This is a genomic window from Mycobacterium sp. ML4, from assembly GCF_054515735.1.
On the sequence record NZ_JBTNSY010000006.1, the window covers coordinates 225229 to 278790 of the forward strand.

Genomic DNA, 53562 nt, shown 5'->3' on the forward strand with positions numbered 1-53562 from the left:
CACATCTACCGGGAGACGAAGCTGCCGGGCAGCGCCGACGGCAGGGCCCCTTCCCGCGCGCTCGCTGAACTCGGTTACGAGGTGCGAATGGGCCCAACGACATAGGCCACTCACCGCACCTGCGGCATCACCCCACTGGCCAACAGCTCCAGGTGCGCCAAGTCCGACATGTCGAGCAGCTGCGCGTACACCCGCTGCACGCCCAACTCACTCCACGGCCCCAGCTTGTCGACGATCTCGGCCGGCGTTCCGACCAACGGACTGTTGGCGCGCATCTCGTCGACCTCCCGGCCGATCATCGCTGCGCGACGGGCCACCTCGGCGTCGTCGCGACCGGCGCACAACACAAAGGCGCTGGAGTAGACGATCGAGTCGGCCGCGCGGCCGGCCGCCGCTACGGCATCGGCCACCCGCTGGAATTGTTTGCCCACCACGTCGATCGTCGCGAACGGCACGTTGAATTCCGCCGCGTACTCGGCCGCCAGCGCCGGCGTCCGTTTGGCGCCGGTGCCGCCGATCACGATCGGCGGATGCGGGCTCTGGACCGGTTTGGGTAGCCCCGGTGAGCCCACGATCGTGTAGTGATCGCCGGCGTAGTCGAATGTCTCGCCCGTCGGCGTACTCCACAGCCCGGTGATGACGGCAAGCTGCTCGCCGAGCCGGTCGAAACGTTCCCGCACCGGCGGGAACGGAATGCCGTACGCCCGGTGCTCAGCTTCGAACCAGCCACTACCCAAGCCGAATTCCACCCGGCCGCAGCTCATTTCGTCCACCTGAGCCACCGCGACCGCCAGCGGCCCCGGATAGCGGAACGTCGCCGACGTCACCAGCGTGCCCAACCGGATCCGTGATGTCTCGCGGGCGATCGCGCCCAGCGTCACCCACGAGTCGGTCGGTCCCGGCCCACCGTCACCGCTCATGGCCAGGTAGTGATCCGAACGGAAGAACGCGTCGAAGCCGAGTTTCTCGGCGGCCCGGGCGACAGCCAGCTGGTCGGCGTAGGTGGCGCCCTGTTGTGGCTCGACGAAAGCACGGAAGTCCATGATTTCCTTCGGTTCTCATTGCACCGCAACGGGATAGCGGTACCGGGGACTCAGGGTACGCGAGTGGACTCGGGATCGGAATCGTCGAACCTCACAGTGACCCGCTGAGAGCTCTTGACGCGCTCGGCCTTGGCCTTGCTGGCGTAGGTCTTGCGGTCGGCCGGCGTGAGATCCGCGTCGTCGGAGAAGGGCGTGAGCAACGAACGCGGGTGCAGCCTTTCGACCAACACCACGTTGATCTCTGCGCACAACACCAACGTGGAGGACACCAGATACAAAAACGCCAGCATCCCAAGGACCAGGGCGAAGACGCTGTTGGTCGCGCTGGACGTCTTCACCACGTGACCGATGTATCCGGCACCGAACCACTGCAGTATCTGCCATACGATGGCCGCCGCTATCGCTCCCGGGAGCACCTGCCGGTAGGTGAGTTCCCGCGCGGTCGTCACCCGAAATGCGACCAGGCAGATCACCGCGTTGATCGCGACCGCGGCGACGGCGGCACCGATCCTGCCGAACGCGCCCAGACTGCCGCTGGCATGGGCGACGGCGGAGAGCACGGTGGTCGCGATGGCCGCCGAACCGAGTACCAACAGCAGGAGCAAGCTACGCACCCGCGATCGGATCACGTCGGGACGCTGGTGCCTTTCCACTGCCCACACAGAATCCATCGCGTTCTGCAACGCCTGCCCGACGCCCAGGCCGCCGTAGAGCGCACCGAAAACGCCGACCGCCACCGCGCCCACTCCGCCGCTGAGTCCCTCCGGCTGATGTAGTTGGCTACCGATCACCGGGAACTGACTCAACGTGCTCTGCAGCACCTGCGCCTGAAGGTCGGGCCTGCCGGCCAGCAGTACCCCGAGGCCGGTGGTCAAAAGCAACAGCAGGGGGAACAGCGACACGAAGGCGTAGTAGGTGATCAAGGCGGCAAGATAGCCACCCTGATCGTCGAGGTATTTGTAGATGACCGCAATGGCCACGCCCACGGTGCGATTGCGTTGTTGCAATCTGTCCAGCCCGCCGACCATCGCCGCTCACTTCAAACTCTGCCGAACCCCGGGTACGGGGTTGCTGCGGAAATACCCGCAACCGCGGACGGTCAATCTTTCGCTTAGAGCGCCCAGTACCGGGTACCCCAGCGCCCGTAATCGACGACTCAGCTCTGGAGCAGCCATGCCACCGCGCCGCCAGCCCGACCAAACCGCCCCCCAGCGCACCAGCCCGACCGGCAACACCAACGGTGAGGCCGGGAATTACGACGCACGGGCTCAGGGCGGCAAGTACCTGACCACCGCGCAAGGACTGCGCCTGCCGGACACCGACCACTCGCTCAAAGCCGGCAACCGGGGCCCGAGTCTGCTCGAAGACTTTCATTTGCGGGAGAAGATCACCCATTTCGACCACGAAAGGATTCCGGAGCGGGTCGTGCACGCCCGCGGTGCGGCGGCCCACGGTGTCTTCGAGTCCTACGGCACCGCCGCTTCGGTGACCAAAGCCGGTTTTCTGGCGCGCAAAGGCAAGAAGACCGAGGTGTTCTGCCGCTTCTCCACGGTGCTGGGCTCGCGGGGGTCGGCCGACACGGTTCGCGACACCAGAGGATTCGCGGTCAAGTTCTACACCGACGAAGGCAACTTCGACCTGGTGGGCAACAACATTCCGGTGTTCTTCATCCAGGACGGCATCAAGTTCCCCGACGTGGTCCACGCCGCCAAGCCGCAGCCCGACCGCGAAATCCCGCAGGCGCAGTCGGCCCACGACACCTTCTGGGATTTCGTGTCCCTGCACACCGAAGCCACCCACCACGTGTTCTGGAACATGAGTGACCGCGGCATCCCGCGCTCCTATCGCACCATGGAGGGATTCGGCGTCCACACCTTCCGGTTGGTGAACAGGAAGGGCAAGACGAGTCTTGTCAAATTCCACTGGAAGCCGGTGGCCGGCGTGCATTCCCAGGTCTGGGAAGAGGCGCAGATCGCGGCCGGTGTTGATCCGGATTTCCACCGTCGCGACATGGCCGACGGCATCGAAGCGGGTGCCTTCCTGGAATACGAGCTCGGCATCCAGGTCATGCCGGACGACGGCACCGACAGCTTCCAGGGCATCGATCTGCTGGACCCGACGAAGATCGTCCCCGAGGAGATGGTGCCGGTCCAGCTGATCGGAAAGCTGACCCTCAACGGCAACCCGACCAACTACTTCGCCGAGACCGAGCAGGTGGCGTTCCACCTCGGCAACCTGGTTCCCGGCATCGAGCCGACCAACGATCCGCTGCTGCAGGCCCGGTTGTTCTCCTACCTGGACACCCAGATCACCCGCCTCGGCGGACCGAACTTCACCCAGCTGCCGATCAATCGGCCGCATTGCCCGGTCAACGACATGCTGCGAGATGGCATGCACCAAACAGCAATTCACACCGGGCAGGCACCCTATCGTCCCAACAGCATCGACGACGGCGAGCCGATGGTCGCAAGTGCCGACGAGGGCGGTTACGTGCAAACTCCGCGCCAGGTGCAGGGTCCGACGGTGCGAGAGAACCCGTCGTCGTTCGAGGATCACTTCACCCAGCCGGCGATGTTCTACCGCAGCCTGTCCGCGGTCGAGCAGGCGCACATCGTCGAGGCGTTCACGTTCGAACTGGGCAAGTGCTACGAGCAATCCATCAAGGAACGGCAATTGGAAGTTCTCGCCAACGTCGACGCGGATCTGTGCAAGCAGGTGGCCATCGGGCTCGGCTTGCCGGCGCCGAAAGGCAACCCGCCCAAGGACGTTCTGCTGTCGCCGGCCCTGTCGCAGCTCGTGGAAACCCCCGGCCCGATCGACGGCCGCAAGATCGGCATCATCGCCGGCGCGGATTTCGACCTCGGTGGCGTGTCGAAACTGGTCGACGCGGTTCTCGCGCTCAACGCCACGCCGCTGGTGACCGCGCCACTAGGTGGCGTACTGAAGTCCGGCCGGCGCAGCGTGATCGTCGAACGGACCTTGCTGACCGCGAGGTCCATCGAGTTCGACGCGGTGGTGGTGGCCGCCGGAACGAAGCCGACCCAGGATCTCAAGCTGGTTCTGTTGCTGCAGGAGGCATTCCGGCATTGCAAGCCGATCGCCGCATGGGGCGACGGCACGGCGGCGCTAGCGGCCGCCGGCATCCCGTCGGACGCTCCCGGCGTGCTCGTCGCCGACAAGATGGACCGCAAATTCGCCACGGCGCTGGCGAAAGCGGTCGGATTGCACCGGGTGTGGGAGCGGGTCGTCGACGTGATGGCCTCCGAGGTGGCACCCGCGCGCTGATCTCACACGGTCGCGCGGTCGCGGCCCTCCCAGTACGGCTTGCGCAACTCCTTCTTGAGGATCTTGCCGGTCGGGTTGCGTGGCAGCTGGTCAGCGATGTCAACGGTTTTCGGGCATTTGTAGGCGGCGAGTCGCTCGCGGGCAAAGGCGATGATCTCCTCTGCGGTGGCCTCACCCTCCAGTGCGACAACGGCTTTCACCACTTCGCCCCACTTCTCGTCAGGCACCCCGATCACCGCGACCTCCGCGACCGCCGGGTGTTCGGCCAGCACTTGTTCCACCTCGATCGAGTAGATGTTCTCGCCGCCCGAGATGATCATGTCCTTGAGCCGGTCTTCGACGAAAATGTAGCCGCCCTCGTCGACGCGTCCGATGTCGCCGGTGCGGAACCAGCCGTCTTCGGTGATCACCTCGGCGGTGGCCTCCGGCTTGTTGTGGTAACCCTTCATCAATTGCGGTGAGCGGAACCACAATTCACCCTGGCCGCCGATCGGTACATCCTCGAGCGTGTACGGGTCGACCACCCGCACCTCCGCGCCCGGCACCAGCGTTCCCGCGCTGCCGAGTCGCTCCGGATGGTCGGTGGCGCGGTGGGCTTCGGGCAACAGATGACTGATCACGCCACACAGTTCGGTCAGACCGTAGGCCTGAATGAAGTCGGTGTTCGGCCAGGCTTCCAACGCCGCGCGCAGCAGCGGCAGCGGCATCGGCGAGGCGCCGTACGAATAGGTCTTGAGCGCGCCGAACAGCTTCACCGCGTCCTCACCGGACTCCAGCACCTTCGCCAACACCGCCGGCACCAGGAATGTTCTGTTGGCGCCCTTGAGGATTGCGCCGGCCAGCGTCATGCCGTCGACGTCGCGGGTCATCACGCTCGGCACCCCGTCGTGGATGCCGAACTGTACGTAGGACGAGCCGCCGACGTGAAACAGCGGCATCGACACCATGCTCTTGTCGCCCGGATCGAATTCGAAACCCTCGTGGGCATTGATCGTATGCGCGATCATGTTCGCCTGAGTCAGCTGCACGCCTTTGGGGCGGCCGGTGGTGCCGGAGGAGTACATGATGATGCACACGTCGTCGGGTTCGACATCGTCGGCCCGGCCCACCGGTGTGGCGCCGGCCAGCAAGGCTTCGTATTCGTCGCCGTCCCCGCCTTCGGGTGTGACCGTGATGACGTGCTCGACGTGGGTGAGATCGCCGCGGATCTTGTCGATGCTCGGCTTCAGCTCCGCTCCGACGATCAGCACCTTGGCTCCGGAATCGTTGAGCACGTAGTCGAGTTCGTCAGCCGCAAGCCGGAAGTTGATGATCGCGTTTGCCGCGCCCAATGATGCGGCGGCAAAGGTCAACTCGACGCACGCCGGGTGGTTCTTGTCCAGGAACGCCACCACGTCTCCGCGCTTGATGCCGAAGGTGGTCAGGGCGCCGGCCAACCGTCGCACCCGGTCGTTCCACTGGGCCCACGTCCAGTTCCGGTCCAGATAATCGATCGCCTCGTCGTCGGGCTTGGTGGCGGCCCAGTGGGCGAGCCGGTCGTCAAGAAAACGGGGGTCTGCTAGGTCAGGCATGTGACGAGCCTTCCATGTCCGGCGTCGCGCCGGAAGGTCAGTGGATGCGAGCGCTGCCGCCCAGCGCGATCTCCAGGACGCTGCCCGTGATAACCCCTGGGTCGGTCACCAGGTACACGACTCCGCGGCTGACGTCTTCGGGCTGCAGCCACGGCTGGGGTATCGGGTTGGCCCTCATCATGCGCCGCACCAGATCGTCGGGGACGTCATCTCCGCCGGCCGGCTGCACCATCGGTGTCTGGGTGGTGGTCGGGCAGATGACGTTGACCGTGATGCCCTCTTTCGCGACTTCGAGAGCGACGGACTTGGCCAGTCCGATGATGCCCCACTTGGTGGCGTTGTAGGCCGCAAGATCGGGGATCCCCATCCGGCCTCCCATCGACGAGGTCACCACGATCCTGCCGAACCGCTGCCGGCGCATCACCGGAATGGACGCCCGCAGCGTGTGGAACACGCCGGTCAGGTTGGTGTCGACGAGTTGTTGCCACACCTGGTCGCTGACCTGATCCAGCGGTCCGGTGCTGACGATGCCGGCGTTGGCTACGACGATGTCGAGGCTGCCGAGATCGGCAACCGTCTGTGTGACCGCGGCGTCGACCTGCGCCGAATCGCGCACATCGACGGCAAGCGCCAGGCAGCGTCCTCCCGTTTGCTCGACGAGCTTCGCGGTCTCGCGCAGATCCGCCTCGGTACCGAGGGGATAGGTGAGATCTGTCATCGGGCGGGGCGCATCGGCGGCGACAATGTCCGCACCTTCGGCCGCCAGCGCCACCGCGTGCGCACGGCCCTGCCCCCGGGCCCCTCCGGTGATCAGTGCGACGCGGCCATCCAAAGCACCCATGCCGCAGAGGCTAGCCCCTGACCGCCGAATCAGTTGCGGCGGGAGCTCTTCGGGGTCAGCGGCGTTGCCAGGGCGGACGGGGGTTGGGGATGCAGACGCCTCGCACGCATCCCAGAACGCCACGAACGGGTGGCGGGGTGGCCACCGGCGGTGGCTGGCATCCGGCGGCTGGACAGGGTGGATCGCCTGGGCCGTAATCCGCTTGCGCCAGCGGCGCAGCCACCAACGCCCCCGCGGTCAGAGCTGCTGCGACGAACATCTTGGCTGCGATCATTTGACTCTGTCCTCGAAGGAACTGCATGTAAGGACAACTCTAACGCGCGGCGCGCGGTTCCGAGCCGGCCGAGAACAAGCGCATAGGCTTTGCATATGAGCGCCGGGGAGCAGCGCGCGGGAATCGATCTGACCAACCTGGATCAACCGCTGAGTCCCGATGCCGGCGCCACCAAGCGCGACCTGGTCGACTATCTGGACGCGGTGGCAGACCGGATGGTGCCCGGGCTGGCCGGCCGGCCGCTCACGGTGCTCCGGGTGCTGCGCGGGCGGGCGCCTTTCATGCAAAAAAATGTGCCCAAGTACACACCGGACTGGGTGCGAACGGTCGCAATCTGGGCGGAGGCATCCCACCGCGAGGTGCACTACCCGGTGTGCGATGACCGGCGAACCCTGCTCTGGTTCGCCAACCAGCGCGCCGTCGAGTACCACCCCGCGCTGGGGTTGGCCGAGGACATCTATCGGCCGACCCACCTGGTGCTCGATCTCGATCCACCGATCGACGGCGACTTCGCCGCGGTGGTCAAGGTGGCCCGCCTCGTCCGTCAAGCGCTCGAGGACTGTGGCCTGGCCGGCGCTGTCAAAACCAGCGGCGCCAAGGGAATCCACGTGTTTGTACCCATCGACGGAAACCAGCCCGCCGAGGATGTCGCTGCGGGCACCCGCGCGCTGGCCGCTCGCACGGAGGCGCTCGACCCTGACACGGCGACAACGGCTTTCATCGTGGAGGACCGCGGCGGCAAGGTGTTCGTCGACGCGACGCGTGCCGGGGGCGCCACGGTCGCTGCCGCCTACAGCCCGCGGTTGCGTGCAGGCACTCCGGTGTCGTTTCCGGTGCGATGGTCGGACCTGGATCGGGTGAACCCGGCCGACTTCACGGTGCACACCGCGATCGATGCCCTTGCCGGGCATGATCCGTGGGCAGAGTCGATGCCGCAGCCGCAACGGCTGCCGGCCGATCTCATCGAACAGGGCCGCGCCATCCCGGTGGCCCGAGTGGCCGCGATGCACGAAGGAAAGCGACGTGCGCGGGCGCGCCGCGCTGAGGAAGGCTGAGACTCACTCGGTTCGCGAAAGCTGGCAGTACCCGGCGTAACCGCGTTGGCGATATCGGGCGACCAGGGCATCGCCGATGCCCTGCGACGCGCTCGTCGTCGCCCCCAAGGAGACGATCGCCGTGCCCGCGTACGCCGTCGACGTCGTCGACACCACCGGGTGCGGCGACGCGTTCTCGGCAGGGTTCATTCTCGGTCGCGGTTCGGGACGTGACGTGACCCGGTCGGCGGCACTGGGATGCGCTATTGCGGCCCAGGTGGCGAGCGGGATCGGTACCGCCGCGGGGTCCTACGACCTCGCGGCGGTGGACGCATTCATGGCTCAGGACCAGGGACCGGGGTAGCGGCCGTCGGTGTCGCGCACCAACAGAATCTCCCGGCAGTCCCCCTTCTGCTGGGCTGCTGTTTCGCCGCTGCACACCAGGGTCCAGCCAGATATTCGTCCGAACGGCCGCTCGGTCCAGTTGGTGGCAACCGGATCGGTGTGTGGCAGCGCGAGCACGGAATACGTGCCGCCGGAATTGGTGATGTACAGGTGGTCTCCGAAGAACGCCAGCTTCGAAATGGGTTGCTTCTTGGCGTCTTCCCGCGCCGTGAGCAGGTCCCAGTGCTGGGTGCGCAGATTCCACACCCCGTAGCCGATCTGGGAATCAGCCGAGCCGCGCCCGTCGACGAAGAGTTTGCCATCGGACAGGGTCGCGGCGAGTCCGCCACCAGAAATCCGATCGGTATCACCGAATTTCACCAATGACCGGGACGCCAGGTCGTAGAACCTGGTCGACATGACCGGAGGATTGTGCGATTCCCAGTGCGTGACCTGCACCAGTTTGTCCGGCCCGTCCGACAATTCGGCATCGACAGCGGCTACGTCAGTGTCCTGGTACACGGGTTCGCCTGTGGGCAAGCGCAATTCAGCACCGACCGGGCCGCCGGGCACCGCCTCGCGCTGGAAAGAAAGCACGTCCGGCCACACCCGCGCCTGCGCTGGGTCTTCCCAGCGGGTGGCCAGGTCGGAATTGGACACAATGGTGGTTCTCGGAGATGCCGGAGCCCCGCGCGAGTCGGTGAAAGCATTGATCCACGCCACGCCCGTGGTGGTCGGCGCCAGACGCCAGTCTTTGGGCGCCGCAAGCATCAGTTCGGGCGTCGGCGGGAGCACCTCCCGCGTCGCCAGCGGCTGACTCGACTTGAGATCGAACAGGTACGCCGTCGCCTTGATGGCCGCGGAAGCCCGGCCGGGTTTGGTGGTCGTGACGACGTAGACGACCTTCATGTCGCTGACGTTGTTCGACAGCGCGCACATCGCGCCAGTCACCGTCTCGTCGGCGGCGACCATCGGCACCGCCGGCATGATCAGATCCGCGGTTTTAGGATCGAGGACTTTGGGCCGGATGTCTTCCAATGCGGATTTGCCGGTCGAGTATTCGGTGGGACAGCCGAAGTAGACGGTATCGCCGTAGGTTTTCCAATCCTTGGCCAATGGGCTGATGTGCGGCGGCGGCGGTGCGACGGTATTCGGCGGCGGCTTGACTGTGATGTGCGTGGTTTGTGCGGCTGGCGGTGTCACGGTCGCTGACGTAGAGCATCCGGCAAGCACCCCAGCAGCGGCCAATACGGCCATCGAGTGCTTGCCTGTAGATACGAATCCCCTGCTCAGCACAGTCATCAGCGTTCCCCCCGCTAAGTCCGGTGTCACTTGAGCCTAGAGGGGAATGCCGTGAACTGCGACCCGACTAATGATCGCGGGATCAGGGGTGTTGCGTGAACGATGCCGCGTGATTGCTCCCCGAAACCTTGACGCATCGGGACAGGGCCTTAACGACTCAGGACGCTGCACCGGAAATGGCGATTACCACTCGGTCCATGTCGCTGGTGCGTGGCACGGCACTGTCGAATTTCCCGGGCCTGGTCAGGGAGTTTGGCGCTGACCCTGCGGTTCTGTTGCGCGGGCCGGCATCCGCATCGCGGGGACATCGGTCACTACGACCTGTTCGTGTCGCTGCAGTCGGCGATCGCGGCGGTGGAGTTTGACGTGTCGGGACACCAGCCGTTCGCGCGTCTATGTCGAGCCGGGCGCCGTCGTGGTAGACCGAAAGCCATGACCGGGCTCGCCGAAGAAACACGCTGGATGGATGCCACGGACCAGGCGGCGCTGGTCGCCGGGGGCGAGGTGACCCCTGGTGAACTGCTGGACGCGGCGATCGAACGTATCGAGCAGTCCAATGCGGCCCTGAACGCGGTGGTCATCGAATGGTTCGAGCACGCCCGGTCGGTGGCTGCCGACCCCGGCCTCCCCGACGGTCCGTTCCGCGGAGTGCCGTTCCTCCTCAAGGACCTCTACACCAGCTTTGCCGGGCAGACGCTGTCCAACGGCAATGTGGCGCTCAAGGCGGCGGGCAAGATCGACGCCGCCGACACCACGCTGGTGTCGCGGTTCAAGGCGGCGGGCCTGGTCATCGCCGGACGGACCAACAGCCCCGAGATGGGGAGCCTGCCGACCACCCAGCCGCTGGCCTGGGGGCCGACACGCAATCCGTGGGCGCTGGACCGGACCCCGGGCGGCTCGAGCGGTGGCGCGGCGGCGGCCGTAGCGGTGGGGATGGTGCCGTTCGCCAACGCTTCGGACGGCGGCGGCAGTATCCGCATCCCGGCGTCGTGTTGCGGGTTGGTGGGCCTCAAGCCGAGCCAGGGTCGCATCACCGTGGGTCCCAAGCGCGCTGAAGCGGGTCTCGGTGTCGAGTTGTGCGTCAGCCGCACGGTTCGCGACACCGCGGGGCTGCTCGACGCGGTCCGGGGCCCCGGTGTCGGTGACACAGTGATTGCGCCCGCACCGCGACGCCCGTACCTGGAGGAGCTGGGTGACGACCCCGGCCGGTTGCGGATCGGACTACTGGATATCCATCCGCGCGGCGGATTCGTGCACGAGGACTGCGTGTCGGCGGTCCGCGCGGCAGGGTCGCTGTTGGAGGGCCTCGGGCACGTCGTCGAGCCGGCCTGGCCGCCGTGCCTTGCGGATCCCACATTGCAGCAGAAGTTCATGGCGCTGTGGGTCACCCAGATGGCCATGGCCGCCCGCGGCTTCGGCGAGACGCTCGGCCGCGAGGTGACAGCCGAGGACATCGAGCCGGTCAACTGGGCGTTGATCGAGCGGGCCCGGCATGTGACGGCAGTGGATTACGCCGCGGCGGAGACCGCGGTGTATGCGTTCCGCCGTTCTCTGCAGCAGTGGTGGGCCGACGGTTGGGATCTGCTGCTGACCCCGACGGTCGCCGAACCGCCGGTGCCGCTCGCCGAATTCGAGAACAATCCCGCACATCCGACCGCGCCGATGCGCCGCGGTGGCGAATTCGCCTCATTCACACCGCCGTTCAACATGAGCGGGCAGCCGGCGATCAGCCTGCCGCTGCACCGCAATGCAGATGGACTGCCCGTCGGCGTTCAGCTCGCCGCCGCATACGGTCGGGAGGATGTGTTGATTCGTGTTGCCGCGCAACTGGAGTCGGCACAGCCGTGGTGGTCTCGTCACCCGGTGATTCCCTGATGTCCCGAGAGCCGATCGCTTCGCCCGACGGCCGCTACATCGTCCGCGTAGCACGTTCGAGGCATCGCCGCATCGGTGAGGGGCGTTAATTCACTCCCACTCGGGCTGCTGGACGAAATGCTGAGGACGGCAACTACAGATCGAACGCGATAGGCAGACTCAGCGGCCCGCTCAGGCTGACCATCGGCTTCCACGGAGCGGGGCCGGTGATCCGAGGATTGCGCATCCGGCCCGTGAGCACGGTCAGCGCCTCGGCGAGTTCACGTCTGGCCAGGTTGGCGCCCAGGCAGTAGTGGACGCCGCCGCCGAAGGTCAGTATCGCGGGAGCCCCGTCGCGGTTGATGTCGACACGCTCTGGCTCGTCGTAGACCGACGGATCCCGGTTGGCCGCAGCGGTATTGACCAGAATCATGGTGCCGGCCGGGAAGAGGTAGCCGTCGAGCTCTGCGTCCTCGGTCACCAGCCGGAGGGTTCCACACGCGATGGGGGAGTGGCGCATCGTTTCCTCCACGGCACGCATGGCCAACTCGGGGTGCTCCGCGAGTGACTCCCACTGGTCCGGGTGCGTGCAGAGCACCTGTATAGAGGCCGCCAGCTGATTTCTGGTGGTGTCGGTGCCTGCCAGCAGCAGTCCGCCCGCGAGCATGCGCAATTCGGCGGAATTAAGCCGGTCACCGTCGTCCTCCGCGCGTATCAGGTCGGACAGCAGGTCCTCGGTCAGGCTGTGACGGCGCCGGACCACCATCTCGTCGACATAGTCGTCGAGCTCACCCCAGGCGCGCATGACGTCGGACTCGATCTCACTGACACCGGCGATGAAGCTGAAAGCCTTGAAGATGTCGTCGGCCCACAGCGAAAACTGTTGCCAGTCCTCGCGAGGTGCGCCGAGCAGCGCGCAGATGATCGGCACGGGGTAGGGGCGCGCGAGGTCGGTGACGACGTCGCAGTGGTTCGCGTCGGCGACCTTGTCGATCAGCTCGTTCATCACCGTGACCATGGTGTCGTGGAGGCGCAGCGTCGCGCGGGGTGTGAACGCCTTGGACGTCAGGCTGCGCAGCCGATGGTGCGCCTGGCCCTCCAGGCACAGCAGGCTGTTCACCACCTTGTCCCACAACGGTCCCGACGTTATGCCCTGGACGACAAGATTCAAGCCCGGGGGAATCTGGAACCGACTGTCGCGCAGCACGGAGCGAACAAGGTGATAGGACAGCACCTCGGGCCCGAATGGTCCCAACGCGATCGGGGCTTGCAGTTGTGCGGCCTGGATGCGCGGGTAGACGGCCGCCGGGGTTTCGTTGGGTTCATAGGTCAGGGACGGCAGCTCGGCGTCGAAAACGCTTGGGGCAGCGGTGCCGACGGTCATGATCGCCGCAGCGGCGCAGTCGGCAGCATGGTCGTCCCTGCAAGGGATGCTGGATCGTTCATTGCTAGCCACCCGTCCACCAACGAAGGGCTGCCCACAGGGCCCGGACGCCGGGACATCTTTCACATAATGTATGGCCGATGCTCAGCGCTTGTCAACGAAAGCCGACCTTCATTGCGGAGGGTGCGCCGCTCGGCGCAGCAGCGCGCTGCAGGCGACCATACAGCAAAGACTTTGCGTATTGTCGCCAATTTGCGTGGCGGTGGCGACTGGTGTTGCACTGGTGACGTTGATGGGCACCGAATGACAATGGGCTGGCAGGACACTGCCTGCCAGCCCATCTGTGAAGACCGTCGGGCTAGATGACGGTCACTCCGGTAGCTTGGGGCCCCTTGGTGCCTTGCCCGATGTCGAATTGGACTCGCTGGTTCTCCTCGAGCGAACGGTAACCGCTCCCGCTGATTTCGGAGTAGTGAACGAACACATCTCCGGTGTCGCCGTCGGGAGCGATGAAACCAAAGCCCTTATCGCTGTTGAACCATTTCACAGTCCCCTGTGCCATACTCTATCTTTTCTCTCATTCTGAACGGATGTCGGAAAACACCCCGCATCACACTAGCACGGCCGGCTCCTACATTGGTTCCGCGCTTTCGATTTCGCTGGCGGGCTCAGACATCGTGCGAGGTTGCGGCGCAAGCGTCGCCGTCCAACGGTCCTGCAATGAAAAGCTTTTCACCACGCGCCCACTGATGCGCCACATTAATTGCACTGCGGTGTAGTATCGACGTTGGACGCCTCATGAGCCAACCCCGATCTGCCCGCATCCCTATAGCTTATTGATCGTGTGTGATTGGCTTCGATCTGTCGATCCTCACCTGAGTGAGCCGGCCTAACCGGAAGAAGGATCGCCAATGAATTGCTTAGTGCCGCAGCAAGATTCCTCAGAATGAACTCCGGACGGCACGGCCGGCGCTTGGCCAGGCCGGTCCGGCTTACGTTGGCTCTCGAGTTGGGCGGGGCGGTGGACGGGGCATGGTGGCCCCATTCGGCCTCGATTGCGGGTGAGCTCCCCGAGCTGATCGAGGTAGTGTCGCCGAGATTAGGCCAAGTTGTCGCGATCAGCGTCAATTGGACGTCGTTGCAGGCTTCGCCGGACCTGGATGCGCTCAGCGGCGCAAAGCCGCATATGCCCGGCGAGGCGGTCACGCGCCAGCGTCTGATGGCGGTCAGCGGTAGCCATGCCTGCGCGAACATCCTCGTGGTGCCCTGCAGAACGTCTAGCACTCTGGCCCTCATGCTGTTGCGTCAAGCCGCGGACCTCCCGATCGCGCCGTCCGAATTCACCACGCAGGCGTTCCGGTCCGGCGATCACATCGTGCGAGCGGCACGTGCTGAAAGCGAGTTATTCGACGTGCGGCTGCGGCCAGATCCGTCGCCCGCGGATTGACGCGCCGCAGCGGACCGGCGCGATCACGCACCGGTTCTCGGGCCACGGCAGTTGACCCGATATTCCCAGGCATCGAAGATCGAACGATGCTGCCGAAAGATGACCGGCTCCGCCGTCTCGAGTTGGGCACCAATACAGTCGGCGAACGCCAGAAGCTCAGACCCGTCCGTTCAACAGCCCCATCGGCCACCGCGTTTCGCGGGTGACAGCTTACCTACACAAGCGCTTCCCCGAGCTGGGTGACAGGCTCCAGTGCGCTCACCTCGGCGACGGGCCCACACCCGCGCGCCCACTGTCCCAGCTGAGAATTACCGGCCGGTCGCTCTGGATCAAGGATGACGGCGTCTGCGGCAACGGCGGCTGGGGCGGCAACAAGGTCCGTAAGTTGGAATGGCTGCTGCCGGAGGCGAAAAGAATGGGGCGGCAGTCCCTTCCTGATGGCGATGCCGCCACCTTCACTGTCCACCAAAGCCGTTCGCTGCAACGCCGTGCTCGGCAACATCGGCGCGTAGCCGCTGCACGGCGCGGGGGTGAACTCGCGCGGTGAACCGGTGCGCGTTGACGGTATCGACGCCGTGGTGAGCGGGCGCAAGAGTTTCGCAAGAAATCCGTGAACGTCAGGCAAGCGTGCCGCGGCAATCTGAAAAGCATGAAGTTCGCGGCGATCGCTATTGCGGGGCTGGCCACCTGCGTGCTGTTGACGGCAAGTCCCGCGCGGGCGGACGCGCAGTCCGACGTGCAGGAGCTGCAACGGCAGACATCTGAACTACACGCGAACTGGGACAACCTGTCCCAGGCGCAGCGGAGTCAGCAGTTGGCGCAGCTGCAGCGGCAGGCGACCATCGTGCAGGGCGAGGTGGACAACCTCCCCCCGGAACAGCGGCCCGAGATACAGGCCACGCTGACGCAGGTGACCTTCGAGCTGGCCGACATTCTCCGGAAGGTATGGCCGTGGCCTTGACATCAGTTCTGTTGGGAAGCAGACGTTTTGAGTCCCGCATCGGTGTCGAGGTGGGTGGCGGCGGCAACGATTGCGCGGTCGATCTGACGCAACGGATGAAGCACTGAGGGGTTTCGTTGCGTATCGGGCCCGGACGCCGCCGGGGTGAACGTGCTGTCATGTTGCCGTGCCAGCGCCTCGGCGGCGTCCAGGGCGTCGGCAGCGGAGACGACGGGAGCGGCGTGCGCGCCGTCGAGCATCGCCACCAACAAGTCGATGTTGCGCTGAATCTGACTGGCGGCAGCCGTCACTGCGGCGGCCAGTTCACGCGGACAGTCCGGATTCCGGTACTGCTCGCTACGCCGGGCCAGGATGCGGGCGTAGCGGTCGCAGGCGCGAAACAATCTCAGCCTGCGCTGGATGCTTCGCCGGCCGGCGAACCCCGCGACGCCGGCCAACAACGGCTTGGCGGTGGCCCGGACCTGTTGCAGCTTGCGATCGAGTTGGCGTGCCTGCTCGGTGGGACTTTCCGGCAGTTCGTGATCGAACATGGTCGCGAGGGACGTGGCGATCAGCGCGGACAGCTCAGCCAGAAAATCGCGGGTGTCCTGGCGCAGCACGGTGCCGATGTTGGTGGGCAGCACCAGGATTGCGACGGCACAACCGATCACCGCGCCGATGGCGGTCTCCTCGATCCGCACCAGCAGCACGTCGAAACTGAACTGCCCGAGTAGCCCGTACAGCAGCGCGAGCATCGTGGTGATCCAGAAGGCCATCAGGCTCTGGGTGAGCTGCATGAAATAGAAGGCACAGAACAGGCACACGAAGATCATCACCAGCGAGGCGGTGCGGTCACCGGCGACCAGAGTGGCGACCAGGATGCCGCATGGCACACCCAACACGGTGCCCAGCAGCCGCTGCCAACCTTTGGTGAGGGTGTCCCCCCAGGTGTTGGTTCCGGCAAAGACCACGAAGGCCGCGATCACCGCCCAGTACCAGCGCGCCGGAGACACCAGGTCACCGGTGACGATCGCCAAGGATGCCGCGACCGAGGCCTGGATAGCTTGCCGGGTGGTCGGGAGCAGCCCATGTGTGGACCCGTCGGAGTCCGAGTCGCTCTCGATACCGGGGGAGGCGTCGTCGGGTTCCTGCTCTGTGGCGCCGTCGGCGACGGTGTGCTCGATTTGTTCTCGTACTTCCGCCGTCGCTGTCGCCGCGGAGTTTATCGCCAGGGCAAGCCGACCCACCGCGGCGTGCCGGGGCTCGCCTGAGGGCGCGGGCTCGCGATCCAGGATCTCTTGCGCCTGATTCGCCGCGCGGCCCAGCCCTGCCGAGTCGGGAACCCCAATGGCCCAGGCGAGCTGGTCGAGCGCGGCGGCCAATTCGATGCGCGTCCCGGCCGGGATCTCCGATTCCCCCGAGGCCGCGCGGATACCGGCGATGGCAACCCATTCGACCGCGAGTTCGGCGTCATACAGCCACGGCGCCAACTGATCGCCGCCCTGCCCGAGCCACAATGCCGCGGGATTCGCCTTCTCGTCGATCTGGTCCTGGACCATCAGCGCGGTCTCGTTGAGTCGGGCGATTCGCACTCGCAGTCGCCTGCGGCGCCGTTCGTCGAGTCGCCCGTCCCGCACGATGTCGGCGGTGGTGTCGACGACGATCGCCATCCGCGCCCGTAGCGAGCGAATAGTGGCCCGCAGCACGCGTTCTGGGCGATCGGGCAGTACGTACGTGGTCATGACGAACGTGCACAGGGTGCCCACCAGGACGGCGAGGATCATCCACGGCAACTCGTGCACACCGGCTCTCAGGAAGAGGTTGAAGAAGTAAGCCATGAACGCGACCATCCCGAGCGCCCGGCCGCGGGCCCCGAACCGGCGGACGTAGACCGCGACGAACACGACGATCACGAACACGATGTCACTGATCCACTGATACGGCGTGAGCAGCGCGGCGGCGGCGATGGACAGGGCTGCCGCCACCGGCAATAACGACATCGTGATCCGTTGCTGGTGTGGGTCGGGCTCGTTGACAGATCGGGCCGCGATCATCGTGATCACGGCGCCCAGCAGCGCGACGGTCAACGGTTGATGGACCGCGCTGGTCAGCACATACATCGCCAACAGGGAGCAGCCCAAGGCGATAGTCGTGCGGGTAGCCAGCCGAAGCCGCAACAGGCCCGGGTCCGAGCCGATCGTCCACGTGCGTGCCCGTCGGTACCGCGTGGTCATCGATGCGTTGACGAAGGCGGTTTTCATCCCTGCGGCAAGACGAATGGCAGGACGGCGGAACATCCGGCGATCGTGGCAACGCGCGCCCTGCACACCAGGTACGGCAACACGCGGCAATCGGCGCTGGTCAAGAAGGGCAAAGGTCGGTGCTCAGGCGGCAGGGGTGAACTTGATGGCGGACAGCTTGAGTCGTTCGATCGCCTCGCTGAACTCTTCTGCGCTCGGAATCCGGTTGTCGCGGAACTTCAGTCCCATCTGGCGCTGCGCGCGCTTGACGTCATAGGACTGCGCGGCGCGCAGGTAGAGGTCACGGGTGACGGTGCGGTCCTCGACGAGTTCGCCGCGCATCGCATTTGTCTTGCCGTTGTAGACCACCTGCGCGGGCGCGCCGCCGCGGAAATTGAACTTCCACGCGGCGCTGGCCAGCGCGTAGAGGTCGCCATCGATGACGTGCGCGCTCACCGGGAGTTTGAACTGCTTGCCCGATTTGCGGCCGGTGAAATGCAGCACCATGAACTGCGTGCGCAACGAGCCACCAAGTGGGGTGCCCAACAGGAAGCCCAGGGCCGGGTTGACGGCTTTCAGCAAGGCTGACGGTGGATGCCCGACGTCAATCGCAAACGACTGTTCTGTCATGGGTTTCACCGTAGACAATCGCGGCCCGCTGCGGGAGATGCCTCATGGCTTCCGCCCGCGCAGCAAGACGCCGCGGAGTGTGAGTCCGCGGCGCCCGTTACTCAGGGAGTGATCGTGGTCTGATCGTCGATGACCGCGGTGGCGTCCATCAGCGGACCGGTTTCGGAGTCGAGCGCGTCGGCATCGAGCTGAAGTACGTACAGACCGTTGGGTCCGGTGATGACCACCGTTTTCTGGGCGACCGTGCGCTTCTTGCCGTTCTTGGTATAGGACCCGCCGAACTGCCACGCCTGAAAACCGCCGAGCGTGGACTCTTTCCCGTTCGCGCTGCCGCCCTCGAAATCGGGCAGGTTCTTCAACTCGCCCGGAGCGTATTCCAGGATCTTCTTCGGGTCGGCGTTGCCTTCCAGCTTGGAGACGATCGCCACGATCGTCGGAGCATCGTTAGGGTCGGCGGGCGCGTCGAAGACGATGCCGCCGTAGGGAGCACCCTGTCCTTCGGGGACCGTGCGCCAGCCGTTGGGCACCGGCAGATTGATCGTCGGAGAGCCCGGGTCGCCATGGTGAACCGGAATCTCCTTGATGTTTGCTTCCCGGATGTAATCGGCGATGGTCTTGTTGGCCTGCGCGCCCGGCGTTGCGCTGGTGGTCGCCGAGGAGGTGGCGGTCGACGTCGAGGTGCTGGTGGAAGTCGAGGTTTTGACCTCGGTCTTGGTTTCGGAGTGGCAACCGACCAGCGTCAAGCTCAATGCCACTGTCGCGACTACCGCCGTGAGGTCCCTCATCTATCGCATCTCCCGAAGTCGTGGCACCGGCATCCGTGCCGGTGACGTCGCAGAAGAGACTAGCCGAATTGCGCAATCAGTCGTCACTGTCTTTTCAGATACGCCAAGCGCGTCATTTGACGAAAAGACCACTGAAATGCACGGCGTGCAGTAAGAGACATCTATGCGGTCACGTAGGTCGCGACGGGGCCCAGCGGGCCCCGGGGGCCCGAAAGCCATCGTCGCCACCGTTGCGGTGCTGGCCCTGTTTGTCCCGTTCTTCCTGCTGTCGCCCACCGCCTACGACGGTGAACCTGCCGAGGTGACCAATCCGGTCGAACACGTCGACACTCTCATCGGCACGGGTAACGGAGGCGACATCGTCGGAGAGATCAACAATTTCCCTGGCGCGTCCATGCCTTTCGGCATGGTGCAGTACTCGCCGGACACCGTCGGCAATTACGCCGGCTATGACCACGCCAACGAGCGTGCCGCCGGATTCAGCATGACCCACGCCTCGGTGGGTTGTCCCGCCTTCGGCGATATCTCGATGCTGCCGACCACCAGTCCGGTCGGTCCGCGGCCATGGCGTGCGTGGGATCGAATCGCCCACGACAACACCGAGTCCGGCGTGCCCGGCTACTACACGGTCCGATTCCCCGATACCGGTATCAAAGCCGAACTCACCGCGACCACCCGGACCGGGCTGGGCCGGTTCAGTTATCCGCGGGACAACCAGCCGGCACTGCTGCACGTGCGCGCCGGCGCCTCGCTGGCCGGCAATTCCCGCGCGGCCATCCAGCTCGACGAGGACAACACCACGATCACCGGATGGGCGACCAGCGGCTCGTTCTGTGACAAGCAGAACACCTACACGGTGTACTTCGCGATGGAGTTCAATCAGCCCTTCATCTCCTACGGAACCTGGGACGGCTATTCGGTATACGACGGTGCCCGCCAGTCGAATTCGCCGTACAGCGGTGGCTACGCGTTGTTTCCGGCCGGCGCGGTGCTGGAGGTGCGGACCGCTATCTCCTACGTCAGCATCGACGGCGCGCGGGCCAACCTCGCCGCCGAGCGGGGAAGCTTCGACAGCGTTCGCGCGCAAGCGAACAGCGCGTGGAACGCGGCGCTGTCCCGCATCAAGCTGGCCAGCCGTAGCCCCGGCGATGTGAAGACCTTCTACACCTGCCTGTACCGCTCACTACTGCATCCCAACACGTTCAACGATGCCGATGGTCGCTTCATCGGTTTCGACAACGCCATTCACACGGTGGCGCCGGGACGTACCCAGTACGCCAACTTCTCCGACTGGGACACTTACCGCAGCCTGGCCGCTCTGCAAGGCCTGCTCTTCCCGAAGGAAGCCAGCGATATGGCGCAGTCGCTGGTGACCGACGCCGAACACAGCGGGGCGCTTCCCCGCTGGGCGCTGGCCAATGCCGCGACGAGCCAGATGACCGGCGACAGCGTGGTCCCGCTGATTGTCAACCTATTCATGTTCGGGGCCAAAGACTTTGACGTCGAGTCGGCGCTGCGCTACATGGTCAGTGGTGCGACCAGAGGCGGTGTCGGTGTCAACGGCTACGTGGAGCGACCGGGCATCGACGCTTACCTGCAGCAGGGATATGTTCCCCAGCTCACCGCATTCGGGCCGGCGGCGTCGATCACGCTGGAGTGGTCGATCGACGACTTTGCCATCTCCCGGTTCGCCGCCGCACTGGGTCACACCGCGACTGCTGCCGAGTTTCAGGACAGGGCGCAGTACTGGCAGAACGTGTTCAATCCGACGACCGGCTACATCTCCCCGCGTGGCCCGAGCGGGCTCTTTCGCGACGGGCCGGGCTTCACGGACGCGCGTTCGGCCTTCGGGCAGCCCGGCTACGACGAGGGCAACGCCGAACAGTATTTGTGGTTGGTGCCGCACAACGTCGCCGGACTGGCGACGGCGCTGGGCGGTCGCCAGGCGGCCGCCGCCCGCCTGAACCGTTTGACCCGTCGTCTCAACGCGGGGCCCAATGAGCCCTATCTCTGGGCGGGTAACGAGCCGGGTTTCGGGGTGCCGTGGTTGTACAACTACCTCGGTCAGCCTTGGCAGACGCAGCGCACTGTCGACCGGGTCCGCGGATTGTTCGGACCCACGCCCGACGGCGCACCAGGTAACGACGACCTGGGCGCGATGTCCAGTTGGTACGTGTGGGCCGCGCTGGGCCTTTACCCGAGCACTCCCGGCACTGCGGTGCTCACCCTGAACGCACCGCTGTTCGACCGCGCCGTAGTCGCTCTCCCGGCAGGCGGATCCATTCGGATCACGGCGCCGGGTGCCTCTGGACGCAATCGCCTGAAGTACATCAGCGGGTTGCGTGTCGACGGTGCACCGAGTGACCGGACCTATCTTCCAGAATCGTTCATCCACACCGGCGGCGATATCGTGTTTTCGCTTGCGGCTCAGCCCGACAAAAGCTGGGCTACCGCTGAATCCTCGGCGCCGCCGTCATTCGGCGCGGGCAGCGCGGCGGTCACGGTCAACGTCTCGCATCCGATCGTGACGATCGCGCCCGGAACGACGGGGACGGTAAGGCTGGACGCGCAGCGCATGATCGACGGACCTGAGGAATACACGATCTTCGGCACCCCGTACGTCAAGGGGATCAGGGTCGCCCCCGCCGGTGGACGGTTCGCTGACAACGGCGCCGCGAGGGTGGACGTCGCGATAACGGTGGCGCCGGCATTGCCGGAGGGCTACTACCTGGTGTACCTGACCACCATCGTCGGCGAAAGCAGCAGGAACGTGAGCGTCCTGGTCGACGTCTTGGGAACGGACACCGCTGAATAGCGTTGGCGTCGAATCTGTTCGCGTTGCCAGTCGCTCAGACCATGTCGTTCTTGGTGAGCCAGCGCATCACCGGCCAGCCCACGAACACCGGCAGCCAGCAGGTCAGTACCCGGTACAGCAATACCGAGGGCACACCGATGGCGGCAGGTACCCCGAAGGCGGCGAGTCCACCGATGAGTGCGGCTTCCACCGCGCCGACGCCCCCGGGGGTAGGTGCGGCGGAGGCCAGCGTTCCGCCGACCATCGTCACCACCGTGACAGTGACGAACGTCGTCCCGCCGCCGAACGCCTCCACGCTTGCCCACAGCGCCAAGGCTGCGCCCAAAGTCGTTCCGGCAGCGCCTAATACGATCAGTCCTAGCCGTCTGGGCTCGCGGGCCAGGTCGGCGAGGTCGCGGGTCACCTCGCCGATCTTGGGCCGAAGCTCGGTCGCCAGCCACCTGCGCAGGTTGGGGACCAGCAGAAAGGTGCCGATGATGCCGAGCGCCACACCGGCGATCAGGTACAGCACGGTGGCGTTCGGCACGAAGTGGGAGAGGTCTGTCGAAGTCCCGGCCACGGCGCTGAAAAAGATCAGCAGGGCCAGATGCACGATGACCTGAACCGATTGCTGCAGCGCCACGGCCGCGGTGGCACGTAGCGCGGTCAACCCGCCCTTCTGCAGGAACCGCGTGCTCAGCGCGAGGCCTCCCACGCCGGCCGGGGTAGTTGTTGCGGCAAAAGTATTGGCCACCTGCATGATCGAGAGCTTCAAGAAGCTCACGGCGCCGTCCGCGCAGGCCCATAGCGCCCCGGCGGCTCCAACGTAAGTCAGCGCCGATACCGCCAGGCCGAGCAGCGCCCACCACCAATTCGCCGTGCGCAGTTCGTGGAAGAATGTCGGCACCGTGCTGATGAACGGATAGGCGACATAGACCAGCGCCCCGATCAGCACCAACTGAATGAACTGGCTGCGGCTGAATCGGGTAATGGTCTCGGATTCGATCTCGTCGGCGCCGGTCTGGCGTTTCACCTCCGCGCGCGCGTCGGACATGACCGCCTTGGGGTTGGCCACCGACTCCCGGATGCGTTTGGGCACAGCCGATTTGGTGAGCCGGCGCGAAGCCGTGAGGATGGTGTCTTTGCCGAACGTCTCGATCGCCGCGCTGACCGCGGGTTCCGCCGCGTACAGCGCAGACGTCGTCACCAGCAGTTGGGCGATGTCGGATTGCAGTTGCGCCTCGGTGGCGCCGTACTCGGCGGCGCCGAAACCGCCGAAGAGCACCTTGCCTTCGGCCACCGTGATTTCGTTGCAGCGCAGGTCGCCGTGGGAGATCTGGTGGTCGTTGAGTACCTGCAGCGATCCCCACACGCTGGCGACCGGAGTCTCGTTGGCGCATTCGTCGAGCGGCACCCCCTGCACGGGTTGGTGCGCGTACATCGTCCAGCCCCGCTCCAGAGCGGCCAGCGCGATCGCCGAGGTGTTGGCGACGCCGGTGTCGGCGATCGCGATGGCCATCAACGCGCGATGCTCGACGGCTCGCCACATGGACGTTTGCAGTGGCGCGGTCTCCGAACCGCGCAGCCGCAGTTTGCGCCAAACCTGGCGCAAGGCGCCACCGCTGCGTTGATGGGGGCCGTACAACTCGACCGCGGCCCAGCCGCCGGGATCGGTTGATTCGGCCGACAACACCAGCGGACCCGGCCCGCCCGGCCGGACGACCAGGAACCGCGACACCAGAAATCCGTGTTTGGCCAACGCGCGGACCGCGCCCTCCAGCGGCACTTCGAGCGCGGGAGTGCCCACGACCAGCACCACGAATGCGCCGACGAACCAGCCCACCGACAGCCCGACGACCGCACGCGCCGGCACGATGGCGCTCACCACCAGATGGATGGGGACGAAGGCGAGGAGCAGCCCCCACCACCAGTGCCGCCAGCGGGCCGGCAGCCAGGGACCGGACACGGTCAGCACCGACGCCAGCATGGCAATCCAGCGCGGGTCGTCGAGGAACTGCGCCGGCACCGTGGTGAGTTTGTCGTTGAGGTCGAAATGCCAGCGCGGCGCCGAGATGCGGTTGCCGCTGATCGACAACGGAAGAACGGCCAGGAACGCGGCGGCCCCGTATGCACCGAGCAGCTTCCATTGCCGCGAGAGGATCAAGCCGATCAGAATCACGAACGGCAACGCCAGGATGGCGATGCCGTACACCAGGTACACCAGATCGGATTGCGCAGGGGTCAGGACCCCGACGATCTCCGAGATGGACTTTTCCAGGGCCACCCAGCGCGGGCGGGTGATCAGGGAGCTGGTGATGACCGCCACCAGTGCGGCGGCGGCCAGTGCCAGCCGGATGATGTCGTTGGTGCGTCGGGTCAGTGGTTGCAGCAAGCTGCCGGACACGATGATGTCGCGGCCGTCAACTCGCATGTGCAGGGTCCTTCGAGATCCTGGGGATCCGTCTTGGGGGTGCCGCCGTCTACTGTTCTACGACAACTTAACGTGCCGCTCGGTTCAGATCCTGCTCACGTAGTGTCGGCGCTGTTGTGTGTTGCGGAGCGAGAGGACGAAGCGTGGCGCGAACGGATAACGACACCTGGGAGATCACCGAGAGTGTGGGGGCGACGGCGCTCGGCGTGGCCGCGGCGCGCGCGGCGGCGACCGAAGCCGAGAATCCGCTGATCAGCGATCCTTTCGCCCGGGTTTTTCTGGATGTCGTGGGCGACGGGGTATGGAACTGGTTCGCCGCGCCGGAGTTGCCCGATGAAGTCGTCGAGGCCGAACCGCAGCTGCCCGCGCAGATGCAGTCGATGGTGAATTACATGGCCTGCCGCACGGCCTTTTTCGATTCATTCTTCCTGGACGCGGCGCGGGCCGGCGTCAGGCAGGTGGTGATCGTGGCGGCGGGTCTGGATGCGCGGGCGTGGCGGCTGCCCTGGCCGGACGGCACGACCGTGTACGAGCTCGACCAGCCCAAGGTGCTGCACTTCAAGCTGTCGACGCTGACCGAACACGGTGCGGTACCGACTTGCAACCGAGTTCCGGTGGCGGTGGACCTGCGCGACGACTGGCCGGCGGTCTTGCAGCAGGCCGGGTTTGATGCCTCGGCGGCGAGCGCCTGGTCGGTCGAGGGATTGTTGCCGTATCTGCCCGCGACGGCTCACGAGCTCTTGTTCGAGCGCGTTCAGGCGCTCACCGCGGCAGGCAGCCGGATCGCGGTGGAGGCACCCGGATCGGATTGGCTCGACGAGAATGTGCGCGGGCAGCGACGGGATCGCGTGGATCGACTGCGGGCAATATTTGCCAAGGTCGACCCGCAACGCGAAATGCCCAGTACCGACGAGCTGTGGTACTTCGAGGAGCGCGAGGACGTGGGCGAGTGGTTGCGCCGGCATGGTTGGGACGCCACGGTAACGCCGTCCGCGCAGCTGATGAACAGCTATGGACGCGGTGTCCCTGAAGGAATCGAGGACACCTCGCCGCGCACCCAGTTCGTCGCAGCGGTGCGCGGTTAGCTTTCAGCTCGCGGCGCTCTTCACCGGCGTTCAAATCGTTCTGGCCGGTCTCGAGTCATCGCAAGACCGCTACCGTGCGCGACGCACCTATCGGCCTGCCGTGTCTAGGCCGGTACACCGTTGATTCCGTTCTGGCCGATCAACTGCCCGCCCGTGCCGCCGGCACCGGGGTTGCCCGGCGTGCCCGGCGCCGGGGCTGTTCCCGGGTTACCGCCGTTACCGCCGTTGCCGACCAGTCGCGCATTGCCCCCGCGGCCTCCGTCGCCGCCGTTGTCGCCATCGCACGTCCCGCCGGCGCCACCCGACCCGCCGTTCCCGATCCATCCGCCCTGGCCTCCCGTCCCGCCATTGCCGCCGACGGTGCCGCCAAAGCCACCGATCCCCCCGGCGCCGCCGTTGCCCAGGTACCCGGCACTGCCGCCGCCCCCGCCCAACCCGCCCACGAGGCCAAAGCCGCCTGCGCCACCAGCGCCGCCGTTTCCGATGTAAGAATTTCCGTCACCCCCGGCACCGCCCGCACCCCCTAACTGCGCCGCTCCGCCGATCCCGCCCGTGCCGCCGGTGCCGAACAATCCCCCTAAACCACCATGCCCACCTGCTCCGCCATTGACGCGTCCGGCGCCGCCCACTCCGCCGGCGCCACCGTTGCCGAATGGGCCGCCCGCTCCACCCGCGCCGCCGGCTCCACCGTCGAACCCGAACACTCCGGCGTTGCTGGCGCCACCGGCTCCGCCGGTGCCGCCGGAACCGAAGATCCCACCGTGGCCACCGGCTCCACCCGCCCCGCCGCCGCCGGTGGTGCCCGACCCTGCGGGGCCGCCGCCACCACCGGCGCCGCCCTGGGTGAACAGCCCACCTGCACCACCCGCGCCGCCCGCGCCCGACGGGCCGATGAGGCTTGTCCCACCGGTCCCGCCGCTACCCGCCGTGCCGGCCAAGATCCCGGCATCACCGCCCACGCCGCCCGCTCCGCCGCTGGCACCACCCCCGCCTTGCCCGCCCACACCGCCCGAGCCGAACCAGCCGCCTGCGCCACCCGCGCCGCCGTTGCCGGCGATCACCCCGGTTCCGCCCGCGCCACCAACACCACCGATACCGAACCAGCCGGCGGCCCCACCGCGCCCGCCCTGGCCCCCGCCGTTGTCGCCGCCGGAGCCGCCCGCGCCGCCGCCGCCGAAGATTCCGCCGGCCCCGCCCGCGCCACCCGCTCCGCCGCCGAAACCGGCGCCACCTGCCCCACCAGTGCCGAACAAGCCTGCGTCGCCACCTCTGCCGCCGCCCGGATTGGCTGGGCCGCCCGAACCGCCTCCTCCACCGTCACCGATCAGGATTCCGCCGGCCGCGCCGTTCCCGCCGGTGCCAGGGGCGCCGTTGGCGCCGTTGCCTATCAGCGGGCGTCCCAGCAGTACCTGGGTGGGCGTGTTGATCAAATCGAGCATTCCTTGCAATGGAGAGGTACTGGCCGCCTCGGCGGCGGCATATGCGCCGGCGCCCGCTTGCAGAGCCTCGACGAACTGCTGATGAAATAACGCCATGCGGGAGCTCAGCGCGTGATAATCCCCGGCATGAGAATTGAATAACGCCGCGACGGCAATCGAGATCTCATCCTCGGATGCCGCCAGTATCCCCCGTGTCGACGTTGCGGCGGCGTTGTTGACGGCTTTGAGCTGGCCGGCGAGCCGACCCAATTCCGCGGCCGTGTCTGCCACGATTGCTGGCGCTGTCACCACGAATAACAACTGGCACCTCCCAATAAGTGGGCACTGAGAGTTTCACCGATCAGCGCTGGAATATGCGGCGATCTTATCCACCTGCCAGGCATTGGTATTCGAATCAGGGAAACCGGTGAAGGTCGCTGCTCGCATGATGAATTTTTTGGAGCAACGAACTGGCACTTAGCCTAAGGCACCGGCATCACGCTATTGGGAGGGTAACGCCAGACCCTGAGGGTGTACGGCTCAGGCGACGCGATGGTGAAGGTGGCATCGAGCTGGCATCGGTTCGTGGAACGTGGGCGAACGTCGTGAGCGTCAACGACCGCGATGAAGCGCAGGCAACCAGCACCAATGCATCATGCCTGCGGTGATGCACAAATAATCCCCAGGATCAAACTGCAATTCACCAAATTTCACCCGGCTTAATTTCGGGCTGGTGGTGGGGCCGCTTGCCGGTTCTTTTGGCCCGCCCGGGTTGGTAGCTGGTGGTTGTTTACCCGGACTGGCCGGCACCGCCTGGGCTTCCGGAGAAAATGGGGTTCCCGCCCGTGCCGCCTCCGCTGGGGGCCTTGCCCCCTGTGCCGCCTTGCTGGCCAAGGCCGCTGAAGGCGCCTTTTCCGCCGGCGCCCCCGTTGCTGCCGTTTGCGCCGTCGCCGCCGTCGAGGCCACCAAGGGTGATCGCACTTCCGCCTCCGCCGCCACCACCGCCGCCGGCGCCGCCGTCCTGGCCGATGCCGCCTTCACCCGCTGTGCCGAGAGAGCCGGCGCACAATGCATTGCCGCCAGCACCGCCGTTTCCGGCGGTGCCGCCGGGGCCGCCGGCAGCGCCGCCCGCCCCGCCGCCGCCGCCGGCGGTGAAAGAGCTACTGGCAGCGGCTCCGCCGCCTCCGCCGCCTCCGCCGCCGCCCCGGCCGCCAGCGTCACCGGCAGCGGTGCTCCCGCCACCCCCGTTTCCGCCGGCGCCTCCGTCGGCGAAAGTGAAGAAGTCGCTGCTGGCCGCTCCGCCGCCACCGCCGTTCCCGCCGGTGCCGCCATTGCCGCCGGGCGCGCCGCCGCCGCCGCCGGCGCCGCCGTGACCACCCGCCCCGCCACCGCCACCGCCACCGCCATATCCGAAAACGCCGCCCGTGCTGGTGGTGTTCGCTCCGCCGCCGCCGCCGTTGCCACCCGTGCCGCCCTGGCCGCCTCGGCCGCCCACGGTGCTGCCGGTGCCGGCAGCACCACCGGTCCCGCCGTTGCCCGCCTGGCCACCGCGGCCGCCCGCCGGGCTATCTTGGCGGGGAGGCCCGGTGTTGACACCGCCGTTTCCGCCGCTGCCGCCGCTGCCCCCTTGGCCTCCGGCGCCGCCGCCGACTCCGTTGATGCCGGCTCCGCCGGTGCCGCCTTTGCCGCCGTCACCGCCCCCGCCGCCCTGGCCGCCCGGGGTGATCCCGTCGGCGGCGTTGGTGCCGGTGCCACCGGCCCCGCCGTTGCCGCCGGTCCCGCCGATGCCGCCGGTGCCGATGGTGCCTGCTGCGCCGCCGTCGGCGCCGGCCCCGGCTTTGCCAGCGGCCCCTGCGGTGCCGCCTTTGCCTCCGGCCGCACCGTCGCCGCCGGTGGTGCCGGTGTTGGTGCCGCCCTGGCCGCCGGTCCCGCCGGCCCCGCCGGTGCCGCCGGCCCCGCCGTCGCCGCCGCCGGTTCCGTTGATGCCGGCTCCACCGGTGCCGCCTTCGCCGGCGGCTCCGCCGTGGCCGCCTTGGCCGGCCGGGGTGGGGCTGGTGCCGTCGGCGCCGTTCTTTCCGGTGCCACCGACCCCGCCGTTACCGCCGGCCCCGCCGGTGCCGCCGGTGCCGATGGTGCCTGCTGCGCCGCCGTCGGTGCCAGTCCCGGCTTTGCCGGCGGCCCCTCCGGTGCCGCCTTTGCCGCCGCCCGCGCCGTCTCCGCCGGGTTTGTCGGTGCTGGTGCCGCCTTGGCCGCCGGTCCCGCCTGCCCCGCCGTCGCCGCCGGCACCGCCGTCGCCCCCGCCGACTCCGTTGACGCCGGCCCCGCCGTCGCCGCCGACGCCGGCGGTTCCGCCCTGGCCGCCTGGGCCGCCCGGGGTGGGGGTGGCGCCGTCGGCGCCGTTGGTGCCGGTGCCACCGACCCCGCCGTTGCCGCCGGCTCCGCCTTTGCCGCCGGTGCCGATGGTGCCTACTGCGCCGCCGTCGGCGCCCGCCCCGGCATTGCCGGCGGCCCCTCCGGTGCCGCCCTTGCCGCCGCCCGCGCCGTCTCCGCCGGTGATGCCGGTGTTGGTGCCGCCTTGGCCGCCGGTCCCGCCTGCCCCGCCGGTGCCGCCTGCCCCGCCGTCGCCGCCGCCGACTCCGTTTATGCCGGCCCCACCTGTTCCGCCTTGACCGCCCGCCCCACCCTGGCCGCCCTGGTCACCTGCGGTCGGGACGTCGCCGTTAAGCCCGCTCCCACCGATGCCGCCGATCCCGCCCGGGCCGCCCTGGCCGCCGACGCCACCGGCACCGTTGGCACCAGCGGTCCCCAGGAAATTGAACGGTGCGGTGACCGCACCACCGGCGCCGGCGCTACCGCCGGCACCGCCGGTCGCGCCGCTTCCCCCAGTTCCGCCCGTCACAGTGGAGTCGACGCCGTGTCCACCCGGGCCGCCGGCACCACCGATCCCGCCCACCCCGCCGGCTCCGCCGATCAGGGCCTGATCGGCCCCGCCGACCCCGCCGGCTCCACCGGCCCCGCCGCTACCGGCCTGCCCGCCCGGCAACCCGTCTGATCCCGACGCGCCGGCCCCGCCGGCCCCGCCGGCCCCGCCGGCACCGAATAGCGAGACCAACTGCCGGTTGGCCCCACCAGCTCCACCAGCACCGCCATCGCCGGCTGCTGAACCCAGACCGGTTACACCCGCCCCACCGACGCCGCCGGCCCCGCCGTTGCCTCCGCCCAAGAGCCCGTTGGCCCCGCCGGCCCCGCCGGCCCCGCCGATCGTGCCCGCGAGGGCAGCTGCCCCGCCGGCCCCGCCGGCCCCGCCGGCACCCCACAGCCCAGCTGCTCCGCCCGTGCCGCCCGCTTGTCCGGGTGCTCCGGATCCGCCGTTGCCGCCGTTGCCGATCAGCCAGCCGCCGTCCCCGCCGGCCTGTCCGGTACTGGGGGCGCCATTGGCGCCGTTGCCGATCAGCGGGCGTCCGGTGAGGGTTCTGACCGGTGAGAACGTTGTCAGATTCTGGGCGTCCTGAATTAGGATGTGCAGTGGCGAGGCGCTGGCAGCCTCAGCGGCCGAATACGACCCTGCACCTGTCAGCAAGGCCTGAGTGAACCCGGTATGAAACAGCGCCGTACGCTCGCTCAGTGCCTGAAAGTCGTGCCCGTATGCGCTGAAGAGATTGGTGATTGCCGCTGATACCTCGTCACCGCCCAACGCAGCAATGCCGGTGGTCGACGATGCCGCCGCGGCGGTCACCGCCCCAAGAGCATCCCCGATCGCACTCAATTCAGCTGCCGCCGCGGTCAACACCTCAGGCGCCGCTATCAGATAGGACATTTTGACCTCCTGGTGCTCAACCACAAGCACTCTGCATAATGACGCCGAGCACGCTACGCGCGCGGCGAGAAATATTCTGCCAATTCAGCGCTTTTCTCCGTGAAGTTCGTGTGCAAGCACATTCCGATGGTTCACGCGGAATTCCGGGATTTCACATGCCGTGATCGGGGACGAGACGGCCCGGTTGGCTCGTCGGTTTCGTGGGCGAGCTATAGAAGCGTCATGGTGGTTTCGGAGCACAGCGCAGGTGCCGGGTTCAGCGTACCTGACCAGGTGAATTAGTCCATAACCGTTCGGGGTCTGGCCATACGGTCCTCTGACACAATATTCTCGGGTTCAACACGAACGCCGCGGGCGCGCTGATGTGATGAATTACCCGTTCCATTTGATGAATTAGTTCGTGGCCCGAGGTGGGGGAACGAGTGATTATTGATTAGTATTGATGAATTATCTCAGAAATATTGATGAATTCTTCGGCGGCCGCACCCAGTTCGAGTCGACGGTGCGGGTCAGAAGGCGGCCGCTTTGACCAGCCGTCCGGCCTCGACGATGGCGGTGAACGCCCCCTCAGGACGGGCGATCAGCGAGATATCGGCGACCGGGTCGGCGTCAACGCGAATGAGGTCGGCCGGACTTGGTTAACAGCTCGGCATCGTCGATCGACACTTGGGCGCATTGGCGGCTGGGGAGTTTGGCGTCAACACGGTGTCGGTGCCGAAGCGATTTTGACGTTGCGTTTGATCGCGAGTGGGTAGGGGATGATCGGTGCCGGTGACCATCTGCGTGAAGTTGGGCACGTTGGCGGGCGGCACCGCCACCGCGTCCTCATCGTCGAGAAACGGCTGCAAGCAACCACGAGATGTCCTTTCAGCCAGTAGCCCGGCGGTCTCGTCCTCGATCGAATGTCCATGTTCGATGCACCGGACGCCGGCGGTGGCGGTGCAGATCGCGTGGGACATGTAGGCGTGCACAGTGACATAGGTGGGCAAGGCTGCGGCAATCTCGGTAGATCCGAGGACCGGGTTCCCGGTGGTGAGCGTCGGAAGAGTCGTGACAACTGAGGACGTGCGATCACAGGAGGACGACGAGTGACGGCACTGCTTGAGGCAAACGTGCTCATCGCGCTCGCCGTTGTCGAACATGTGCATCAGGAAGCCGCCACGGCCTGGGTATCGGCATCTGATGCAGCATTTGCTACGTGTCCGAGCACGCCGGGAAGTCTTGTTCGATTTCTCGTTCGGTCGGGCCAATCTGCAGCAGCAGCGCGACTTTTGGCCCAACCGCGTCTCTCGCCGATTTAGACGTCTGCGGCGTGGTCGGTCAACGGCAGGTCACCGATGCCTACCTTGCTCAGCTTGCGCGAATTAATCACGGACATCTGGCAACTCCGGGTAGCGGTCTTGCGCACCCGCACCAAGACGTCGCCGTCCTCCTCCCCGCGAAATCCACCTAGTGGGCGCTACCAGCCAATCGACGCGCCAGTCCGCTGGCCCGCACCGCCCGACGCGCAATCGCCGCCCGCACCGCGGCCGCCGGACCGATCACGCGCACCTTCTGCTTCGCCCGGGTAACCGCGGTATAGAACAGCTCCCGCGTCAGCAATCGCGAATCTTCGGGCGGCATGAGCACGGTGACCTCTGTCGTCTGACTGCCCTGACTCTTGTGAATTGTCATAGCGTGCATGGTCTCCACGTCCGGCAACCGGCTGGTCGCGAACCCGAGCAGCTCGTCGGCGCCGGCGATCATTGCCCGAAGGGCCCCCTGCCGGCCCGAGCCGTCCACGACGGTCACCCCGGCGTCGCCGTTGTAGACCCCCAGCCCGTAGTCGTTGTTGGTGACGAGCACGGGTCTTCCGGCATACCACGGTGACCAGATCGGATCACCCGTCACCTCGACCAGCCATCGTTCCACCTGCCGGTTCCAGTGCGCGATCCCGTAGCGGCCCCGACGGTGCGCACACAGCAACCGATGTTCGTCGAGGGTGGCCAACGCGGTCCGCGCGTCACCGAGCAGGGCGGCGTGGCGCAGTGCGACAGCATGCGGCACAAGCACTTTGCGGAGCTCCTGGCTAGGGTCATCGGTGTCGATCCATTCGAGGTGATCGCCTCCCGCCCGCAAAACCTCGATCGCGAGGTCGGCGTCCCCGTCGCGAATCGATGACGCCAGCGCGCCGATGGATTCGCCGAACCGGTGTGAGGTCCGCAGCTTCGCGATCCGGGCATCGGCACGCGCGTCCAGGCCCTCGACCAGATCGGCCAGCACCGCGCCAGCGTCTACCGACGCCAGCTGGTCGGGATCGCCGACGAGAAGCAGCCGGGTATGCGGGCGTACCGATTCCAGGAGCCGGGCCATCATTGTCAGTGAAACCATGGACGTCTCGTCGACCACGATCACGTCGTGTGGCAATCGGTTGCCCCGATGATGGCGGAACCGCGACGAGGTGTCGGGTCTGCTGCCCAACAACCGGTGCAGCGTTGTTGCCCGCAGGCCCGAAACCCGTTGCTGATCAACGGGGTTGAGCTGGTCGAGCTCGAGTTGCACCGCTTCGTGCAACCGGGCCGCTGCCTTGCCCGTCGGTGCCGCCAACGCGATGCGCAGCGGTAGCTTGCCATTGAGCTCCGCCTGTTCGGCGAACAGCGCCAGCAGCCGCGCTACCGTGGTGGTCTTGCCGGTGCCCGGGCCGCCCGTGAGAACCGTCAATCCCTGCTCGAGGGCAATGGCGGCCGCCTCGCGCTGTTCCTCGTAGCCGGCCGGGAACAACCGGCCGACATCGGGAACCCGCCAGTCGCCGACGGCTTCCAACAGGGCCAGGAAGTCGTCGGCGACCTGCTGCTCCTCGCGCCAGTACCGGTCCAGATAGAGCAGATTGCCGTCGTACACCCGTAGCACCGGGGGCCGCCCGGCCAGCGAACTGGCCAGCACCGCGGTAACCCACTGCCGCACCGCCGGCCACGGCAGATCGGCAACGCCCACCTGCGACTCGACCGACCTCAGATCCACACAGACCGAGCCGCCGCGCAGCGCGCGTACGACCAGCGCCAGCGCGAGCGCGACCGTTGGATCGGGCTCGCGTGCCATCGCCGTAAGCCGCTGCGCGACATGCACATCCGCCGCTTCGATGACCCCGGCGTCGTTGAAGGTCCGCAGCAACCCGGCGGCATTGATGGCGTAACGCCGGTCGGCGGGATCAATGGTCTCGGTGGTCACGGGGCGGCCCGCCCGCCGTCGAGCAGGTCGGAGAGTTCCGTGATCAGCGCGGGCGGCGGCGCCCAGCTGAACACTCCGGCCGGATGGCCGTTGGACACCGGAGTATCGGGCCCGCACATGCCGCGCACAAACAGGTACAGCACCCCGCCGAGATATCGTGACGGATCGTAATCCGGCAGCCGCCAACGCAGAAACCGGTGCAGGACCACGCTGTACAGCAACGCCTGCAGTGGGTAATCGGAGTGCAGCATCGCCTCGGCCATTCTCGGCGCCGTGTAGTCGGCGGCCGTCAGCGGCCGATCCGGCTCACCGAGCCAGTTGGTCTTGTAGTCGACGACCAGATAGCGCGCTGCGCCGCCATGCGCAATCCTCAGCACTGCGTCGATCGAACCGCTGAGATAGCCGCGCAACGATTGCCCACCGAGTGCCTCGCCGATCAACCGGTCGGAGTACGGGGCTAGCGGGTCTTGCGCGGGCAGATGGGAGCGCAGGAGCAGCCCGAGGTCGGCGAGCCGGACCTCGACGTGCGGGTCCCGCGTGTCGCCGCCGGCCAGCGGAAACTCAAAGTTCAACTCCCGCAACCGATCCGGGAGGCCGATTCGGCGTAACGTCAGCCCGGCTGCCAGGGGTCCCAGGGGCGTGTCGTGCATTGGGACCAGGGCCGCGGCAAGCTGCGGTGCCGGGACGTCCACCGGCCACCATGGCGAATGAATACCGATCTGCGTCTCCAGCTCCGCGGCGATATCGGAAGCGAACGGATCACTGGTTTCCAGCACCGCGTGCACCAGCGAGCCGAACTTGGCACCCGAGGGCAGGTCGGCCATCGGCGAGGGCAGGTCCGGCGGCGACGGCGCCGCGGCCAGTGGAATGTCGCCGACTTCGTCATCGAGCTCGGTGACTTCGGGTTCGCTGCTCACCCCCGCGGCTTGCTCGGCGACTCGGATCAGCCCCGAATAGGAGGTGCGCCGCCACGCGGTGTCGATGGCGCGATGGAAGTGGCGAATACCGAGATCGGACGAGTTCGGATGGCCGGACACGCGCGGTGCCGGGACGATCGCAGATTCTTCCACGACCGGCCCGCCGGCATCCTGCCACTCTCGAAGCCGCACCCACGCCTCGTCGTCAGTGATCCTGACCGGATCGCAGCGATCGGGGACCTCCGACTGGCCGGGCCGTCGGCCTCGCAACAGCCGCGACAGGCCTCCGTTGGGTTCGCCGTACGCCGGCGACCACCAGGCCACCACCTGTGACTGGGCACGGGTCAACGCGACATATGTCAGGCGGCTGTCGTCACTGGCGGTCTCCTTGCGGCCCAGCTTCTCGGCGGTAGCGAAATCAGGACTGTCCTTGCCACCGATATGCAGGCAACGCGCTCCCCGGTCGTGGAACAGCACCAGATCGCGGTCACCGGCGTTGCGATTGAACGCGAAGGGCAGATACACCACGGGGTATTGCAAGCCCTTGCTTACCCAGACCGTCATGATCTGAACGGCGGCGGCGTCACTGTCGATCCGCCGGTTGCGTTCGGTGCTCCCGCCACGTTCCTCACGTTGGCCGCGCAACCAATCGCGCAGCGCCGGAAGAGAGTAGTGCTCCCGGTGGGCAACCTCCTGCAGCAGTTGGGTGACATGCGCCAGGTCGGTCATATGCCGCTCGCCGCCGTACCAGGACAGCACCCGATCGGCCATGCCGCTCAACTGTGCGGCCTCGAAAATGGCGGCGACCCCACGCTCGCGGGCGTGGTCTGCCCACTCACGCAGAGTGTCGGCGACGTCATCGGTGAGTGCGTCCGCCCCGGCCGCCAGATCATGAGCGGTCTTCCCGAAGAACATCGTCGTTGCCGCGGCGCGGACAACACCCGGACGGTGTGGCTGGTCGAACGCCTCCAACAGTGACAGCCAGTCGTCGGCGGCCTCGGAGCTGAACACGTCCGAGTCACCGGTATAGACCGCCTGGATGCCCGCCTCGGTGAGAGCGCGGTGGCAGGCGCGGGCATCCTTGTGGCTCTCGACGATGACCGCGACGTCGCGGGCTTGCAGGGGTCTGCCGTCGAACCGTGCCGCGCTGGCGAGCAGCCCACCGATGTCCGCGGCGAGGTCGCGACCGATGTGCTCACGCAGCTCGTCGATGGGGAGATTCTGAGTTGCTTTGCGGCCCAGAGCCGCTCGTCGCACAACGCGAAGCCGAAACGGATCGTTGTGGGGAGCGCCGGTGAGGCGATGGCCCCGGTGCGTCGCTGCGACGTCGTGAACGACGATCGCGGGGTCGCCGAGTTCTGCTCCGCGCAGCACGGCCTGTAACCGTTCGACGAGCGCGCTGTCGCTGCGCCAATTCCTGACCAGCGTCCTTCGCTCACCCGCGGTCCGGGCTGCGCGAAGGTAGGTGACGATGTCGCCGCCGCGGAACGCGTAGATCGCCTGCTTCGGATCACCGATCAGGATGAGCGTCGATTGCCCGCTGAACGCCCGGTCGATCACCTGCCACTGCACCGGATCGGTGTCCTGAAACTCGTCGACCATGACGATGGGCCAACGCTGGTGCATCCGGACGCGGGCGGGGGAGTCTTCGGCGACCAGTGCGCCGGCCAGCCGAATGAGCAGATCGTCGTACCCCAGTACGCCCCGGCGTCGTTTGCGTCGTTCCATTTCGGCGAGAACGTCTTTCGCGAAATCGATGCAGGCCGCCGCGTGCGATCCCGGGTCCGGGTCACGCGGCCGTAGCTCGGTGGACGGGTTCGCGACCGCGGCGCGCGCTATTCGCAACGCCTCGCGATAGCTCAACGCCGGATCGTTGCGTTCCCGCCCGAAGTGAGCCAGGTAGAGGTCGTCGACGATCTCGGTGACCAGGTCGTTGAGGTCCTCGAGCAAGGTCACACCGGCGTCCGTATCGCCGGCGGCGCCGAGTGACTTGAGCACCAGTTGGCAGAACTGATGAATCGTGGCGATCGTGGACGCGTCGAAGCCGGCCAGCGCGTCACGCAGTCGCTGCTTTCGCGCGCTGCGTTCGGAATCGGTGCCGCGGATCAGGTGCTGCACCAACTCGTTGTCGTCGGCGACCGAGGGGTCCTCGAAAGCGGACACCGCGTCGACTATTTGGCCGCGTACCCGCTCGCGAAGCTCCTGACTGGCCGCCCGTCCGAAGGTGATCAGCAGCATCTCGTCGAGCGTCGCGTGGCCTTCGGCGACATAGCGGGTCACCAGACCCGCCAGCGCGAAGGTCTTGCCGGTTCCAGCGCTGGCCTCCAGCACCGTGGTGGACCGTTCGGCGGGTAGCGGTCCCAGCAGGTCGAACGGTTGCATCATCCGGACTGCCTCTCGGCCCGCAACAGCGGCAGCCAGAGACGGGCCGCGAAAGCCCCGAGACGATGATCTTCCCCGGCGGGGTCCTCACCAGGCCGCAGCGGTTGCATGAGTTCGGTCAACCGCGCGTTGCGGCCCCAGGCCCGGACGTGCGCCGGGGCCTGATCCTCGCCGGGATAGAGATCGCTCTTCCAGCGGTAGGACGCTTGTTTCATCGGGTCGTCACCGGTGTGCCGGGCCACCGCCCACGCGTAGGAGGTCTTGATGGGCAACGGAATCGGCTCGCGGCGCCCGGCGTCGTACATGGCCACCAGGTCCCGGAGCACTGCGCGCGCCGCCTCACGCGGGCTCCCCAGTTGCGCTTCGCGGGGCGTCGTGCCGCGCTTGGGCCGGCCGATGCAGACCGCCGCCCAGTCCCGGTCGGGCTGATGCGCGTGTAACGCCAACAACGGAATCCAGGATTCGAGCAGGTGCTTGCCGTCGAGCTTGGAGTACGTCACCGATACCAGTCGGTCACCGAACACCTGCGGCACCGTGCCGGTGAGGCGGCGCCCACCCAGATCGATGTCGACGTCGTACGTTGCGCTGTCGGTTCGGCGGTGCCGCAACGCCGCCGCTGCCAGCAATGCCGCTTGGTCGCGTATCTCGGTGACCTTGCGCCAGCCGAGTTGGCCCGGGGGCAGGGTACCGCGCCGCCATTCCGCGTGCCGCGCGTCATCCGGTTCGAGGCCCCCCAGAATGTCGCTGAGCATCCGGTCGCCGACGGTCCATTCCTCGAGGGCATTGATGTCGACCGGCATGGCATCGGCCACCCCGTCGACGTCCCAGGGCAGGGTGTACTCGAGGGCGCGGAAGAAGCCTTTCACCGGATCCCTGAAGAACGCGACCAGATCGGCCAGGACGACGTCCTGGGCAGGCGGCGCCGGCAACAGTCCGTTGATCAGTGCGGGCCGCTCGGATCGTTCTCCGGTCGCCGAGCGCGCTGCCCGCAGCACAGTCGGGTCGAAGCTGAACGGCGTGCCGGCGACCAGGGCACTGCGTTCGACGTTGCGAATATCGAAGGGCTGCAACGGATGTTCGACGACGATGCGAGAGCGGACCCGCTCGGCGGTGGTCATGTCCAGGGCGTCGAGCAGCTCGGCCAGCGGCACGGCGGGGGGGCGGCGCTGCCCTGAATACTCGTTGGCGCCGGTATAGGTGATCACCAGATTCCCGGTGGCCGCACCGATGGCATCCAGCAACAGCTGCCGGTCTTCGGAACGGATGTCGCGTTCGCCGGTCAGCGGTTGCCGGCCCAGCACATCGTCGCCGTCCACGACGCCCAGGCGCGGGAACACTCCGTCGTCGAGGCCGACCAGGCACACCACCCGGTGCGGGACTGAACGCATCGGAACCATCGTGCAGACCGTCAGCGTGCCGGTGCGGAAGTTTGCCCGGGTGGGACGGCCGGCGAGGTGCCGCTGCAACAGGGCGCGGATGTCGGCAAGCCGCATCAGGGTCTGGTCCCGGGAACCCGCCGTGCGCAGGACGTCGGAGAACTCGCGTTGCATCTGGTGGGTCTGCCAGGTGTCGTCGTCGTCGATGAGAGTCAGCAGGCCGATGCCGTCGGCGAGCGCGGTCAACCACTGCCGCAGCGGTCGCGCGCCGGTCAGCGAACCGACTACCCGCTGCAACCGGTCGATGTACTCGGCGAACTGGCCGACCAACCCGACGCGGTTGCTGCCGACGTCGTCCAGCGGCAGTGTGGAGTCGATCCAGGAATGGGACGTTTCGGACACCGCGACGCCGGCCAGCACCCGGTCGAGACCGAACCGCCATGTGTTGTGTACGAAGTCGACCCCGAACGGCCTCCGGTGTTCCTGATCGAAACCCCACCGGATGTTCGACTGCCGCACCCATCCGGTGATGCCTTCCAGGTCGTCGTCGCTGAGGCCGAACCGCGCCCTCACCGGGGCGGCTTGAGCGAGGTTGAGCACCTCACTCGCGGTGGCCCGGCCCCCGGCCAGATTCAGCAGTTGCGACGCCACGCCCAGCAACGGATTGGTCTGCAGCAGTGAGCGGTCGGCGAGCCGCACCCGAAGGCGATGAGCGGGGTGCGCGCCGTGCACCACATCGCCCAGGCCGAAGTCCGCGACGATCAACGGCGCATAGGTCTCGATGTCGGGGCACATCACCAGGATGTCGCGTGGTTCGAGCGTCGGGTCGTCGGCGAGCAGGCCGAGCAGTACCTCGCGCAACACGTCGATCTGCCGGGCCGGACCGTGACAGCTGTGTACCTGTACCGATCGATCGTCCGCTGCGAGCAGGCGGCCTTCCGGCCGGACCGCATCCGCGGCCAGATCGGACTGCAGCCAGCCGAGCAGGGTGTCCGGGCGATCGGGTTCACCGAGTGCTTCGTCAGTCGCGGGATCGGCCGGCAGGCTTCGTTGCAGCTCGCGCAGATCCCGTCCCAGGGTCGCCAGCAGCGGATGGCCCACGTGGCGATGGCTGGTGTCCTCGCGCCGCGGCACCGATCCGCGCACGCCGGCGAGCGCCTGCCACAGGCGGTGGCTGGGGTGGGGGAGCCACAGATGAAGATCGTGGTGGACGGCGACGGCTTCGAGCAGTTCCACATCGGTGCACGCCAGCCGGGTATGGCCGAACAATGACAATCGCGGCGGCAGGTCGCCCGGACCGTCGCGCAAGCGGGCAATGGTGGTGGCGTGCCTGATGTGCGGCGGATCGGCGGGAATCAGAGGGACCAGGGCGCGCCACAATTCGGGCTGCCAGTGCAGGTCGGCGTCGAGATTGCCCGGTTCGCCGTCCAGCCAGTCGACCAGTAGTCCGGGACGTTGCCGCGCGTAGGAGGCGAACAGCCCGGCCAGGCGGCGAGCCACCGCATACCGCCGTCCCCGGCGCAGGTCTGCTTCGTCACCAATATCGAAGTGCCCCAGATGTTTTGCCAACGCACGGCACCACGGCTCGGCCATCGAGCAGTCGATCACCTCGAGCAACGGCCACGTCATGGCCTGCGCAGACCAGGGGTCATCGTCGACGCTGCCGGTGATGTCGGCGATCAGTGACGTGGGGCTGCGGAACGACACGCCCGCACAGACGCCGTCACCGCGCTCGGATGCGGATCCCAGCCGGTGGGAGAGGCGCTGACTGAGCCAGCGCTCCACCCCGCGCGCAGGCACCAGAACAAGCTCATCGGCGAACGGGTCGGGCAGTGGCTCGGCCAGCAGGGCAGCCAGGCCGTCGGCCAGCAGGTCGGTCCGTTCGGCACGGTGGAGATGAAGCGCCATCGCGGGCTACCCTAGACCGCCGCGCCGACACCGGCGGCGCTAGCGGTGGACAAAGGGGCGCGGGCAGGAGCTGACTGCGCCGAGCGGGTGGACGTCATGCAGACCTGGACGCGATTCGCGCGCGGCGCAACGTGCGGCAATACGCGGCCGACCCGGTGACCGACGCAGACCTGCTGCACATCGCCGAGGCCGGCTGGCGGGCGCGCCCTCGGCCAGGAACCGACAGCAATGGGACTTCATCGTGGCCGGTAGTGACTCGGCACCGGGCGCCGGATCGCATCCACGGCGCCGGTAGACGCCGCTCGTCGCCTCGGCTCTGCATGTGCCACGCTTGAACGATGGCCGGCATCGCGGATGCTCTCCGATGGGCGAGCACGCAGCTCATGGACCGGGTACCCAAAGCGGACCTGGACCAGCGCGACCCGGATTTCATCCGCGACCAGCTACCCGGAACCTGGCTGCTGGCGTCGCTGTATTTCCGGGCCGATGTGCGGGGGCTTGACCGCATCCCACCTGAGGGGCCGGTGCTGTTGGTCGGCAACCACAGTGGCGGCAACGTACCGCCCGACACGTTCGTCTTCACCCTGGCGTTCTGCTCGTATTTCGGCGTGGAACGCCCGTTTTATCAACTTGCGCACAACCTGGTCACGCTCTATCCGCCGCTGCGCTGGCTCCGCAAGTTCGGCACCGTGGCGGCCAGCCCCGAAAATGCCCGCCTGGCACTGGATTCCGGTGCCGCTGTGTTGGTGTATCCGGGGGGCGACTACGAGGTTTTTCGTCCCTCGTGGCAGCGGCACGTCGTTGATTTCGGCGGTCGGAAAGGCTTCGTGCGGCTGGCCCGCGAGACCGGTGTGCCGATCGTGCCGGTGGCCAGCGTCGGCGGGCAGGAGACGGCGTTGTTCCTCGGACGCGCCCAGTGGCTGGCCAAACTGCTGCTCCTCGACAAGGTGGCGCGGCTCAAGAGCGTGCCCATCTCGCTTGCCGTGCCCTGGGGGCTGAACATCAGTGACTTGTTGGGGCATATCCCCTTACCGGCCAAGATCGTCATCGAGGTGCAGGAACCAGTCCAGGTGCACGATGACGACCAGGCCGTGTACGACGAAGTGATCGCCAGCCTGCAGGCCGGTGTCGACCGGCTCGCGGCCGAACGTCGGTTCCCGGTGATCGGCTGATGCGCGTCGAACGCCGGATCGTCGTCGACGCGGATCGCGACACCGTGTGGAAGGTGCTGAGCGACCCCGATCGCTACCCGTCCTTTCTGGCACACCTGGAGCGCTGGGAGACGCTGACCGAAGGCCCGGTCCGGGTCGGCGCCCGTTACACCGTGTTGTGGAAGGTCGGCTCGATTCCGGTTGGGGGTATCGCCGAAGTGGTGGAGCTCGACAAGGCGCGTGACCTCGCCTGGATCAATATCACCGGTGTTACCCAGCGCGGCCGGTTCCGGCTGCGCGATGCGGGGCCGGGGCGAACCACCGTGACGTTCCGGCTGGCGTACAACTCAGAAGGCGGCCTGCTCGGACTGATCGCCGACCGCGTCGCGTCGCGCTGGGTGGGTCGTTCACTGGATGAAAGCCTGAAAAACCTTCGGCGACTTGTCGAGTGACGCGGTGCGTGAGCCGAGTCCTGCACTGTCAGCCCTGACGTGCATTCTGGGTCCGTGAACAGAAACGAGATCACCGAACAGATCGTCGTGGCCCGCCTGTCGCAGGGGCTCACCTGGCAGCAACTGGCCGACGCCATCGACCGGCCGCTGCTGTGGACCACGTCAGCGCTACTGGGACAGCACCCTATCCCCGCGGATCTCGCCCGGGTCCTGGTCGAGATGCTGGGATTGGACCCGTCCGCCGTCGCGATCCTGGCGGCCCCGCCGATCCGGGGTGGCCTGGCCGGGGCGGTGCCCACCGATCCGACCATCTACCGGTTCTATGAGGCACTGCAGGTCTACGGCACCGCTCTCAAAGAGGTGATCCACGAACAGTTCGGCGACGGGATCATGAGTGCGATCAACTTCAGCGTCGACCTGGAGAAGAAATCACACGAGTCCGGGGACCGGGTGGTAGTTACGTTCGACGGGAAATTCCTTCCCTATCAATGGACTTCGGCACGAGACTGAAGGAGCGTCCATGATTGTGCAGCGATCCGGCGCGAAGCGGGCCAAACCTGTGGACATGGTCCTTTCGGGCGGCGGCGTCAAGGGGGTCGGTCTGGTCGGTGCGGTCGTCGCAGTGATGCAAGCGGGCTACTCACTCAAACGGGTCTCCGGTGTCTCGGCGGGTTCGCTCGTCGGGTCGATCCTGGCGGCCGCGTCCAACGGCGACCAGCTGACCACCGCTCAGATCAGAGAACTCGCGCTCACCCTGCCGTATGAGAAGTTCCGTGACACCGGTCCGGTCGGTCAGCTCCCCGTCGTCGGCCCGGCATGGGGCCTGGTACATGACAACGGAATCTACCGGGGCGATTTCGCCCATCAATGGATCCGCGGCGAGCTGAAGAACCTCGGTGTGCGCACCTTCGGCGACCTGGCGCTGAGCGACAGACAGATACCGGCCGAGCGCCGCTACCGGCTGGTGGTCACCGTCACCGACCTGACGAGCGGTCAGCTGGTGCGGCTGCCCTGGGACTACCGCCGGCTGTACGGACTGGACCCCGACGAGCAGCCGGTCGCCGATGCGGTGCGCGCCTCGATGTCGATCCCGTTTTTCTTCCGGCCGGTGACCCTGACCAGCGCCACGGGACGCACGTCCACGCTGGTCGACGGAGGTGTGCTGTCAAACTTCCCCATCGACTCCTTCGACCGGCCGGACTGCAAATCCCCCCGCTGGCCCACGTTCGGCATCACGGTGGTGCCGCAGTTGCCTGAAGGCAACGACCGACTGATTCCCGGGGTGGGCGTGCTGCGCCTGCTGGGCCCCCCATCGGTACTTCTCGAGCAGTTGATCACCACCATGTTCGTCGGCCACGACCAGACCTATCTCAACCAGCCATGGGTGAGTGCCCGGGCTATCCGAGTCGACTCGACGGCGGTCAACTTCCTGGATTTCGGCATCTCCCGCAAAGACGCGCAAGCGCTGTACGACAAGGGTTACGACGCGGCTCAAGCGTTCCTGTCGACGTGGAACTGGGTCGACTATCTCGAGCGGTTCCGCCAGTTCCAGTGACGCGGCCGCGCGGGAGGTGCCAGACCTGGGGGTGGAGGAGGCGCCCGGTGTGACGCGGTTGTTCGGGCAGCCGCACCACCTGGCTCTCAATGCACTTGCGGCGACAACTCTTTGAGCATGGCGTTGGCCCAGCGCGTCTGCCGCAGCGTCTGAGGATGACAGCGCGATATGAGGTCCGCCGCTACCATGGCGGCCCGCGTACCCGGCGGCGGACCGTCGAAACATCAGGCCCTTCGCTAGAGGCCGAACTCCCCCTCAATGCCGTCGATCCCGGCGCGAATCGCCTTGAGGGCGTCGGCGCGGGCCCGCAGTTTGGTCGCTGCGTGTGCAGACTGGTTCAGCCCGGCGAATTCGTGCGCGGCCTCCTCGGCACGGGCGATGACCCGATCGGGGAGTGCCATTTCATCGATGAAACCGGCGGCGAGCGCGGTTTCACCGAAGAACGTCTTGGCCAGGCCGGTGGCCTGCTGGTAGGCCGACTGGGTCAGCCGGAGTTTCAGCACCTCCAGCGCGGCCCACGGAATGACCATGCCGATCGCGACCTCATTGGCTTGAATGTTGTACGCGTGGGCGGCAATTCGGTGGTCACCGGAGCACAACAGGAACGAACCCATTGCGATCGCGGGCCCGGTGCAGGCCATCACCACCGGCTTGGGGTAGGACAGCAGCCGGTAGGAGAGCTCGAAACCGCCGCGCAGCATGTCGATCGCGGGCGCCACCTCGCCGGAGGTCAGGATCTTCAGGTCGAACCCGCCGCTGAACACCCGCTGATTCCCGGTGATCACCAGCGCCTTGACGTTGTCGGCGTCGGCCTGGTCGAGCGCGTCGTTGAGGGCCTGCTGCATCGTCGGTCCCAACGCGTTGACCTTGCCGTCGTCCATCCGGATGACCCCGATGGTTTCGTCGTGGGTATAGGCGACCGGACCGCTCATGGGTTGCTCCTTCGCTACGGATAACCCGTCGATTGAATCAGATCCAAGCCTGGTGCTCACACTGGCTGGCTGCGGTGCTTTCCCAACTCGTTTTCGGCGTCACCCCAGCGCAGGCTCACGTCGGTAGGCTCTTCGAGTTGGCGAGTGCGCCATCTGTCCTGAGTTTCCTGCACGGCGCGGTTGATGCGGTCGATCTCGCTGCGGAACACCTCGGGACGGGTTTCCTTGCTCGCGTAGTGGAAATAGGTCAGCAAATTGCGCAGGAGCTCGAGCTTCTGCTTCTCCCGCTTAGCCAGGTCGTGGGTCGTCATCAGCTCAATGCGCTGAACCGGCGGCAGAGCGTCCCAGTCGAGCACCACCTTGGTCCGCAGCGGCTGCCGCGGGCGTTGCCAGAACTTCCATCCCCGCGGCTGCTCGGGGCGGTCGTAGTAGATCACGGTGCCCTCGAAGCGTGATTCGACGCCGTGCCCTATTTCCGCACGGTCCAGGGCGGAGTCCCACACCATCCGCCACTCCTGTCCGGGCGCCAGGGTCGGCAACTCCCGGGGGAGCTGCAATTCCACGACGTCGGCGTAACCGTCTGAGGCGTTCTCGTATTCGGCGACGGTCGGGGGATTGGGAAAGTCGAATCGGATGTCGTATGCCGCGGTGCGACCGAAGTTGCGCACCACCAGCTCGATGACGTGCCAGTCGGCGACGTGCGGCTCCATCAGCATGGCGACGTGCGGGCGCGTCTGCTCCGCCGCCAGCGCGCGATTGCGCTGCAGCTGGCGATGCGTGAAGATCAGCGCAACAACACCGAGTGCGAGTGCTGCCCACGCTGCCCAGACCAACCAGGTGCTGGACTCGACGTTTTCGATGCCATGCCAGCTTGCCGGCCAGCTACCTTGGACCCACCCCATGGGAACCCACCCTCCGCTAAATCCTCGGACCCGGTACTCAGCTGCACTGATCGTAGAGGGGCTTCCCGTGTCTTGCTGCGGAAGCTATCGGGCGTGCGCAGAAAGGCCGTCTTCGTTCGCCGAGCTGTCAACCGCCCATCATCATTCGCCACTGGTCGAGATTGGCCGGGCGGTAGACGTAATTCGAGCGTTTGACCGTCGAGAGCGAGGCGTTCGGGTCGGCCGAGTACCAGTGCCCGGGAAACACCGTCGGATCGCCGGGAAGTGCCGCGAGTTGCTGCAGACTGCGGTACATCTCGTCGGAATCACCGCCGGGGAAGTCAGTGCGTCCGCAGCCGTCGAGGAACAGCGTGTCGCCCGCTACCATTCGTCCGTCGAGCAGGAAGCATTGGCTGCCCGGAGTGTGCCCGGGAGTATGCAGCAGCTCGATCTCTATGTCGCCGACGCCGATCTTGTCCCGGTGCTCATGGGTGGTGAGATCGCCCGTCGGAATCCCGGTGGTACGGGAAACCCACAGCGCCTCGTGGGTGTTCACATGCACCGGTACGCTGACCCGTTCCAGCAGCTCCGCGAGGCCCTTGAGGGCAAAGCCCATCATCGAGCCGCCGATGTGGTCCGGGTGGTGGTGGGTGACGAGAACCCCCGACAAGTGCATGTCGTCGGCCTCGAGAGCGTCGACCAGATCCCCGGCCGCATAGGCCGGATCCACCACCACCGCGTCCCCGGTCTCACGGTCACCGATCAGGTAGGCGAAGTTGCGCATTTGCGCCGCGATCACGTCGCCGGCCGCGAAATCGCGGCCGGAAAGCAGCTGCCGGAAATACAGCCGGTCTGAATTTGCCACGACACCAGACTATGGGTAGCTGAAAAATACGCTTAACCTGGCCTTCGGCCGGTGCCTGAACGCGCAGGAATCGCTAATATCGGTCCATGTTGAAGAGGGTCGAGATCGTACTCGACGTCGACCTGGTCGAAGAGGTCATTCGCCGCTATCACGTGGCCGATGCACGGGAGGCCGTCAATCTCGCGTTGCGGGCACTGATCGATGTGGCGGACAATTCCGGGCCCGAGGCCACCGAGGGCGACTTCGACGAGTTCAGCGACCTCAGTGCCTGGTCGTTGCACCGCGACACCGACACCGGTTGACCGGTCGGCCACGTCGGTCGGCGCACGTGGTTTGGAGACGCTGTGCGCCAGGCTGTACCCTCTTTTTGGCCCGCGGCTAGGTCAGGTCGCTACGGGTGAACGGCCCCCTTAGCTCAGTCGGTAGAGCGTTTCCATGGTAAGGAAAAGGTCAACGGTTCGATTCCGTTAGGGGGCTCGGCGGACGCCGAGCACGTGCGCGGCCCCAGAGGCGATGTAGCTCAGTCGGTTAGAGCGAACGACTCATAATCGTTAGGTCGCCGGTTCGAGTCCGGCCATCGCTACAGATACAACGAGTACTACAAGTGAATACTGAGACTTCGAGAGATTTGAGAGAGAACCGTCATGGCTTCCAGTACCGACGTGCGGCCGAAAATCACCTTGGCGTGCGAGGTGTGCAAGCACCGCAATTACATCACCAAGAAGAACCGCCGCAACGACCCGGACCGTCTCGAGCTGAAGAAGTTCTGCCCGAACTGCGGTAAGCACCAGGGGCACCGCGAAACGCGCTGATCGCGCACCTAATTACAGAGAGTCGACTAGGTAGGTTCGAGAACTGTGGCCCTGTCCGAAAAGATCCTCGGGATGCATTACCGCTACCCCGACCATTACGTCGTGGAACGGGAAAAGATCCGCGAGTACGCCACCGCCGTCCAGAATGACGATCCGGCTTACTTCGGCGAAAAGGCGGCAGCGGAACTGGGCTACGACGGCCTGGCGGCCCCTTTGTGCTTCATCTCCGTATTCGGCTACAAGGCGCAGTCGGCATTCTTCAGAGACGCCAACATCGCGGTCACCGACCAGCAGATCGTCCAGGTCGACCAGGTTCTGAAGTTCGTCAAGCCGATTGTGGCGGGAGACAAGCTCTACTGTGACGTGCACGTGGATGCGGTGCGTGAAGCACATGGCACCCAGATCATCGTGACCAAGAACATCATCACCAACGATGCCGGCGAGATTGTCCAGGAGACGTACACGACCCTGGCGGGACGTGCCGGTGAAGACGGGGAAGTAGGATTTGCCGATGCCTCTGCGTGAGTTCAGTTCCGTCAAGGTCGGTGACACGCTCCCGGAGCGGGTCTACCCGTTGACCCGTCAGGATCTGGTCAACTATGCGGGAGTCTCCGGTGATCTGAACCCGATTCACTGGGACGATGAGATTGCCAAGATGGTCGGGCTGGACACCGTGATCGCCCACGGCATGCTGACCATGGGTATTGGCGGTGGCTACGTGACGTCGTGGGTGGGCGACCCTGGTGCTGTCACCGAGTACAACGTGCGGTTCACCGCGGTCGTCCCGGTACCCAACGACGGCAAAGGTGCCGAGTTGGTGTTCAGCGGCCGGGTGAAGTCCGTTGACCCGGAGACCAAGTCGGTGACCATCGCGCTGACGGCGACGACCGGTGGCAAGAAGATCTTCGGCCGGGCTATCGCCTCGGCGAAGCTGGCTTAGCGGATGGCCCTCAAAACCGATATCCGCGGAATGACGTTTGTCTATCCCGATTACTTCGAGGTGGGCCGGGAACAAGTTCGGCAATTCTCCAGATCGATCAAGTGTGAGGATCGGGCCTACTACGACGAGGCCGCGGCCGCCGAATTCGGCTACGACCGCATCGTCGCCCCGCTGACCTTCGTGACGATCCTGGCGAAACTCATCCAGGACGATTTCTTCCGCAACGTCGACGTCGGCTTCGAGACTATGCAGATCGTGCAGGTCGACCAGAAGTTCGTCTACCACGCGCCGATCCATGTCGGCGACAAGCTCTTCGGCAGCCTGCGCATTGAGTCGGTCAACGAGCGTTTCGGCGCCGACATCGTCATGACGAAGAACTTCTGTCACAACCAGCATGGCGTTCTGGTCCTGGAGGCCTACACGACCCTGATGGGCCACGAAGGGGACAACTCCATCCAGCTCAAATGGGACAAGGAATCCGGCCAGGTCGTCCGAACCGGGTAATTAGTATCTGGCTCGCGCGTCCATGTACACTCGGACCTCGGGGTTTTCCCATTACAAGCGCGCTGTCCGTCGGTTCGCGATTGCCGAACGGGGGGCGCGCGAGTCATGTAAGCCCCGGAAAATAGGGGCGTAGCTCAACTGGCAGAGCAGCGGTCTCCAAAACCGCAGGTTGCAGGTTCAAGTCCTGTCGCCCCTGCTGACGGTTAGCCGCATGAGGAGGCGGACCATCTGACTCGCGTGCCATGGTGGACACTGGATGGTGGCCACTTCGAGCGGTACGGCCCGCGACATAGCTAGCGAACAAAGGAGCACGCGGTGAGCGACGAAGGCGACGTTGCCGACGACGCCGCAGGCGACGGCGGTGCCGTGGTGACCAAGGCGGTGGCGCGACCCCAGCGTCCCACCGGGAAGCGATCCCGGGTGCGCGCGGTAGAGGCCGAGGACGGCGGCGACGAGTCGACCGACCTCGAGGTCTCCAAGAAGGATTCGGCGAAAAAGGACGCCACGAAGTCTGCGAAGACTTCGAGGGCCAAGTCGGGTCAGAAAGACAAGGCGAAGAAGTCGACGAAAGCCGGTTCGTCCAGTTCGATCAACCCCTTCGTGTTCGTCTACAACTACCTCAAGCAAGTTGTGGCCGAGATGCGGAAGGTGATCTGGCCCAACCGCAAGCAGATGCTCACCTATACGTCGGTGGTGCTGGTCTTCCTGGCCTTCATGGTGGCGCTGGTGGGTGGCACCGACCTGGGTCTGAGCAAACTCGTGCTGTTGGTGTTCGGCTGAGACTCGAGAGTGACAGAGAGGACTAAGAACCGTGACTACCTTCGACGGTGACACGTCCGCGGGTGAGGCGGTCGACGTGCAAGAGGCCGACGCCCCGCAGGACTCGGCGGCCCCTACTGAAGACGTCGACCCAGCGGCCGCACTCAAGGCGGAGCTGCGCAGCAAGCCCGGCGACTGGTACGTCATCCACTCCTACGCGGGATACGAGAACAAGGTGAAAGCCAACCTCGAGACCCGGGTGCAGAATCTTGACGTCGGCGACTACATCTTTCAGGTGGAGGTTCCCACCGAAGAGGTCACCGAGATCAAGAACGGCCAGCGCAAGCAGGTCAACCGCAAGGTGCTGCCCGGTTACATCCTGGTGCGTATGGATCTGACCGACGACTCGTGGGCCGCGGTGCGCAATACCCCGGGAGTGACCGGTTTCGTCGGTGCGACCTCGCGTCCGTCGGCGCTGAGGCTCGACGACGTGGTGAAGTTCCTGCTGCCGCCGGGTGCGGCGAAGAAGGCCGCCAAGGGGGCGGCCAGCACCGCTGCCGCGGCGGAGACCGGTGGCCTGGAGCGTCCTGTTCTCGAGGTCGACTACGAGGTCGGCGAATCGGTGACGGTGATGGACGGACCGTTCGCGACGCTGCCGGCCACCATCAACGAGGTCAACGCCGAACAGCAGAAGCTCAAGGTGCTGGTCTCGATCTTCGGCCGCGAAACACCGGTGGAACTGACCTTCAGTCAGGTGTCCAAGATTTAGCCCTCAGGGCATTCGAACTTTGCAAAACCAGGAAGGAATGTAGGACAAACTCATGGCCCCGAAGAAGAAGAAAGTCACCGGGCTGATCAAGCTGCAGATCGTGGCCGGGCAGGCCAACCCTGCGCCGCCGGTCGGACCCGCGCTCGGTCAGCACGGCGTCAACATCATGGAGTTCTGCAAGGCCTACAACGCCGCGACGGAAAGCCAGCGTGGGCAGGTTATCCCGGTGGAGATCACGGTTTATGAGGACCGCAGTTTCACCTTCGCGTTGAAGACGCCGCCCGCGGCCAAGTTGCTACTCAAGGCGGCCGGCGTGGGGAAGGGCTCGGCGGAACCGCACAAGACCAAGGTCGCCAAGGTGACCTGGGACCAGGTGCGCGAGATCGCCGAGACCAAGAAAACGGACCTCAACGCCAACGACATCGACGCGGCCGCCAAGATCATCGCCGGCACCGCCCGGTCGATGGGCATCACTGTCGAATAACCCGGACACGATGCGGGCCGCTGGCGGCCCGAGGAGGAGTTCGACAAGCAGCGTGGGAGGGCCAGCTTCGGCCCGTAGAACCACGGACCCAACACCCAGATTGGATACGAAATGAGCAAGACCAGCAAGGCATACCGCGCGGCCGCCGAGAAGGTGGATCGCAACAATCTGTACACCCCGCTGCAGGCTGCCAGGCTCGCCAAGGAGACGTCGTCGACCAAGCAGGACGCGACCGTCGAGGTGGCTATTCGGCTCGGCGTCGACCCGCGCAAGGCCGACCAGATGGTCCGCGGCACCGTCAACCTGCCGCACGGCACGGGCAAGACGGCCCGGGTGGCCGTCTTCGCGGTCGGTGAGAAGGCCGACGCCGCGATTGCTGCGGGAGCAGACGTCGTCGGAAGCGACGACCTGATCGAGAAGATTCAGGGCGGTTTCCTGGAGTTCGACGCCGCCATTGCGACTCCCGATCAGATGGCCAAGGTTGGACGCATCGCCCGCGTGCTGGGGCCGCGCGGTTTGATGCCGAACCCCAAGACCGGCACCGTAACCCCCGATGTCGCTAAGGCCGTCGCCGACATCAAGGGCGGCAAGATCAACTTCCGTGTCGACAAGCAGGCCAACCTGCACTTTGTGATCGGCAAGGCATCTTTCGACGAGAAGAAGCTCGCGGAGAATTACGGGGCCGCACTCGATGAGGTGCTGCGGCACAAGCCGTCGGCGTCCAAGGGTCGCTACCTCAAGAAGGTGACCGTGTCGACGACGACTGGTCCGGGTATCCCGGTCGACCCGTCGATCACCCGCAACTTCACCGCCGAGGCGGAGTGAGCGGCGCCTTCGGGCGCCGCGAGGGTAGCCGAGCATCTGGCCCCGAGGCGGAGTGAGCGGCGCCTTCGGGCGCCGCGAGGGTAGCCGAGCATCTGGCCCCGAGGCGGAGTGAGCGCGCGCCATTGGCGCGGGAGCAGACACAAAGTCGCACCGGAACGCATGTTCCGGTGCGACTTTGTGTCTGCTCGGCGGGGGAATCAGCCCCCGCATTCGGTGATGCGACGGCGCAGGAAGTCGCGGCCGGGCTCAGAAGTGTTGAGCTCCAATGCCTTTCGGTACCAGATCAGGGCTTCGGCGGGGCGCCCGGCCCGCCGCAACAGGTCCGCGCGCACCGACGCGACGAGATTGGACCGCGCCAGCCGCGGATCGTGAGCCACCTTGTCCAGGGCTGCCAGGCCGACGTCCGGGCCGTCGCGGAAGCCGACCGCCAGCGCGCGGTTGGCCAGCACCACCGGCGAATCGGTCAGCCGCAACAACCGGTCGTAGGCGGTGCATATCGCGGCCCAGTCGGTCTGTTCCCAGGACGGCGCCGTCGCATGGATGGCGGCGATCACGGCTTGCGGCAGATAGGGACCGGTCGATCCCCGCGCCTGCCGCAATTGAATCAGGCCGCGGCTGATCCGGTCGCGGTCCCACCGGCGACGGTCCTGCTCGTCCAGTGGCACCAGCGCTCCGTCGTCGTCCAGCCGGGTGGCACGTCGCGAATCATGGAGCAACACCAGGGCCGCCAGGGCGTGCGCTTCCGGATGTGGCATGAGAGCGCACAGCTCGCCGGCCAGCCGTACCCCTTCGTCGCACAGCTCGTCGCGGATCGCCGACGGACCCGCGGTGGACCAGTACCCCTCGGTGAACACCGAGTAGATGCAGCTGAGCACGTGCGGTGTGCGCTGGGGGAGCAGCTCGGCGGGTGGCACCCGCAGCGGGATCTTCGCGTGCCGAATCTTGTACTTGGCCCGGGTGATTCGCTGACCGATCGCCGCCTCCGTCTGCAACAGGGCGCGGGCGATCTCGGCGACCGTCAATCCGGATACCAGCCGCAGTGTGAGCGCGAGTTGCGACCGGCGGTCCAGGGCGGGGTGCGCGCAGGTGAACATCATCCGGAGTTCGTCGTCGCGCACCGGGTGCGGCTCGGGGGAGCCGGCATGGAAATCGTCCACGAAAGCCGCCAATTCCTTTCCGGGACGGATGGATTCGCGGCGTAGCCGATCACGGGCACGATTGCGCGCGACGGTGATCAGCCATCCGCCGGGACGATCCGGGACGCCGTCGCGGGGCCAGCTGCGCAGCGCTTCGGCGCACGCCTCCTGGACGGCGTCCTCGGCGATGGTGAGGTCGCCCGACCATCGTGCGATGGCGGCGACGGCGGGTCCCCATTCCCGCCGAAAGACGCCGTCCAGGTTGGCCATCCGGTGTGGCTACAGCCCCGAGATGCCGGCCAGTTGCCGTAGCTGCACCGTGGAAGCGGGAATCATGGACGCCACCTTGATGGCTTCGTCACGGTCGCCGGCGCTAAGCACATAGAAGCCGTTGGCCACTTCGGCGGCTTCCGCGTAGGGGCCGTCGGTGATGAGAACCTCCCCGTCGCGAACCCGCACGGTCGTCGCGGTCGACCGGTCGTGCAGCGCGGCGCCGCCGACGATGTGGTCGCCCGCGGCGGCGGCAAACTCGACGTGGCGTGCCGCGACCGCATCCCACTCCGGTGTGTGCGGCGTGTGAGTGGTTCCGGGCGGCTCTAACAGCAGCGCAAGCCAGTCAGTGCCCCCAGGCTTGGGGGACGGTTCGGTCGAGTGGACTGTGGGCCGTACCTCCACCGCGCCGTGCTTGGCGACCGGAATGTCACGCGCGAAGGAGAGTGCCTCGTCGAGGTTTTCGGCTTCGAAAAGGTAATAGCCACAAGCCACTTCGGCGCCTTCGGCGAACGGGCCGTCGGTGATGACCGGTGCGTCGGGGCCGCCGTCGATCCGTGCGCCGGTGGCGGCGGGAAGCAGGGCATCTCCGCCGCGGATGGCTGCCGCCGCCCGGCGATGGAAGCTTTGGTAGGCGTCCATCTCGGCGGCGCGTTCCGCGGGCGTCAGGTCGCGCTCATGACTGATCAACAGAGCGAAATACTGCATTCGTCGTCTCCTCGGGTAGCGAGCGAAGCCTCATGCTCCACTCTCTACCGATTCGACGAACGGTGCACGCGCGATCCGACCGGCCCGCGCATCCGCCGCCGAGCAGACGCGAACTCGCACGAAACTCACGCCAATTGTGCGAGTTTGTGTCTGCTCGCGGGTGGGGAGGG

At 66.5% G+C, this 53562-nt stretch carries 43 protein-coding genes, 3 tRNA genes and 2 pseudogenes; 26 read left to right on the top strand and 22 right to left on the bottom strand.

The window, feature by feature from the left end:
* Positions 1 to 110: 110 nt before the first annotated feature.
* Together ACX9NE_RS08870 and ACX9NE_RS08875 are read right to left on the bottom strand one after the other, a co-directional pair.
* Positions 111 to 1043, bottom strand: a complete 933-nt coding sequence (locus ACX9NE_RS08870) for an LLM class F420-dependent oxidoreductase (RefSeq protein ID WP_459361307.1) — start codon at positions 1041 to 1043, stop codon at positions 111 to 113.
* A 50-nt stretch (positions 1044 to 1093) separates the two neighbouring features.
* Positions 1094 to 2071 carry a YihY/virulence factor BrkB family protein gene (locus ACX9NE_RS08875; protein WP_459361308.1) on the bottom strand — a complete coding sequence of 326 codons (978 nt, stop codon included), beginning with the start codon at positions 2069 to 2071 and terminating at the stop codon, positions 1094 to 1096.
* Between the two features lie 145 nt (positions 2072 to 2216).
* On the opposite strand from ACX9NE_RS08875, the gene ACX9NE_RS08880 reads away from it, so the two are divergent.
* On the top strand, positions 2217 to 4328 hold the full coding sequence (locus ACX9NE_RS08880) for a catalase (RefSeq protein WP_459361309.1): 2112 nt from the start codon (positions 2217 to 2219) through the stop codon (positions 4326 to 4328).
* Between the two features lie 2 nt (positions 4329 to 4330).
* Here ACX9NE_RS08880 and ACX9NE_RS08885 read toward each other — a convergent pair whose 3' ends face one another.
* Both ACX9NE_RS08885 and ACX9NE_RS08890 read right to left on the bottom strand, forming a co-directional pair.
* Positions 4331 to 5899 carry a long-chain-fatty-acid--CoA ligase gene (locus ACX9NE_RS08885; protein WP_459361310.1) on the bottom strand — a complete coding sequence of 523 codons (1569 nt, stop codon included), beginning with the start codon at positions 5897 to 5899 and terminating at the stop codon, positions 4331 to 4333.
* A 37-nt stretch (positions 5900 to 5936) separates the two neighbouring features.
* Positions 5937 to 6740 (bottom strand): mycofactocin-coupled SDR family oxidoreductase, encoded by an 804-nt coding sequence (locus ACX9NE_RS08890; protein WP_459361311.1) that lies wholly within the window; start codon positions 6738 to 6740, stop codon positions 5937 to 5939.
* Between the two features lie 369 nt (positions 6741 to 7109).
* Here ACX9NE_RS08890 and ACX9NE_RS08895 point away from each other — a divergent pair, with 369 nt between their 5' ends.
* On the top strand, positions 7110 to 8069 hold the full coding sequence (locus tag ACX9NE_RS08895) for a DNA polymerase domain-containing protein (protein ID WP_459361312.1): 960 nt from the start codon (positions 7110 to 7112) through the stop codon (positions 8067 to 8069).
* Between the two features lie 76 nt (positions 8070 to 8145).
* The gene (locus ACX9NE_RS08900) at positions 8146 to 8412 is read left to right on the top strand and encodes a carbohydrate kinase family protein (protein WP_459361313.1); all 267 of its coding nucleotides are present in this window, start codon (positions 8146 to 8148) and stop codon (positions 8410 to 8412) included.
* On the opposite strand, the gene ACX9NE_RS08905 is transcribed toward ACX9NE_RS08900, so the two are convergent.
* A complete protein-coding gene (locus tag ACX9NE_RS08905; RefSeq protein WP_459361365.1) occupies positions 8391 to 9689 on the bottom strand; it encodes a hypothetical protein in 1299 nt (432 codons plus the stop codon). The genes ACX9NE_RS08900 and ACX9NE_RS08905 overlap by 22 nt on opposite strands.
* 477 nt (positions 9690 to 10166) lie before the next feature.
* Here ACX9NE_RS08905 and ACX9NE_RS08910 point away from each other — a divergent pair, with 477 nt between their 5' ends.
* Positions 10167 to 11609 (top strand): amidase, encoded by a 1443-nt coding sequence (locus ACX9NE_RS08910; protein ID WP_459361314.1) that lies wholly within the window; start codon positions 10167 to 10169, stop codon positions 11607 to 11609.
* Between the two features lie 133 nt (positions 11610 to 11742).
* On the opposite strand, the gene ACX9NE_RS08915 is transcribed toward ACX9NE_RS08910, so the two are convergent.
* Together ACX9NE_RS08915 and ACX9NE_RS08920 are read right to left on the bottom strand one after the other, a co-directional pair.
* Entirely contained in the window at positions 11743 to 12972 is a 1230-nt protein-coding gene (locus tag ACX9NE_RS08915) for a cytochrome P450 (RefSeq protein ID WP_459361366.1), read from the bottom strand.
* 358 nt (positions 12973 to 13330) lie between these two features.
* Entirely contained in the window at positions 13331 to 13534 is a 204-nt protein-coding gene (locus ACX9NE_RS08920; protein ID WP_459361315.1) for a cold-shock protein, read from the bottom strand.
* A gap of 384 nt (positions 13535 to 13918) precedes the next feature.
* Here ACX9NE_RS08920 and ACX9NE_RS08925 point away from each other — a divergent pair, with 384 nt between their 5' ends.
* Together ACX9NE_RS08925 and ACX9NE_RS08930 are read left to right on the top strand one after the other, a co-directional pair.
* A complete protein-coding gene (locus ACX9NE_RS08925; protein ID WP_459361316.1) occupies positions 13919 to 14419 on the top strand; it encodes a DUF5994 family protein in 501 nt (166 codons plus the stop codon).
* Positions 14420 to 15068: 649 nt separating this feature from the next.
* The gene (locus tag ACX9NE_RS08930) at positions 15069 to 15380 is read left to right on the top strand and encodes a hypothetical protein (protein WP_459361317.1); all 312 of its coding nucleotides are present in this window, start codon (positions 15069 to 15071) and stop codon (positions 15378 to 15380) included.
* Positions 15381 to 15382: 2 nt separating this feature from the next.
* Here the strand turns inward: ACX9NE_RS08930 and ACX9NE_RS08935 are convergent, their stop codons facing one another.
* The 3 genes from ACX9NE_RS08935 to lpqN form a co-directional block, all read right to left on the bottom strand.
* Positions 15383 to 17656 (bottom strand): FUSC family protein, encoded by a 2274-nt coding sequence (locus ACX9NE_RS08935; RefSeq protein ID WP_459361318.1) that lies wholly within the window; start codon positions 17654 to 17656, stop codon positions 15383 to 15385.
* An 87-nt stretch (positions 17657 to 17743) separates the two neighbouring features.
* Positions 17744 to 18229 (bottom strand): PNPOx family protein, encoded by a 486-nt coding sequence (locus ACX9NE_RS08940; RefSeq protein ID WP_459361319.1) that lies wholly within the window; start codon positions 18227 to 18229, stop codon positions 17744 to 17746.
* Positions 18230 to 18330: 101 nt separating this feature from the next.
* Positions 18331 to 19014: an envelope biogenesis lipoprotein LpqN gene (gene lpqN, locus ACX9NE_RS08945; protein ID WP_459361320.1), complete on the bottom strand. Its 684-nt coding sequence runs from the start codon at positions 19012 to 19014 to the stop codon at positions 18331 to 18333.
* Positions 19015 to 19177: 163 nt separating this feature from the next.
* Here lpqN and ACX9NE_RS08950 point away from each other — a divergent pair, with 163 nt between their 5' ends.
* Entirely contained in the window at positions 19178 to 21829 is a 2652-nt protein-coding gene (locus ACX9NE_RS08950; RefSeq protein WP_459361321.1) for a GH92 family glycosyl hydrolase, read from the top strand.
* Positions 21830 to 21863: 34 nt separating this feature from the next.
* Here ACX9NE_RS08950 and ACX9NE_RS08955 read toward each other — a convergent pair whose 3' ends face one another.
* Entirely contained in the window at positions 21864 to 24239 is a 2376-nt protein-coding gene (locus tag ACX9NE_RS08955) for a lysylphosphatidylglycerol synthase transmembrane domain-containing protein (protein ID WP_459361322.1), read from the bottom strand.
* 143 nt (positions 24240 to 24382) lie between these two features.
* On the opposite strand from ACX9NE_RS08955, the gene ACX9NE_RS08960 reads away from it, so the two are divergent.
* Complete coding sequence (locus ACX9NE_RS08960; protein ID WP_459361323.1) at positions 24383 to 25324, top strand: SAM-dependent methyltransferase; 942 nt, start codon at positions 24383 to 24385, stop codon at positions 25322 to 25324.
* Positions 25325 to 25428: 104 nt separating this feature from the next.
* Here ACX9NE_RS08960 and ACX9NE_RS08965 read toward each other — a convergent pair whose 3' ends face one another.
* The 3 genes from ACX9NE_RS08965 to ACX9NE_RS08975 form a co-directional block, all read right to left on the bottom strand.
* Positions 25429 to 27063, bottom strand: coding sequence for a PE family protein (locus tag ACX9NE_RS08965; protein WP_459361324.1), 1635 nt, complete (start codon positions 27061 to 27063; stop codon positions 25429 to 25431).
* Positions 27064 to 27532: 469 nt separating this feature from the next.
* Positions 27533 to 30559: a PE family protein gene (locus ACX9NE_RS08970; protein ID WP_459361325.1), complete on the bottom strand. Its 3027-nt coding sequence runs from the start codon at positions 30557 to 30559 to the stop codon at positions 27533 to 27535.
* Between the two features lie 638 nt (positions 30560 to 31197).
* Positions 31198 to 31407 carry a hypothetical protein gene (locus tag ACX9NE_RS08975; protein ID WP_459361326.1) on the bottom strand — a complete coding sequence of 70 codons (210 nt, stop codon included), beginning with the start codon at positions 31405 to 31407 and terminating at the stop codon, positions 31198 to 31200.
* A gap of 148 nt (positions 31408 to 31555) precedes the next feature.
* On the opposite strand from ACX9NE_RS08975, the pseudogene ACX9NE_RS08980 reads away from it, so the two are divergent.
* Positions 31556 to 31651, top strand: a pseudogene (locus ACX9NE_RS08980) (antitoxin); the annotation flags it as partial.
* 357 nt (positions 31652 to 32008) lie between these two features.
* On the opposite strand, the gene recD reads toward ACX9NE_RS08980, so the two are convergent.
* Genes recD through recC form a run of 3 tightly spaced genes read right to left on the bottom strand, consistent with a single transcriptional unit; the run spans position 32009 to position 40349 of the window.
* Complete coding sequence (recD, locus tag ACX9NE_RS08985; RefSeq protein WP_459361327.1) at positions 32009 to 33766, bottom strand: exodeoxyribonuclease V subunit alpha; 1758 nt, start codon at positions 33764 to 33766, stop codon at positions 32009 to 32011.
* The gene (recB, locus tag ACX9NE_RS08990; RefSeq protein WP_459361367.1) at positions 33763 to 37065 is read right to left on the bottom strand and encodes an exodeoxyribonuclease V subunit beta; all 3303 of its coding nucleotides are present in this window, start codon (positions 37063 to 37065) and stop codon (positions 33763 to 33765) included. Before recB ends, recD begins: the two co-directional genes overlap by 4 nt.
* Positions 37065 to 40349, bottom strand: a complete 3285-nt coding sequence (gene recC, locus ACX9NE_RS08995) for an exodeoxyribonuclease V subunit gamma (RefSeq protein WP_459361328.1) — start codon at positions 40347 to 40349, stop codon at positions 37065 to 37067. Before recC ends, recB begins: the two co-directional genes overlap by 1 nt.
* Positions 40350 to 40453: 104 nt before the next feature.
* Between recC and ACX9NE_RS09000 the strand changes: the two are divergent.
* The 5 genes and pseudogenes from ACX9NE_RS09000 to ACX9NE_RS09020 form a co-directional block, all read left to right on the top strand.
* Positions 40454 to 40593, top strand: a pseudogene (locus tag ACX9NE_RS09000) (nitroreductase family protein); the annotation flags it as partial.
* A gap of 94 nt (positions 40594 to 40687) precedes the next feature.
* A complete protein-coding gene (locus ACX9NE_RS09005; protein ID WP_459361329.1) occupies positions 40688 to 41521 on the top strand; it encodes a lysophospholipid acyltransferase family protein in 834 nt (277 codons plus the stop codon).
* The gene (locus ACX9NE_RS09010; RefSeq protein ID WP_459361330.1) at positions 41521 to 41952 is read left to right on the top strand and encodes an SRPBCC family protein; all 432 of its coding nucleotides are present in this window, start codon (positions 41521 to 41523) and stop codon (positions 41950 to 41952) included. Before ACX9NE_RS09005 ends, ACX9NE_RS09010 begins: the two co-directional genes overlap by 1 nt.
* A 54-nt stretch (positions 41953 to 42006) precedes the next feature.
* Positions 42007 to 42462 (top strand): cyanase, encoded by a 456-nt coding sequence (gene cynS / locus ACX9NE_RS09015; RefSeq protein ID WP_459361331.1) that lies wholly within the window; start codon positions 42007 to 42009, stop codon positions 42460 to 42462.
* A gap of 10 nt (positions 42463 to 42472) precedes the next feature.
* Positions 42473 to 43507: a patatin-like phospholipase family protein gene (locus tag ACX9NE_RS09020; RefSeq protein WP_459361332.1), complete on the top strand. Its 1035-nt coding sequence runs from the start codon at positions 42473 to 42475 to the stop codon at positions 43505 to 43507.
* Between the two features lie 236 nt (positions 43508 to 43743).
* Here ACX9NE_RS09020 and ACX9NE_RS09025 read toward each other — a convergent pair whose 3' ends face one another.
* The 3 genes from ACX9NE_RS09025 to ACX9NE_RS09035 all read right to left on the bottom strand — a co-directional run bounded on the left by ACX9NE_RS09025 (position 43744) and on the right by ACX9NE_RS09035 (position 46185).
* The gene (locus ACX9NE_RS09025; protein WP_459361333.1) at positions 43744 to 44439 is read right to left on the bottom strand and encodes a crotonase/enoyl-CoA hydratase family protein; all 696 of its coding nucleotides are present in this window, start codon (positions 44437 to 44439) and stop codon (positions 43744 to 43746) included.
* A gap of 56 nt (positions 44440 to 44495) precedes the next feature.
* Entirely contained in the window at positions 44496 to 45341 is an 846-nt protein-coding gene (locus ACX9NE_RS09030) for a hypothetical protein (protein WP_459361334.1), read from the bottom strand.
* Between the two features lie 127 nt (positions 45342 to 45468).
* On the bottom strand, positions 45469 to 46185 hold the full coding sequence (locus tag ACX9NE_RS09035) for an MBL fold metallo-hydrolase (RefSeq protein WP_459361335.1): 717 nt from the start codon (positions 46183 to 46185) through the stop codon (positions 45469 to 45471).
* 86 nt (positions 46186 to 46271) lie between these two features.
* On the opposite strand from ACX9NE_RS09035, the gene ACX9NE_RS09040 reads away from it, so the two are divergent.
* The 12 genes from ACX9NE_RS09040 (at position 46272) to rplA (ending at position 51278) form a co-directional block, all read left to right on the top strand.
* A complete protein-coding gene (locus tag ACX9NE_RS09040) occupies positions 46272 to 46487 on the top strand; it encodes a type II toxin-antitoxin system VapB family antitoxin (RefSeq protein ID WP_459361336.1) in 216 nt (71 codons plus the stop codon).
* A gap of 102 nt (positions 46488 to 46589) precedes the next feature.
* Positions 46590 to 46662, top strand: a tRNA-Thr gene (locus ACX9NE_RS09045).
* Positions 46663 to 46694: 32 nt separating this feature from the next.
* Positions 46695 to 46768: transfer RNA gene (locus ACX9NE_RS09050), tRNA-Met, on the top strand.
* A gap of 61 nt (positions 46769 to 46829) precedes the next feature.
* Positions 46830 to 46997 (top strand): 50S ribosomal protein L33, encoded by a 168-nt coding sequence (gene rpmG, locus ACX9NE_RS09055; protein ID WP_036352522.1) that lies wholly within the window; start codon positions 46830 to 46832, stop codon positions 46995 to 46997.
* 45 nt (positions 46998 to 47042) lie between these two features.
* The gene (gene hadA, locus ACX9NE_RS09060; protein WP_459361337.1) at positions 47043 to 47522 is read left to right on the top strand and encodes a (3R)-hydroxyacyl-ACP dehydratase subunit HadA; all 480 of its coding nucleotides are present in this window, start codon (positions 47043 to 47045) and stop codon (positions 47520 to 47522) included.
* Positions 47509 to 47937 carry a (3R)-hydroxyacyl-ACP dehydratase subunit HadB gene (gene hadB, locus ACX9NE_RS09065; protein WP_459361338.1) on the top strand — a complete coding sequence of 143 codons (429 nt, stop codon included), beginning with the start codon at positions 47509 to 47511 and terminating at the stop codon, positions 47935 to 47937. The genes hadA and hadB overlap by 14 nt, the downstream gene beginning before the upstream one ends.
* 3 nt (positions 47938 to 47940) lie before the next feature.
* On the top strand, positions 47941 to 48441 hold the full coding sequence (gene hadC, locus ACX9NE_RS09070) for a (3R)-hydroxyacyl-ACP dehydratase subunit HadC (RefSeq protein WP_459361339.1): 501 nt from the start codon (positions 47941 to 47943) through the stop codon (positions 48439 to 48441).
* Positions 48442 to 48564: 123 nt separating this feature from the next.
* Positions 48565 to 48637 (top strand) — tRNA-Trp (locus ACX9NE_RS09075).
* 119 nt (positions 48638 to 48756) lie between these two features.
* Complete coding sequence (gene secE, locus ACX9NE_RS09080) at positions 48757 to 49221, top strand: preprotein translocase subunit SecE (RefSeq protein ID WP_459361340.1); 465 nt, start codon at positions 48757 to 48759, stop codon at positions 49219 to 49221.
* 31 nt (positions 49222 to 49252) lie between these two features.
* Positions 49253 to 49969 carry a transcription termination/antitermination protein NusG gene (gene nusG / locus ACX9NE_RS09085; RefSeq protein WP_459361341.1) on the top strand — a complete coding sequence of 239 codons (717 nt, stop codon included), beginning with the start codon at positions 49253 to 49255 and terminating at the stop codon, positions 49967 to 49969.
* A gap of 52 nt (positions 49970 to 50021) precedes the next feature.
* Positions 50022 to 50453, top strand: coding sequence for a 50S ribosomal protein L11 (gene rplK / locus ACX9NE_RS09090; RefSeq protein WP_459361342.1), 432 nt, complete (start codon positions 50022 to 50024; stop codon positions 50451 to 50453).
* A 111-nt stretch (positions 50454 to 50564) separates the two neighbouring features.
* A complete protein-coding gene (gene rplA, locus ACX9NE_RS09095) occupies positions 50565 to 51278 on the top strand; it encodes a 50S ribosomal protein L1 (protein WP_459361343.1) in 714 nt (237 codons plus the stop codon).
* A gap of 197 nt (positions 51279 to 51475) precedes the next feature.
* Here the strand turns inward: rplA and ACX9NE_RS09100 are convergent, their stop codons facing one another.
* Together ACX9NE_RS09100 and ACX9NE_RS09105 are read right to left on the bottom strand one after the other, a co-directional pair.
* The gene (locus ACX9NE_RS09100) at positions 51476 to 52684 is read right to left on the bottom strand and encodes an RNA polymerase sigma factor (RefSeq protein ID WP_459361344.1); all 1209 of its coding nucleotides are present in this window, start codon (positions 52682 to 52684) and stop codon (positions 51476 to 51478) included.
* Between the two features lie 9 nt (positions 52685 to 52693).
* Positions 52694 to 53392, bottom strand: a complete 699-nt coding sequence (locus ACX9NE_RS09105; protein WP_459361345.1) for a YciI family protein — start codon at positions 53390 to 53392, stop codon at positions 52694 to 52696.
* Between the last annotated feature and the right edge of the window lie 170 nt (positions 53393 to 53562).

What these genes read in the sequence shown, in the direction of transcription:
- ACX9NE_RS08890 (WP_459361311.1), bottom strand. Translation starts at nt 6,740, where the DNA reads ATGGGTGCTTTGGATGGCCGCGTCGCACTGATCACCGGAGGGGCCCGG.
- ACX9NE_RS08925 (WP_459361316.1), top strand. Translation starts at nt 13,919, where the DNA reads ATGAACTCCGGACGGCACGGCCGGCGCTTGGCCAGGCCGGTCCGGCTT.
- ACX9NE_RS09005 (WP_459361329.1), top strand. Translation starts at nt 40,688, where the DNA reads ATGGCCGGCATCGCGGATGCTCTCCGATGGGCGAGCACGCAGCTCATG.
- ACX9NE_RS09020 (WP_459361332.1), top strand. Translation starts at nt 42,473, where the DNA reads ATGATTGTGCAGCGATCCGGCGCGAAGCGGGCCAAACCTGTGGACATG.
- rplA (WP_459361343.1), top strand. Translation starts at nt 50,565, where the DNA reads ATGAGCAAGACCAGCAAGGCATACCGCGCGGCCGCCGAGAAGGTGGAT.
- ACX9NE_RS08970 (WP_459361325.1), bottom strand. Translation starts at nt 30,559, where the DNA reads ATGTCCTATCTGATAGCGGCGCCTGAGGTGTTGACCGCGGCGGCAGCT.
- ACX9NE_RS08940 (WP_459361319.1), bottom strand. Translation starts at nt 18,229, where the DNA reads ATGACAGAACAGTCGTTTGCGATTGACGTCGGGCATCCACCGTCAGCC.
- ACX9NE_RS09030 (WP_459361334.1), bottom strand. Translation starts at nt 45,341, where the DNA reads ATGGGGTGGGTCCAAGGTAGCTGGCCGGCAAGCTGGCATGGCATCGAA.
- ACX9NE_RS08935 (WP_459361318.1), bottom strand. Translation starts at nt 17,656, where the DNA reads ATGTTCCGCCGTCCTGCCATTCGTCTTGCCGCAGGGATGAAAACCGCC.
- ACX9NE_RS09010 (WP_459361330.1), top strand. Translation starts at nt 41,521, where the DNA reads ATGCGCGTCGAACGCCGGATCGTCGTCGACGCGGATCGCGACACCGTG.
- ACX9NE_RS08910 (WP_459361314.1), top strand. Translation starts at nt 10,167, where the DNA reads ATGACCGGGCTCGCCGAAGAAACACGCTGGATGGATGCCACGGACCAG.
- lpqN (WP_459361320.1), bottom strand. Translation starts at nt 19,014, where the DNA reads ATGAGGGACCTCACGGCGGTAGTCGCGACAGTGGCATTGAGCTTGACG.
- ACX9NE_RS09040 (WP_459361336.1), top strand. Translation starts at nt 46,272, where the DNA reads ATGTTGAAGAGGGTCGAGATCGTACTCGACGTCGACCTGGTCGAAGAG.
- ACX9NE_RS08915 (WP_459361366.1), bottom strand. Translation starts at nt 12,972, where the DNA reads ATGACCGTCGGCACCGCTGCCCCAAGCGTTTTCGACGCCGAGCTGCCG.
- ACX9NE_RS08930 (WP_459361317.1), top strand. Translation starts at nt 15,069, where the DNA reads ATGAAGTTCGCGGCGATCGCTATTGCGGGGCTGGCCACCTGCGTGCTG.
- ACX9NE_RS09105 (WP_459361345.1), bottom strand. Translation starts at nt 53,392, where the DNA reads ATGCAGTATTTCGCTCTGTTGATCAGTCATGAGCGCGACCTGACGCCC.
- ACX9NE_RS08875 (WP_459361308.1), bottom strand. Translation starts at nt 2,071, where the DNA reads ATGGTCGGCGGGCTGGACAGATTGCAACAACGCAATCGCACCGTGGGC.
- recB (WP_459361367.1), bottom strand. Translation starts at nt 37,065, where the DNA reads ATGCAACCGTTCGACCTGCTGGGACCGCTACCCGCCGAACGGTCCACC.
- ACX9NE_RS08885 (WP_459361310.1), bottom strand. Translation starts at nt 5,899, where the DNA reads ATGCCTGACCTAGCAGACCCCCGTTTTCTTGACGACCGGCTCGCCCAC.
- ACX9NE_RS08955 (WP_459361322.1), bottom strand. Translation starts at nt 24,239, where the DNA reads ATGCGAGTTGACGGCCGCGACATCATCGTGTCCGGCAGCTTGCTGCAA.
- ACX9NE_RS08920 (WP_459361315.1), bottom strand. Translation starts at nt 13,534, where the DNA reads ATGGCACAGGGGACTGTGAAATGGTTCAACAGCGATAAGGGCTTTGGT.
- ACX9NE_RS08900 (WP_459361313.1), top strand. Translation starts at nt 8,146, where the DNA reads ATGCCCTGCGACGCGCTCGTCGTCGCCCCCAAGGAGACGATCGCCGTG.
- ACX9NE_RS08950 (WP_459361321.1), top strand. Translation starts at nt 19,178, where the DNA reads ATGCGGTCACGTAGGTCGCGACGGGGCCCAGCGGGCCCCGGGGGCCCG.
- ACX9NE_RS09100 (WP_459361344.1), bottom strand. Translation starts at nt 52,684, where the DNA reads ATGGCCAACCTGGACGGCGTCTTTCGGCGGGAATGGGGACCCGCCGTC.
- recC (WP_459361328.1), bottom strand. Translation starts at nt 40,349, where the DNA reads ATGGCGCTTCATCTCCACCGTGCCGAACGGACCGACCTGCTGGCCGAC.
- hadB (WP_459361338.1), top strand. Translation starts at nt 47,509, where the DNA reads ATGCCTCTGCGTGAGTTCAGTTCCGTCAAGGTCGGTGACACGCTCCCG.
- hadC (WP_459361339.1), top strand. Translation starts at nt 47,941, where the DNA reads ATGGCCCTCAAAACCGATATCCGCGGAATGACGTTTGTCTATCCCGAT.
- ACX9NE_RS08905 (WP_459361365.1), bottom strand. Translation starts at nt 9,689, where the DNA reads ATGGCCGTATTGGCCGCTGCTGGGGTGCTTGCCGGATGCTCTACGTCA.
- ACX9NE_RS08870 (WP_459361307.1), bottom strand. Translation starts at nt 1,043, where the DNA reads ATGGACTTCCGTGCTTTCGTCGAGCCACAACAGGGCGCCACCTACGCC.
- ACX9NE_RS08880 (WP_459361309.1), top strand. Translation starts at nt 2,217, where the DNA reads ATGCCACCGCGCCGCCAGCCCGACCAAACCGCCCCCCAGCGCACCAGC.
- rpmG (WP_036352522.1), top strand. Translation starts at nt 46,830, where the DNA reads ATGGCTTCCAGTACCGACGTGCGGCCGAAAATCACCTTGGCGTGCGAG.
- ACX9NE_RS08895 (WP_459361312.1), top strand. Translation starts at nt 7,110, where the DNA reads ATGAGCGCCGGGGAGCAGCGCGCGGGAATCGATCTGACCAACCTGGAT.
- ACX9NE_RS09025 (WP_459361333.1), bottom strand. Translation starts at nt 44,439, where the DNA reads ATGAGCGGTCCGGTCGCCTATACCCACGACGAAACCATCGGGGTCATC.
- rplK (WP_459361342.1), top strand. Translation starts at nt 50,022, where the DNA reads ATGGCCCCGAAGAAGAAGAAAGTCACCGGGCTGATCAAGCTGCAGATC.